The organism is Pseudomonas sp. 3JA, from assembly GCF_036961705.1.
GTDB lineage: Bacteria > Pseudomonadota > Gammaproteobacteria > Pseudomonadales > Pseudomonadaceae > Aquipseudomonas > Aquipseudomonas fluorescens_Q.
Genome location: NZ_JBAMDJ010000004.1, coordinates 1 through 56,938 on the forward strand (window position 1 = coordinate 1; position 56,938 = coordinate 56,938).

Below are 56,938 nucleotides of genomic sequence, written 5' to 3' on the forward strand. Positions count from 1 at the left end.
GCGATTGTGGAGTATCAGTCCACATCAATGCCAGCTGGCCCATAGCAATCGCGAGCAAGCTCGTTCCCACGGTTTCTCCAATTATTTGAGGCCGACTTTGTACAACGCCCCGTCTTCCTCATCCGTCAACACATAGAGATACCCATCCGGGCCCTGGCGAACATCCCGGACTCGCGCCTTGAGCTCGCCCAGCAAACGCTCTTCGTGGACGACCTTGTCGCCCTGCAACTGCAGGCGGATCAGTTCTCCGGGCACCAGCGCTCCGATGAACACGTTGCGCTGCCAGGCCTTGAAACGGTCATGGTCGTAGAACGCCATGCCGCTGAGCCCAGGCGACACCTGCCAGACGTGGTGAGGGTCAAGGCCACCCTCGGAGGTCTTGCCCTGGGCTTCGGGGATCGGAGCGCCGGAGTAGTTGATGCCATGGGTCGCCAATGGCCAGCCGTAGTTCTTGCCGCGCTCGATGATGTTCATCTCATCACCGCCCTTGGGCCCGTGTTCGTTCTCCCACAACGTGCCATTCCAAGGGTTCAGGGCCGCCCCCTGGGGGTTGCGCATGCCGTAGGACCATATCTCGGGACGGACGTTTTTCTGGCCGACGAAGGGGTTGTCGTCGGGCACCTTACCGTCGGGGTAGATGCGCACGATCTTGCCTTGCAGCTTGTCCAGATCCTGGGCGGTGGGCCGCTCGTTGTTTTCCCCCAAGGTAATGAACAGATAACCGTCGCGGTCGAAGACCAGGCGCGAGCCAAAGTGGTTGCCCGTGGACAACTTGGGCTGCTGACGGAAGATCACGTCGAAATTCTTCAGGCTCTTGAGATCTTCGGACAGTTGCCCGCGACCCACGGCGGTGCCGGCCTTGCCATCTGCGCCCGCCTCGGCATAAGACAGGTAGACGGTACGATCCTGCTTGAAATCGGGCGACAGCACCACGTCCAGCAGACCGCCCTGGCCCTTGGCCCACACTTCAGGCACGCCACTCAAGGGTGCGGACAATTGGCCATCGGCGCTGACCACGCGCAGGTTACCCGGTCGCTCCGTCACCAGCATGCCCTGCTGGCCAGGCAAGAATGCGACAGACCAAGGGTGCTCCAGCCCCTTGACCACGGTGGTCACTTCCAGCGTGCCCTCCTCGCTCTTGAATGACTGGGTTGGCGCGGCATTGGCCGGGGTGGCAAGGGCCAGGACAGCGCTGGCGCAGAATGCGGCCAGGAGTGTTTTACGCAACATGCACATTTCCTTCTGCGGTGTTGAAAGAGAACAACGGGCGCCAGCGCCTAGCGGTTGCCATTCTGGCTGTTGCGCGGTGGCGCAGGAGACTCGATGGTCGGTCGCGGCGAACCCGACGGCGGGCCGGAACGCGGGTAGCCATTGCCGATGCCGCCGTTTTCCAGGGTCGGTGGCCGTGGTACCGGCACTGTCGGGTTGTTATGTATCGTCGGCACGTTGGGCCGGGTGCCCTGCATGCTGTTGGGATTGGCCCGGCGCGTCGGGCTGTTATAGGGATTATTGTTGCCCGGCAGGTTTTGGGCCAGGACCGTTGCGCCTGCGCTGGGCGTGGCGGCCTGAGCAGCGGCAGTCAGTAATAGCGTCATGATGACGAGCATGAACCTGTTCATTGGGACACCTCTGGGGTTCAGGCATATCGAAAGCACGCTACGCCGCAGGTTCGCCCTTGTTAAGCGAAATATCCCGGTGAAGATGTAACGAAGCGTCTCCGAAGAGAGGTGGGAGCAAGCTTGCTCGCCCCCCAATGGAAACTTTTCCCAAGGCGCGAAGGTCACCAGAAAGACATCCACCGGCAAGGACAACACCACCATGGCACGGGCAATCTGGAAAGGCGCAATCAGCTTCGGACTGGTCCACATTCCGGTCGCGCTGGTGTCGGCCACCTCGTCCCAGGGGGTGGATTTTGACTGGTTGGACAAACGCAGCATGGATCCGGTGGGCTACAAGCGGGTCAACAAGACCACGGGCAAGGAAGTGACCAAGGATGACATCGTCAAAGGCGTCCAGTACCAGAAAGGCCAGTACGTGCTGCTCAGCGAGGAGGAAATCCGTTCCGCTCACCCCAAGTCCACCCAGACCATCGATATCTTTGCCTTTGTCGACAGCGAGAAGATCCCGTTGCAAAACATCGACACGCCCTACTTTCTCGCCCCCGACAAACGCGGTGGCAAAGTCTATGCCCTGCTGCGCGAAACCCTGGTCAAGACCCACAAGGTCGCCCTGGCCCATGTCGTGCTGCATACCCGCCAGCACCTGGCGGCGCTCATGCCCCTTGAATCGGCGCTGGTACTGGTGATGCTGCGCTGGCCTACGGAGGTACGCGACCTTGATGTCCTCGAGTTGGGCGACGAAGTGACGAACCCAACCCTGGCCAAGGGCGAGCTGGAAATGGCCAAACGTCTCGTGGAAGACATGAGCGCCGACTGGGAACCGCAAGAATACCGGGACAGTTTCGAAGACAAAATCATGGAACTGGTGGAGAAAAAGGCCAACGAAGGCCGCCTCGAAGCGGTGGAAACCGACCCGGGCGAAGAACAACGCAAGACCGCCGATGTCATCGACCTTACCGAGTTGCTCAAGCGCAGCCTGGGCAGCAAGGGCAAGGCCACCGAAAAATCCGCCGGGAAGGCCCCTGCAAAACCTGTGAAAGCCCGCAAATCCACTCCTGCCAAAAAAGCCACCAAGGCCTCCCGGGGGTAAACCCTGGCGTGCGCAATACAAGGGAATCTGTCATGGCCAACGCCGAGAGTGAATCCGCTCGTTTGTCCAACGCCAAGCCGGAGGTTACGACAGCCCGAAAGGCGCCTCAAAACCGCCTGCCCGAGCGCCTGTCGCCGCAATTGGCCACGCCCGTGGAAGAACCGCCCACCGGCGAATGGCGCTATGAGGTCCAATTCCACGGTTATCGACTGCTGGCCCGCATCGAACAGGGTGAAGTCCGCTTGTTCAATCGCAATCACCAGGACTGGACCGAGCGGCTGAAGCTGCATGCCGACGCCCTGGCCGGGTTGAACCTGGGGGACAGTTGGCTCGACGGCGAACTGGTTCTGCTCGATGAGACCGGCCGCTCCGATTTCGCGGCCCTGCGCCAGGCCTTCAACATCAGCCGCACCGTCGATATGCTGTATTTCCTGTTCGATGCGCCGTTCCTCAATGGCGTCGACCTGCGCCAGGCTCCGGTGGAGGAACGCCGTGCGGCCCTGAAAAAAGCCCTTGGCAACAACGCCAGCAAGCGCCTGCGCTTTTCCGAGTCGTTTTCGGCCAGCCCGCACGACATGTTCGAAAGCGCTATCGCGCTTTCATTGGACAGCGTGGTCGGCAAGCGCCTGGGCAGCCCATATAGGTCCCGGCGAAGCGCCGATTGGGTAAAACTCAAGTGCCGGTTGCGCCAAGCCTTCGTCATCGTCGGGTTCACCCGCCCCCAAGGCAGGCGCAGCGGTTTCGGCGCGCTGTTGCTGGCGGTCAACGGGCCGTCGGGGCTGGTGTACGCCGGTCGGGTCGGCACGGGATTCAGCCAGATGCAAATCCAACAATTACATGCGCAACTGTGCGCGCAGCAACGCGAGACTTCGCCACTGGCGTTGCCACTCAACGGTGTGCAGGGACGCGGCGTGCAATGGGTCGAGCCTGGCTTGACCTGCGAGGTAGAGTTCATTGAATGGACTGGCGACAACCAAGTGCGGCAGGCCATTTTCCTGGGTTTTTCGACCGAGACACCGGCCAACAAGGTTGTTCGTGAGCAGCCGCTGCCGATAAAATCCACGACAGCAAAAACCCAGCGTCGCAGCAACGCCCGCGCGGCCAAAGTCGACGGTGTGACGATCACCCACCCCGATCGGGTCATCGACAGTGTCAGCGGTGTGCAAAAGGCCGAGCTGGCGCAGTATTACCTGGACATCGCCCCGTGGATCCTGCCGCACCTCAAGCAGCGGCCGGTCGCGCTGCTGCGGGCACCGGACGGTATCGGCGAAGAGCAGTTCTTCCAAAAACACGCCGATCGCCTGGACATTCCCCATATCAAACAGCTGGATCCGCGACTGGACCCAGGCCATGCAGCGCTGATGGAAATCGATGACATCCACGCCCTGGTCAGCGCGGCGCAGATGGGCACGGTGGAACTGCACACCTGGACCGCGACCCACGATCGTATCGAGACACCCGACCTGTTTGTCCTGGACCTGGATCCAGACCCTTCGCTGCCCTGGAGCGCCATGATCGAGGCGACCCACATGACCTTGGCGGTGCTCGACGAGTTGGGTTTGCAAGCTTTTCTCAAGACCAGCGGTGGCAAAGGCATGCACGTGATCGTGCCCTTGGCGAGAAGTGAAGGCTGGGACACAACCAAGGCGTTCGCCAAGGCTATCTCGCAGTTCCTGACCCGGCAAATGCCAGAGCGCATCACGGCCACCATGGGACCGAAGAACCGCGTCGGAAAAATATTCGTCGACTACCTGCGCAACGCCCGCGGCGCCAGCACGGTGGCCGCCTACTCAGTGCGCGCCAGGCCAGGCCTGCCGGTCTCGGTGCCAATCGCCCGGGCCGAACTGCCGACCCTGCGCAACGCACAGCAATGGGACATCTATACCGCTCTGGAACGGGCCAAGGGCTTGGGCGCCGATCCTTGGGAAGGCTACCACCATCGTCAGCGGATCACCGCCAGGATGTGGGAACAGCTGGATGCGCAAAAACCCGAGGCATGAAGGTAAATCCAGCGTTCAAATCCAGATAAAGATCACCAGCAGGCCGCCAAAGAACGCCCACTTCTGCAGGTAATACAGCGTGCGGTTACGTTTTTTCAGAGCCTTGCCCTGTAACCGTATCTTGTAGAGCCTGGAAAACGCCCGGTTCAAGGCGCCCGTCCTGTCGCCCGCGTCGTTGGGCGCACCGGCCGCAGCCATCACGGTGCGGCTGAACCAGCGGTTGAATGCGCTAGCCCAGCGAAACTTCATGGGCCGCTCCACGTCGCAGAACAAGATGATGCGATTATGGTCGGTGGTGTTCTGGGCGTAATGAATGAACGTTTCGTCGAAGATCACCGCCTCGCCATCGCGCCAATGATAGGGCTCGCCATCGACATTGATGTAGCAGCCAGCATCGTTGGGCGTTTCCAGGCCCAGGTGATACCGATAGGAGCCGGCATAGGGGTCGCGGTGCCGGACCAGCTTCGAGCCCGGAGGCAACTCGGCGAACATTGCCGCCTTGATCGAACCGATGCTCTGTACCAGCTCGGTAGTACGGGGGCATAGCTTCATGGCCGAAGGATGGCTGTCGCCGTACCACTTCAGGTAGAAACGCTTCCAACCGGTCTTGAAGAACGAGTTGAAGCCCACATCGTCGTATTGATCGGAACGCTTGATCTCCCCCGCGTGCAGCAGGCCCAGGCCTTCGGCCCGGATCTCTTGCCAATGGGCCTGCAACGGGCTCAGGTCCGGGAACTGCGCCGGACTCAGGAACGGCCTGTTGGGCAGTTTCGAGCACAAGTAAAGCAGGCAATTGATCGGCGCGAGAAACGACGAATGATCGCTCAGTTGGCGTCCGAACTTATGCCGCACCCGACCGCGCAGATGAACGTAGCCAATGGAGAAGATGTAGAGTGCGACAATGATGAGCTTCACGAAAAACCGTCACAATGCTGGAGTGAACAGATCGTTTCCCCGGGGCCAGCCAAACGGCAAGGCAGTGGCACAGGGTGAAATGGCATTCTAGCCACAGTTTGTAAGCAAAAGTTATCCTTCAATTGTGAAAAACTGTCTTGCCCAGGCAATACCCTATCGTTTATGCGGCCAGACCAGTACAATCGCCGCCAACTATTACGCGCCCCCTTTGGTCGATACCGCAAACGCGGCTTCGACGCACGTCTACCGGGCCAGGCGCTCCGTATTGCTGCTGTCCTCTTATGCCGGATGGACCCTTGCGCTTGCGACCGCGACGCCTTTGCGCGGTCGGGACGTGCGCAAACAGGTACTGAACAGGTACTGCCGCACCCTTAGCTACTCTGAATGTTCCGCAGGATAAACCTTTGATCTCTACAGCTAACATCACGATGCAGTTCGGCGCCAAGCCACTGTTCGAAAACGTCTCTGTCAAATTCGGCGCGGGTAACCGCTACGGTCTGATTGGCGCCAACGGTTGCGGCAAGTCGACCTTCATGAAAATCCTCGGCGGCGACCTCGAGCCGTCCGGCGGCCAGGTCATGCTTGAGCCGAATGTGCGCCTGGGTAAACTGCGCCAGGACCAGTTCGCCTACGAAGAATTCACCGTGATCGACACCGTGATCATGGGTCACGAAGAGCTGTGGAAGGTCAAGGCCGAACGCGATCGCATTTATTCGCTGCCGGAAATGACCGAAGAAGACGGCATGGCCGTGGCCGAACTTGAAACCGAATTTGCCGAGATGGACGGCTATACCGCCGAATCCCGTGCCGGTGAACTGCTGTTGGGCCTGGGGATTGGCATCGAACAGCATTTCGGCCCGATGAGCGAAGTGTCGCCAGGCTGGAAGCTGCGTGTGTTGCTGGCCCAGGCGCTGTTCTCCGACCCGGAAGTGCTGCTGCTCGACGAACCGACCAACCACCTGGACATCAACACCATCCGCTGGCTGGAAAACGTGCTGACCCAGCGTTCGAGCCTGATGATCATCATTTCCCACGACCGTCACTTCCTGAACAGTGTCTGCACCCACATGGCGGACCTGGACTACGGCGAGCTGCGCCTGTTCCCGGGCAACTACGACGAGTACATGACCGTGGCGACCCAGTCCCGCGAGCAACTTTTGTCGGACAACGCCAAGAAGAAAGCCCAGATTTCCGAGCTGCAGTCGTTCGTCAGCCGTTTCTCGGCCAACGCCTCGAAAGCCAAGCAGGCCACCTCCCGCGCCAAGCAGATCGACAAGATCCAGTTGGCCGAGGTCAAGCCATCGAGCCGCGTCAGCCCGTTCATTCGCTTCGAACAGACCAAGAAACTGCACCGTCAGGCGGTCATTGTCGAGCGCATGGCCAAAGGGTTTGACGGCAAGCCGCTGTTCAAGGACTTCAGTTTCACCGTCGAAGCCGGTGAACGCGTGGCGATCATTGGCCCGAACGGTATCGGCAAGACCACCTTGCTGCGCACCCTGGTCAATGAACTGGAACCCGATGCCGGTACCGTGAAGTGGACCGACGCCGCGGAACTGGGCTACTACGCCCAGGACCACGCCCATGACTTCGAAGACGACGTCAACCTGTTCGACTGGATGGGCCAGTGGACCCAGGGCGGCGAACAACTGGTGCGTGGCACCTTGGGCCGCATGCTGTTTTCCAACGACGAGATCCTCAAGTCGGTCAAGGTCATTTCCGGTGGTGAGCAAGGCCGCATGCTGTTCGGCAAGCTGATCCTGCAAAAGCCCAACGTGCTGGTGATGGACGAACCGACCAACCACTTGGATATGGAATCCATCGAGGCACTGAACCTGGCGCTGGAAAACTACCCGGGCACGCTGATCTTCGTCAGCCATGACCGGGAGTTCGTATCGTCCCTGGCCACCCGCATCATCGAGCTGAGCGCCGATGGCGTGGTCGACTTCAGCGGCACCTATGACGACTACCTGCGTAGCCAGGGTGTGGTGTTTTAAGGACAGCCCTGAGCGGTAAGCTTCAAGCGGCAAGTGAAAAGCCCTGTCCATTGTGACGGGGCTTTTTTGTATTTCAGCGGGGTAAAAACCTGTGGGAGCGAGCTTGCTCGCGATGGCGGCATCACATACCCCATCAATCCAGCCCGAACACCCAGCCTCCCAAACACATTTAGTTAGCCTGCTTTCTTTTATCCCCTCCTCGCGCCATGATGAGGCTCTCTTACCGCTGCCCGCGAACGAGCACCATGCCTACGCCGTCACCTGCCTCCAGCTCCCTGTCGATCACTCTGCAGATCGTCTCCATCGTTTTCTACACCTTCATCGCCTTTCTCTGCATCGGCCTGCCGATTGCCGTGCTGCCCGGGTATGTGCACGAACAGCTGGGCTTCAGCGCGGTGGTGGCCGGGTTGACGATCGGTTCACAGTACCTGGCGACCCTGCTCAGCCGTCCCATGGCCGGGCGGTTGTCGGACAGCGTCGGCACCAAGCGGGCGATCGTCTACGGGCTGTCGGGGATTGTGCTCAGCGGCGTGCTGACGCTGCTCTCGACCTTGCTGCAAAGCTATCCCCTGCCCAGCCTGTTGATTCTGATTGTTGGGCGCCTGCTGCTTGGCGTGGCCCAAGGGCTGATTGGCGTGGGCACCATCAGTTGGTGCATGGGCCAGGTGGGGGTGGAACACACGGCCCGCTCGATTTCCTGGAACGGCATCGCCTCGTACGGGGCCATCGCTATTGGCGCGCCGTTGGGGGTGGTGATGGTCAGTGAATTGGGTTTTGCCAGCCTGGGTATTGCGTTGTCGTTGCTGGCCGGGGCGACGCTGTTGATCATTCGCAACAAGCCGTCGGTGCCGGTCATTCGTGGCGAGCGCTTGCCTTTCTGGGCGGTGTTTGGGCGCATTGCGCCGTTCGGGGCGGGCCTGAGCCTCGCGTCGATCGGCTACGGCACGCTCACCACGTTCATCACACTGTTCTATATCAGTCGCGGCTGGACCGGCGCGGCCTGGTGCCTGACGGTGTTCGGTATCTGCTTCATCCTCGCGCGGTTGCTGTTCATTTCCAGCATTGCCCGTTTCGGCGGCTTCAACTCGGCCATTGCCTGCATGAGCATCGAAACCCTCGGGCTGGTATTGCTATGGCTGGCGCCGTCCACCGCGTTCGCCCTGGTCGGTGCTGGGCTGGCCGGTTTCGGCCTATCGTTGGTATACCCGGCGCTGGGGGTGGAGGCCATCAAGCAAGTGCCGAATACCAGCCGGGGCGCCGGCTTGAGCGCCTATGCGGTGTTCTTTGACCTGGCGCTGGCGATTGCCGGTCCGCTGATGGGGGCGGTGGCGTTGAACCTGGGCTATTCGTCGATCTTCTTCTGCGCCGCCTTGTTGTCCGTCACTGGACTGGGCCTGACTCTGCTGCTGCGTCGCCGAGCTATAAACGCACCTTATTGATCGGCCGTCCTCATCCCCGCCCGGGTTGGCTTGCCCAAGGCCTCGCCGAAGAAGCGACTGGCCTCGGAAATCATGGTGCGGTGGATGTCCTTGCGGTCGACACCGTCGGCATCCGTGCAGAGCGCGGGCATCGCAGCGATCTGCTCATCGGTGCAAGGTGCGAGGAAGACAAAATGGCCTGCGCCGGCCAAGGTCTTGAAATCCGGTGCGGTGGGCAGCTTGCGGGCCAGAGCGGCAGCATTCTTGTCGAAAGCCACGAGCTTGTCGCCATCGCCGCTGTACAGCAACACCGGCACATGGACATCGGCCAGGGTATGACGGCCAAACTTCAGGCTCAACGGCGCCATCAACAACAAAGCCCGGACCCTGGGGTCGGCCACCGGTTGCAGGTCATCGCGATCAGCGATCAATTCGCCTTGGGTATTGCAGGCATCACGGTCGTCCGGCCGCTCCACACAGTAGCGGCGCAGACGATTGAGGTCCGGCGTCGCACCGGACAGGATCAGCGCGGTTTCGCCACCGGCCGAATAGCCGATCACCCCGACCTGCCCGGCGTTGACGAACGGCGACAGCATCGGATCATTGAGCGTTGCGGTGATGGCTTCGGAAATCTGGATCGGCCGCCCGTACAGGTTGCTCAGGGTACCAAGCCGGCTGTGATCCTGGGCATTGTCGCCGGGATGAATCACCGCCACCACGACAAACCCCTTGCGCGCCAGCGAGGTGGCCAGGTCATGCAGGGCCAGCGGCGTGCCGGTGTTGCCATGGGACAACATCAATAGCGGGAAGCGGCCGATGGCGATCTGGGCGTCCGGCGCGGCATCGATCTGGTAGCCACCCAGCAGGCTGGATTGTTCCCGGTCGGTGGACGGATAGAAGGCGATGGCGTGCATCGGTTGCTGATCCAGCGGATCGAGAAAACTCAGCTCATGGAAACCGGCGCTCCAATGCGGATGTGGGCCCGGTGCGGCCTGCACTGAACCGAGACTGGCAAACAAGCAAAGCAGCAGCGCCGCACCAAAACGTATCATCGAATCATCCACCTTCACCAGCGCACGGGAAGGCCCCGTCGCTCGCCGTCTTGGCCGTGCATAACCTGCGCCAGAAATCCAGGCGCCGAATGCAGTAAAACCCTGCATCCCGGCCATCCAATGACGACGAGAATACAGGGTTTTACGAAGGTTGCCCGAAGCGCTTGCTGCCTTTACGCAGGTTTTACGCAGCGGCGAACTGTTCGCCGATCTGCGCCTGGGCTTCGTTCATGCCCTTATTGCGCATGTCATCGCCCTTGGCCAGCCCTTCCGCACGGACGAATTCGATGTCGGTGATGCCCAGGAAACCGAACATCACCTTCAGGTATTCCTCGTGCCCCACGCTGCTTGGCTGGCCGGCATGCAAACCACCGGCGGTGGAAACGATCACCAGCTTCTTGCCACCGCACAGGCCTTCGAAGCCAGCTTCGGTGTAGCGGAACGTCTGGCCGGCCACGGCAATGCGGTCGATCCAAGCCTTGAGTTGGGTCGGAATGCTGAAGTTGTACATCGGCGCGGCGATGACCAGCGCATCCGCCGCCTGGAACTCTGCCATTGTCTCGGTGCTAAGGTCGGCTTCGTACTTGAGCGCAGCGTCACGCAATTCGGCGCTGGTACCGGCGGCAACCAGCGTCTGGGCGGAAAAATGGCTGATGGCGTCGGCGGCCAGGTCACGGTAAGTGACGGTGATGCCTGGCTCGGCAGCTTTCCAGGCCTCAACCACTTCACGACTCAATTGGCGGGAAGCGGAGTTGTCGCCGAGGATGCTCGAATCGATGTGCAGCAGTTTCATGTCAGTGCTCTCCAAGTGAGGACCGCAACCGGGGCGATCAATTGGCGACCATCCTATCGATGAAGCCAATGATCGATAAGCCAGCATAAATGCGATAGTTTGTCCCACTGACAGGACAATCGAGTTCAACATGCAAGACCTCAATGACTTGTACTACTTCGCCAAAGTCGTCGAAGCCGGCGGTTTCGCGGCGGCTGGGCGCGCGCTGGGCATTCCCAAGTCGCGGTTGTCGCGGCGTATCGCCGAGCTGGAAGAACGTCTCGGCGCCCGGTTGCTCCAGCGCACCACCCGCCAATTGAAATTGACTGCGGTTGGCGAACGTTATCTGCGCCATTGCCAGGCCATGTTGCTGGAAGCCGAGATGGCCGACGAGGCGGTGGCGAGCATGTCCAGCGAACCCCGCGGCCGATTGCGGGTGTCGAGTCCGGTGGGCTTGGCCCACCAGTTCCTGCCGGCGATAATCGAAACCTTCCTGGTGAAATACCCTTTGGTGCAACTGGATATGACCCTGCTCAACCGGCGGGTGGACTTGATCGGCGAAGGCATCGATGTGGCGTTGCGCGTGCGCGATCTGGGGGACGAGGATCCCTTGCTGATGACCCGGCGCCTGCGTCAGGCACGGCTGATGATGGTTGCCAGCCCGGCCTTTGTCGCAGGACGGCGGATCGAAACCCCGGACGATCTCAAGCAACTGCCGGTGCTGGGGGCATTGGAAGCCGATCGCCAGGTGCACCTGCGCCTGGTCAGCGCCGATGGACAGCGGGTGGAACTGAGCCTGGAAGCCCGCCTGGGCGTCGACGACTTCATTGTGCGCCGGGCCTGCACCCTCGCCGGCCTGGGCTTCACCTTATTGCCGAGCATGTATTGCGAGCAGGAATTGCAGGACGGCACACTGGTGGAACTCTTGCCTGGATGGTCATCGCCCGATGGCTGGCTCCAGGCGGTCTACCCGCATCGGCGTGGCGTGCTACCAGCGGTGCGTGCATGGATCGATCATTTGGTGGAAGCCTTCGAGGGCTGTGGAGATAGAACGATATGAGGTTGAGCGAAGAGGATGTCGCGCAGTTTTGCCTGGGCCTGCCCGGCGCCAGGGAGGACTACAAATGGGGCGGCGTGCGGGTGTTTTCCATTGCCGGGAACAAGATGTTCGCCCTGCAGGGCCTGCGAGGCGACTCGCTGGCGTTCAAGGTCGACAAGGATCTGTTCCTGGGCCATTGCGATCGGCCGGGCATTCACCCCGCGCCTTACCTGGCGCGGGCCCAGTGGGTCATCATGCAAGTGCCCTACCCGCTGGGGGCCGAAGAATTGCGTGGCCTGCTGCAACGCTCACACCAATTGGTGGTCAGCAAATTGCCCAAGCGCACCCAGGTGGGCTTGTTGCTCTAGTCATTCAGAACAGATAGCTGCCCAGGAACAACTGGTCGATCCAGAACACCTGGTGCAACAGCACGATGAACCAGAACACGACCTGAAACGACACTTTGCGAGTCTTGTGGCGAAACAGCTGCTGAGCCAGCAAGGCTCCGGGCCAACCGCCGGCCAGCTCCACCGCATGCAGCACGTTTTCCGGGGTGCGCCAGGTGTCGGCGCGCGCCTTGCGCTTGTCGCTCCAGTACAGCAGGAAGGCCACCACGCTGACGCCGCCATAAGCCACCATCGGCACCCACGACACCGCCCGCAGCCCCAACAGGAGCGAACCGAACAACGGCAAGGCACAGAGCAGCGCAAACACCATCAGTTTGAGCCGCAGATGCTGCACGGTGCCTTCAGCATTGCGCCCGGCGGGTTTGCGGTTGCCTGATTGGTTCATGGTTTGGCAGCGGTCCAGTCCACCCAGCCGAACTGCCAGGTTGCCAGGATCAACAGGCCGAAGGCAATTCGATACCAGGCGAACACGGCGTAGCTGTGGCTGGCGATGAATCGCAGCAGGCCCTTGACCGCAATCATGGCGAAAATGAACGCGGTGACGAAACCAATGGCGAACACCGGGAAATCCGCCGGGACGAACAGTTCACGGTATTTGTAGCCCGAGTAGACCGCCGCGCCAACCATGGTCGGCATCGCCAGGAAGAACGAAAACTCGGTAGCGGTTTTACGCGACAGCCCGAACAGCAGGCCACCAATGATGGTCGCGCCGGAACGGGAGGTGCCTGGGATCATCGCAATGCATTGGGCCAGGCCGACCTTCAGCGCATCTTTCCAGGAGATCTCGTCCACCGTTGCGGCGTGCACCTGGTGCTGGCGCTTCTCGGCCCAGAGCATCACCAGGCCGCCCACCACCAACGCGGTGGCCACCGTGACCGGGTTGAACAGGTAGTGGTGGATCCAGTCGGCGAACAGCACGCCCAAGACCACGGCAGGCAGGAAGGCGATCAGCAGGTTGGCGGTAAAGCGGCGGGCGCTGGGCTGCGTCGGCAGGCCCAGCACCACGTCAAAGATCTTGCGGCGGAACTCCCAGACCACCGCCAGGATCGCGCCGAGCTGGATGATAATGTTGAACGCCATCGCACGCTCACCGCCGAACTCGAGCAGGTCGGCGACAATGATCTGGTGTCCCGTGCTGGAAATCGGCAGAAACTCCGTCAAGCCTTCTACTACGCCAAGAATCAGTGCCGAAAAGGCGGTCCACAAATCCATTCATCCCCCAAAAAAGACGCTGTTCATGCAGGTCTTATCAATATTCAAGTGTCATGCAGGTCCCCCGCAGCGGGTGCACGATAACCGCGACCTTTCAAAAAAAACCAATGAAAAATGAGAACCGGCTCAGGTTTTGCGCTGCGGGGCCGAAATCCTATCAGACCAGCCCTGATAACGCTGCCGCGTTGTGACTCAGGTCAATGACCGATAGCGGCCGGGCGCTACAGTGCCGGCCGTCGATATGACAAGAATAAAAAAACCGGAGTGACAGCGTATGAATAGCTTGCGCAGTGTGTCGATCAGCCGACGCTTGTGGCTCATCCTGGTCGTGGCCATCGTGATGTTGTTCACGCTCGGCGCCTTGATGCTTAAACAGATCCACAGCGACCTCTACCAAGCCAAGGTGCAGAAAACCCAGCATGTGGTACAGACCGCCAGCGGCGTGCTGACTTACTACCAAGGCCTGGAAGCTGCCGGTACCCTGACCCGTGACGCCGCGCAAAAGCAGGCCCTCAGCGCCGTACGTGGCCTGCGCTATAACCAGGCTGACTATTTCTGGATCAACGACCTGACGCCGGTCATGATCATGCACCCGACCAACCCGAAGCTGGAAGGCCAGAATCTCTCGGCCATCCGTGACCCGAACGGCTATGCGCTGTTCAACGAGATGGTTGCCATCGCCAAGTCCAAGGGCGCCGGCATGATCAATTACCTCTGGCCGAAACCAGGCGCCGAGGCCCCGGTGGGCAAGACCTCCTACGTCCAACTGTTCGAGCCCTGGGGCTGGATCATCGGCTCAGGCGTGTACGTGGATGACGTCCAGGCCGAGTTCCAATCCCAGGTGATCAAGGCCTCGGTGGTTGGACTGGTCATCACCCTGCTCATGGGCCTGCTGTTGACCCTGATCGTGCGCAGCATCGTCGGCCCGTTGCAGGAAACGGTCAACGCCATGGCCAACATCGCCAGCGGCGAGAGTGACCTGACCCGCACCCTCGACACCCACGGCCAGGACGAAGTCACTCAACTGGCGCGGCATTTCAACGCCTTTACCGCCAAGTTGCGGCAAGTGGTGACCCAACTGCAAGCTTCGGCCAGTGCGCTGGGGCAATCCTCCAGTGAATTGGGCAACGACGCGGCGCAGGCTCAGGAACGAAGCCAGCAGCAGTCGCAACAAATGGAGCTGGTGGCGACCGCGATCAATGAAGTGACCTATGGCGTGCAGGACGTGGCCAAGAACGCCGAGCACGCGGCCAATGAGATGCGCGACGCCGAATCACAGGCCCAGCAAGGCCAGGTCAACATCGATGGCAGCTTGCAGCAGATCGACCGCCTGTCCCAGACCATCGACCAGGCGGTGGAAGTGATCCGCACCCTGGCGAGTGAAAGCACCCAGATTGGCAGTGTGCTGGAGGTGATTCGCTCCATTGCCGAGCAGACCAACCTGCTGGCCCTCAACGCCGCGATCGAAGCCGCCCGCGCCGGCGAACAGGGCCGGGGCTTCGCGGTGGTCGCCGATGAAGTGCGGTTGCTGGCCCAGCGTACTCAGAAGTCCACTGCAGAGATCCAGGCGATGATCGAGCGCCTGCAAACCCATTCCGAAGCCGCCGTGAAAGTCATCGGCGATAGCAGTCGTGCTTCGCAGCTGACCATCGAACAAGCCGGCCTGGCCGGTGCCAGCCTCAACGCCATCGGCCAGGCCCTGCGCAATCTCAACAGCCTGAACGCCTCCATTGCCAGCGCCACGTTGCAACAGGCCCATGTGGTGGAGGACATCAACCAGAACGTCACCCAGGCCGCCGGCCTGTCCCACAGCACGGCCATGGCCGCCGAACAATCCAGCCAGGCAAGCACCCGCCTCAAGGCATTGAGTGAACAGTTGAACGGGTTGCTCACGCAGTTCCGAGTCTAAAGATCGGTAGCCCCCCTGTGAGAGCGGGCTTTTGATTTGAAGCGGAACGCAGAGCGTCCCTGGCGGCGTTCCCACGTGGAGCGTGAGGAACGATCTGCCACCGCCGCCGCGACCCGATCGTTCCCACGCTCTGCGTGGTAATGCATCCCGTGACGCTCTGCGTCACCCTCCAGAAGCGGAACGCAGAGCGTCCCTGGCGGCGTTCCCACGCAGGAGCGTGGGAACGCTCGTAATCCCTTGCTCGCGATAGCGACGGCACATTCAACATTGGTATTGGAGCTGCCCACGCCATAGCGTTTACAATCGCCGCCCTCTTCTATTCCCCAAGGAACCGCCATGTCCGGGCTTGAACTGTTTGCCGCAGCCCTCGGCGTGATCGCTGTCTGGTTGACCGTCAAGCAGAACCCCTGGTGCTGGCCGATCGGCCTGGTCATGGTGTTGCTGTACAGCTGGATTTTTTTCGAGGTGAAGTTGTACTCGGACATGCTGCTGCAGGTTGTCTACGCAGTGCTGCAACTCTACGGTTGGTGGCAATGGACCCGTGCCGGGCACAATCATGATGGACGCCAGGTCAGCAGTCTCGGTGGGGCGTCAGTGCTGTCCGGCCTGGCTATCGGTGCGGCAGGCAGCCTGCTTTTGGGCGCCGCCATGGCCCACTGGACCGATGCCGCCCAGCCCTGGCTCGATGCCGCGCTCACCGGTTTCAGCCTCGTGGCCCAGTGGTGGATGGCGCAGAAACGCGTGCAATGCTGGCCGCTGTGGATTGCCCTGGACGTGATCTTCGTCGGCCTGTTCATCTACAAAGGCTTGCACCTGACTGCCGCGCTCTATGCCCTGTTCACCCTGTTGGCCGTGCAAGGCTGGCGGGAATGGCGCGCCGACCCGGCCCTGCGCGCATGAAGGTGGTGGTGCTGACCGGCCCGGAATCCAGCGGCAAGAGTTGGCTGGCGGCGCAATTGCAGGAACATTTTGGTGGCGTGCGGGTGGATGAGTACGTACGCCATTTCATGGAGCAGACCCAACGCGACACCTGCCTGGCGGACATCACCGACATCGCCTCCGGCCAATTGGCCTGGGAAGATGAGGCGCGTGCCCGCCGGCCGGCCCTGTTGATCCTCGACACGCACCTGCTGAGCAACATCCTCTGGAGCCAGACCCTGTTCGGCGACTGCCCGGACTGGCTCGAGCCGGCCCTGCTGGCCCGCCATTATGACCTGCACTTGTTGCTGAGCCCCGAGCAGGTCGAATGGACCGGGGACGGCTTGCGTTGCCAACCCGAGCTGGTAGAACGGCAGGCGTTTTTTGAGGCGATCGAGGCTTGGCTGAGGGGACATCAGCGACCGTTCCAGGTCATTGAGGGCAATTGGGTCCAGCGCCAACAGCAAGTGTTCGCCGCCGTTACCCAGCTGCTTCAAGCCTGATCGCAGGATGATCTGTTCCATTCTTGAAACAACGCAGTCGCTCCAAACCCGGATCCAACGCCGCTTCACCAAATTGCCATCAAGACTGTCAAGCTTCTGAAACACCCGCCCAAAAGCCCGGATCCAGAGCCCTGGGACAGTAGGTGACCGATTGGTCACCATGCCCCCTGTCTCAGCGCTGAAACAACCCCTCTACCCGGCAGCTCATCAAAAAACACAACTCATTGAATTAAAAGGCATTTAAAAACTCGGCACGACACCTGCTCTGCCCCACTTCGCAACGCTGGACCAAGGCCAGCCCACCGAAGAAGGAATCGATGCCGTGGGGACTTTCGAGAGAAGTTTGACCTGTCTGCTGTTGATCGGATGCGCCGCCAGCGCAACGCTCAGTCTGCCAGTGCAGGCCGAGGGCAACGGCGTCATTGTGCTCAACCGTGACGTGCAACCCATCGCAATTGGTCGCAACGGTGGCAAAGACCCCTACCCGACTACCGTCAATGCCAACCCCTCCGAACGAATCAACCAGGCGACCGCCAGCACCGAACTGAGCGATGGCGAATTTGCCAGCGTGGCCAGCGGCTCGTCGATCCGCAACACCGTCAACCCGAATACCGGCGTGCAAGGTCTGAACGTCGTGACCAATCCCAACGGCATGCCGGGCATGAATGCCGGTCACGGTGGCGGTAGCGGCGGCGCGATCTCCGGCACCATCAACCGCTCGCTGAGTTCCGGCCTGGCCCCGCTGGGTCGGCTGGCGGGAGGTCAGTGATATGAAGCCCGTGCTGTTTCTGCTCGCCCTGTTCATGCTTTCCCTGCTCAGTTCTTTCACCGTATTTGCCGATCCAGGTGTTGCGGTGGTCAGTAACGCCAACCTGCAGGATTCCGGCAGCCATTACACCGGCAACTTCAACGTCAACCAAGCCGCCGGCGACCAGATCCAGCAAACCAACACCCGGGCCATCGCCATTGGCAGCCACGCCCAGGCCAGCACCCGCGTGCAGCAACGCGTCGACACGCCGGCCGCCCCTTCCATGACCGCCACCGCCCGTATCGGCGGCAGCTCCTTCACCAACGGCAACGGTGTGCTGGGCGTCAACCAGTCCGCCGGGGCCAACAACCAGATGGCCAATGTCATGCGGGTGGGCATCAGTGCCCATCCGCAGAGCATTGACGACAGCGCCCTGTCTCAACAGAACGTGGCGTTGCTACCGAACTCAGGAGCAACTGGCGCCCCAACCGGCAGTCGCCAGGTCGTTACCAGCGACCAGGCCTTCACCGGCAGCCGAGGGGTAATCCAGGTGAACCAGAGCGCAGGGGTGGGAAACCGCATGGCTAACACCCTGAGCATCCGAGTCGCGGATTGACCCGGAAGCTACATAAGAAAGTACTGACACTTAACCAACGACACGCAAGGAGAAACACCATGAAACCTACAATGGCACTCAAACCATTGGTTTTCGCTCTCGCCGCGGTCATGACAATGGCGGCACAGGCTGGAGGAAACGACAACAATAATGGCCATGGCAATGGTCACGGTCACGGCAATGGCCATCAGCAAGGGCCGACGCTGGATCAATTGCTCTCCATCAATGCCGGCGCTGGGGCTACGGTGCTGGATGAGCAGAACAGCGACGGTAACGTGGTGACCAACCAGGCCACCAGAAACACCGCTGAAGCCACTGACTCGCTCAATGGCAGCAACGGCAATATGGGCGCCAACATTGCCGGCGGCGACGGCAACCAACAGGACAACGCCGCCGCCCTGGCCACCGCCGACGAAAGCTTTATCTTCGGCTCGGCTGTCGCCGCCTCCAGCGCCACGCAGGTCAATAACAACAACTACGTCAAGAACAACTCGACGCAAAACAACGCCTCGCTCACCAATGCAGGCAACAGTGGCTCCGGCAACATCGGTATCAACGTGACCGCCGGGAACTTCAACCAACAGAAAAACAACCTGGCCATCGCTGTATCCGGGGGCCGTGTCGCACAGGCCTCTGCCGCGGCTGACCAGTCCTCCACCGGCCTTGTGGTCGACAACAAAGGCGTGCGGACCTACAAGACCGACACCCTCACCAGCACCTACAGCGCCTCCGGCACGTTCAAGGCCAAAGGTACCGGTACCGCCGAAGACAACGATCACGGCGGCTGGGACAACAAAGGCGGCGGCTATGGCGGCGGTCACGATGACGACAAATTCAAGTTCTCCGCCGTGGGGACCTTCGAGCTGGCCGGCAGCAACACCCAGCAGGTGCTGACCCGTGACGGTTGGAAAAACCCTGTGATCAACAACGCCACCATGACCAACTCCATGAACGGCTTCTCCGGTAACGGCGGCGCCAACGTGTCGGCAGGCGTGGGCAACCAGCAGAGCAACTCGCTGTCCATCGCTGCCGGCTGCAAAGCCTGCATGTAAGCGCGCATGAAACGAAGCCCCGGCAACGGTAATGCTGTCCACTCAGGACGTGAGTGAATCTTGTGGCGAGGGAGCTTGCTCCCGCTGGGCTGCGAAGCAGACCCACTGGTTATGAGTGCTTCGCACTCCAAGCGGGAGCAAGCTCCCTCGCCACGGACTCAGTTCAACGCTTTGAAATGAACGACATGACACGCAAAGGGGCTTTTTTTCCCTGGATGTTCATTAGGCGTATTGATCATGCGTGTCACTGCCGTTTCCCTGCTGCTCTGCCTGGCCTGCGTGGCCGAAGCAGCGCAGATGCCGGTCGCCGCCCTGCCTGGCGGCATGCTGGTCTACAAACCGGTGCAAAGCGTACGCGAACGCAAATTCAGCGACATCGTCGAGCAGAAAACCGATTTCAGTTGCGGCGCCGCCGCGCTGGCCACGGTGCTGCGCCAGGCCTACTGGCTTGACGTCGATGAAGAGCACGTCATCAAAGGCATGCTGGTCAATGCCGACCAGAATCTGGTTCGCACCCAAGGGTTTTCCATGCTGGACATGAAGCGCTACGTGGAAACCATCGGCATGCGCGCCCGAGGCTACCGGATACCGCCTGAGAAACTCGAAGCGGTGACGATCCCGGTGGTGGTCCTGATGGAGATACGCGGCTACAAGCACTTCGTGGTGTTGCAGCGGGCCGACAAGCAATGGGTCTACATCGGCGACCCGGTGCTGGGGCACAAGCGCTACGCCCACGATGAGTTCGTCAAAGGCTGGAACGGCATCGTCTTTGCGATCGTTGGCCCAGGCTATGACAAGACCAATGCGCTACGCAGCCCTCCGCAACCCCTGACAGCCCGTAACAAGCTGGATGGTTTCAACCCGGTCAGGGATGCGGAACTGATGGATTTCGGTTTCATACAGAGCGACTTTTTTTAATCGCCGACCCACTGCCAACATAAGTACAAAAAGGAGCAGGACGCTCCGGGAGCAGCACATGAAAACCTCACACTGGCTGTCGCTGGCCTGCCTGCTCGCGACTGCCTCGGGCTTTGCCCATGCCGGCTTCAAACCCATCGAAGTCAAGGACCAGGAGCTTGCCGAGCTGCGCGGTCGTTATGTCATGCCCGGCCGAGTCATCAGCTTCGGCATCGTCATGAGCAGTACCTGGCGCAACGCCAGCGGCGACTTGATCGGCGCCACCAGCACCATGCAGATCCAGGCCGCCACCGTCAAACCCGAATTCTACGTCTCGACCATCAAGCAGACCGGTAACGGCAGCGCTCCGGAACAGGGCAGCGGCAATATTACCGGTGGCGCCGGCCTTGGCACGAGCCAGGGCGTGACCCAGAGCGTACGCGCCGCCGGCGACGGCAACACGGCCTACAACAACGTCAACATCAACGTAAAAGAGAGCAACCAGGCGCCGGCGCTCGTGCCTTCCCAAGGCCAGTTGCTGACCAAGGGCCAGACCATCAGCGGCAGCAACGCCGCCGGCAGCGTCGCGGTCACCGCCACCGGCAATGGCGTGCAAATGGCGATCCAGGCCAGCCACAACCAGGGCGGCACCCTGCAGCAAGTGGCCCAGGGCGGCTTGTTGCAAAACACTCGCCTGCTGGGCAATAGCAACCTGGTCAACAACATGACGCAGCTCAACGTGGTGCTGAACAACAACGGCCCCAGTGCCGGGGCATTGGACTGCAATCTGACCCAACTGCGCGGCCTCCGTAACCTCGGTTATTGAACTGCGATGGTTTCCGATCATTGGGCAAATAGGGACGGCATATTTCATGTATCGATCCGTATCGTTGCGCGCTGTGATGTGTTTAAGCACGTTATTCCCGGCGGCCGTGTTGCACGCGGCCCCGGATGCAGACATCGAGGCGCTGAAACAGGAACTTCTTGAGCTCAAGCAACGATACGAGGTCCAGCAGAAAGCCCTGGCGGTGCTCGAACAGCGGGTTCGCCAGGTGGAGGATCAACCCGCCACGCCACAGCCCAAGCGCCTGGCCAAATCCCCGGCCGACATGAAAGGCAACCAGACCGTGGCCGGCGGCGCGACAACGGCCGGCGGCAGCGGCTATGGGCAATCCCTGGCCGATGATTCCCAACCGGCCCAGAGTGTCTCCAATCTCTATGACGAGGCCAGCGGCTTCTTCGGCGGCGGCAAGTTCAGTTTCGAGACCGGCGTGACCTATTCGCGCTACGACACGCGGCAACTGATCCTCAATGGTTTCCTGGCCCTGGATTCGATTTTCCTGGGCAACATCAACCTCGACCGGATCAAGGCCGACACCTGGACGCTCGACTTAACCGGCCGCTATAACTTCGATAATCGCTGGCAGTTCGACCTCAACGTGCCGGTGGTCTATCGCGAATCCACGTATCAGTCAGGCGGCGCGAACAACGGCGCGGCGGGGGTCACCAGCGAAGAAACCGTGACCCGCGACCCGACCATCGGCGACGTCAACTTCGGCATCGCCTACAAGTTCATGGATGAGTCGATCAACGCTCCAGACGCGGTGGTCACCCTGCGGGTCAAGGCCCCCACCGGCAAGGACCCGTTTGGCATCAAGCTGCGTCAATCCCAGGCCAACACCAACCTGTTCGTGCCTGACGACCTGCCCACCGGCAACGGCGTGTGGTCGATCACGCCCGGGCTTTCGCTGGTCAAGACCTTCGATCCGGCGGTGCTGTTCGGCACCCTCTCCTACACCCATAACTTCGAAGAATCGTTCGACGACATCAGCTCCACAGTCAACCAGAAGGTCCCAGGCAAGGTGCGGATCGGCGACAGCTTCCAGCTCGGCGCGGGCATCGCCTTTGCCTTGAACGAGAAGATGAGCATGTCGTTCTCGGTCTCTGACCTGATCCAAAAGAAAAGCAAGCTCAAACAGGACGGTGGCGACTGGGAGTCGGTGACCTCCAGCGACGCCAACGCCGGCTACTTCAACATCGGCATGACCGTCGCCGCGTCCGACAACCTGACCATCGTACCCAACCTGTCCATCGGGCTGACCGACGACGCACCAGATTTCACCTTTAGCCTGAAATTCCCGTACTACTTCTAATGCCCTCAGGGATATGTGACGGGCACATATCCCAAGGGCAATGCACACCCCCTGTGGGAGCGGGCTTGAGTCAGCGGATCTGATGCTTGTGCAGCAGGCGATAGAATGTCGGCCGGGACACGCCCAGCACCCTGGCGGCCACGCTCAGGTTGTCGCTGTGACGGTTGAGCACATCGCTCAAGGCCTGGCGCTCGGCGCGGGTCTTGTAGTCCTCCAGCGTACCCATCGGCGCCGCGACGCCCTGGTGGCTGGCCAGGCCGAGGTCCCGGGCTTCGATTTGACGCCCTTCGGCCAACACCAGACCGCGACGGACGCGGTTGGCCAGCTCGCGCACATTGCCGGGCCAGTCATGCATGCCCATCGCCACCAGCGCGTCGTCGCTGAAACTGCGAGGACGGCGACCGGTTTCCTGGCTGTAGAAATGGGAAAAGTGGCTGGCCAGCATCGCCAGGTCACCATGACGCTCGCGCAGCGGCGCCATCACCACTTGCAACACGTTCAAGCGGTAATACAGGTCCTCGCGAAACCGCTTGTGCTCGATGGCCGCCTCAAGGTCCACATGGGTGGCCGCCAAGACCCGCACATCGACCGCGATCGGCTGGCTGCCACCGACCCGCTCAATGTGTTTTTCCTGCAGGAAACGCAGCAGATTGGCCTGTAGCTCCAACGGCAGGTCGCCGATTTCATCGAGAAACAACGTCCCGCCGTGGGCCGCCTCGATCCGCCCGATCTTGCGTTGGTGAGCCCCGGTGAACGCGCCCTTCTCATGCCCGAACAACTCGGACTGGATCAGGTGCTCGGGGATGGCACCGCAGTTGATGGCGATGAACGGCTTGTTGCGCCGGTGAGACTGACAATGCAGGGTACGCGCCACCAGTTCCTTGCCGGTACCGCTCTCCCCCCGAATCAAGACCGGCGACTCGGCGGGCGCCAGCTTGCTCAACAATTTGCGCAGCTCGCGAATCGGCTTGCTGTCGCCCAGCAGTTGATGTTCGGGTTGATCAATGTGGATCGAGCCCTGCCCCCGCAGGCGCGCCATGCCAAACGCCCGGCCCAGTGTCACCTGGACCCTGGACACGTCGAAGGGCAAGGTATGGAAGTCGAAAAACCATTCGCAGACGAAATCACCGACGTTTTTCAGGCGCAACACTTCCTGATTGAGCACGGCGATCCATTCGGTGCCGCTACGGCTGATCAACTCCTTGACCGCTTCCGGGCGCTCCAGATGAAAAGGCTGCAACCGCAAAAGGCCGACGTCGCACGTCCGATCGCTGGCGTGTTCGAGGGAGCAACTGTCCACATCCCAGCCAATGGTGCGCAGACCTGGCAACAGGCGATGACAATCATCGCAGGGATCAACCACGAGCAGACGACGTGACGTACTGGCTTCGATCATGACTGATCCTTGGCGTCAAAATAAGGAAATATGATTAGAAACAGTAGTTTGGCAAACCTGCATGTAACAGTAGCAAGAAGTTGACGCCCCCTTGTATCAATTGATTATCGAGGTCGCTTCAAACTGGTTATAAGCAGGCGGTTGGTTAGTTATCTCAAGTCTGTTTGTTTCAGGGTGCTTTCAAACAAAAGCCCAAAAGCCTGGTCTGAAAGAAAATCGAAATTTATTTAAATAATGTGTGACCCGCCTGCGGGTTCGGGACATCAGTACAAGTAACCAGCCGCACGGTACGCCCAACCGACGGCACATCATTTGTTTGGGCACACTTAAGAGAAAACGCCATGAACGCCCCGCTCCGTATCAACGAAGCTCTTTTGATTGCCGACCGCGCATTCCGTCCTTTCCAATGCGTGGCCTGGGCTCCACAAGACGGTAACGGTGAACTTAGCCTGACCGTCATCGACCGCACCAATACCCATATTGGCCGCACCCAAATTCCAAGCAGCGCCTATACCGACCCGGTCCAACTGGCCGATCTGTTGAAACAGGCCCGTGCCGAACTGAGCCAGGAAGGCTATACATTGCAATCCTGGTCGATGCCTGAATAACCACCGGTAAAGCCTGTTATCCATTGCAGGCTTGGCTCTGGGTTGTAAAGCCATCGTTATGGCACGAATTGCCGCTGTATCCGTAGAACATGACAGTTGTGCATTGTCACATTCAGGGATTGAATGTTGCCCTCATGCAGTCGTCGCCCTTTCGGGCTGCTCGACACGCAAGGAGAGGCAGGCATGCTCGATCAGTTCGCGTTTGTGTCCCCCAGGGCCATGGCCCACGCCGGACAACTCGACTCAGGCTTTGCCACCAACGGCAAAGCCTGGGTTCATTTCGACGACAGTATCTCTAGCCTGACCACCGGATTGACGCTCGATCATGCCGGACAAATCCTGGTGGCAGCCAGGATCGAGACAGCCCACGGCAGTCGGTTCGGGCTGGCGCGACTCAACCACGACGGTGAAATTGACCCGGACTTCGGCACCCGCGGCTACGTGATCGGCGCGTTTGAACACGGTTTCGAAGCGACAGCGGGCAAGGTGATCGTGTTGCCCAATGGGCATATCCTGCTGTCCGGCCTGCACTATGAAAGCAACGACCACACCCTTCCCGCCCTGGCGCTGTTCGACCAGCAAGGTTGCGCCGTTCAAAGCTTCGGCAATGCCGGCCGGCACATCATCAGGCTTTGCGGCAATCTCTCCCAAGGGCTGCGCGACCCCTGGCTACCGCCCGGCGTGCCGGGACTTGAGGCTTGCGACATGCAAGTGCAGGCCGATGGCCGGATCCTTGTGCTCGCCAATCACCACTATCAATTTTCCGACCATGTCGGCGTACTGATTCGGCTCTTGCCCGACGGGGCATTGGACTCCTCATTCAACGGTCGCGGTTTCGTGATGGTCCGACGCTTGTTGAAAAATACCTGGCTCGGCTGCCTGGTGCTCCAGGCTGACGGTCATATTGTCGTCGGCGGCGCCATCGACTTGCCCCAGCATGGCCTGATTGCCCGTTATGACAGCAGCGGCCAACTCGATGACAGCTTTGGCGAAAACGGCTTCCTGTCCATCCTGGCCCAGGGGCACAGCGTGATGGTCAGCCAAATCGTTCAGGATGCGGCCGGTGATCTGCAGGTGTTCGGCAGCAGCCGTGATCCGATGCATAGCCTGTCCCTGAAAGTGCGCCCCGACGGCAAGCCGGACCGTCATTGCAACCAGGGTCAGTGCCAACTCATGGCGATCGGGCGCACTGCCAGTCAGTGGACCGCCGCCCAGCTTCAAGCGGACGGAAAACTGGTGACCGCCGGCGCCACGATCGGCGGTATCGAGGCCGATTTCGTACTTGCCCGACATCTACCGGACGCCAGCCTCGACCCGGATTTCGGCCAGGGCAAGGGCTGGGTTCGCACTCGGCTCGGCTATAGCCTGGACACCGCCACTTCCCTGGCTATGCAGGCTGATGGAAGAATTCTGGTAGGCGGCTATTCGCTCCAGGGCCATTATCGAGCGGTGGTTGCGCGGTATTGGGCCTGAGCAGGATTGTCGCGAGTGAACGGTATTTATTCTTACTCTTGATATTCCTTATTTCTTACGGCAAGTTGCGCGCTTCTAAATAAAAGGAGCAGCCAATGTCCGGTTCGATGGCTCAAGCTTTCGCGCATAACTTTCTGGGGCATTCCCCACGCTGGTACAAGGCGTGCGTCATCACGTTCCTGATCCTCAATGCCGTGGTGCTGTGGACCCTGGGCCCGGTCGTTGCCGGTTGGATGCTGGTGGTGGAATTCATCTTCACCCTCGCCATGGCCCTTAAATGCTATCCGCTGATGCCTGGCGGGCTTTTGCTGGTCGAAGCGCTGGTGATGGGCATGACCACGCCCAAGGCGCTATACGATGAGCTGCTGCACAACTTCCCGGTCATCCTGCTGCTGATGTTCATGGTGGCAGGGATCTACTTCATGAAGGATCTGCTGCTGTTCCTGTTCTCGCGCCTGCTTTTGGGTGTGCGCTCCAAGGCGTTGCTGTCCTTGATGTTCTGTTTTCTCTCGGCGTTCCTGTCTGCGTTCCTTGACGCATTGACCGTCACCGCGGTGATCATCAGCGCTGCCGTGGGCTTCTATGCGGTGTATCACCGTGTGGCGTCGGGCAACGATCCGCGCCAGGACAGCAATGTCGATGAAGACCATGATCTGCCGTCGAGCCATCATGAAGATCTCAATCAGTTTCGGGCGTTTCTACGCAGCCTGCTCATGCATGGTGCCGTCGGCACGGCGCTGGGCGGCGTCTGCACCCTGGTAGGCGAACCGCAGAACCTGCTGATCGGCCATGAGATGGGCTGGCATTTCGCTGATTTCTTCGTGAAAGTCGCTCCTGTGTCGCTGCCAGTGCTGGTTGCCGGGCTGCTGACCTGCGTAGCCCTGGAAAAACTGCGCTGGTTCGGTTACGGCACGCTGCTACCGGACAACGTACGTACCGTGCTGGCCGATTATGCCGAGCAGGACAATCGTGAACGCACCGCACGGCAACGCGCCGCCCTGATCGTCCAGGGTATTGCCGCGCTAATCCTGATCGTGGGCCTGGCCCTGCACATTGCCGAAGTCGGCCTGATCGGCCTGATGGTCATCGTGTTGATTACCGCCTTCACCGGCATCACCGACGAGCACAGGCTTGGCAATGCGTTCAAGGACGCCATGCCGTTCACCGCGCTGCTGGTGGTGTTCTTTGCAGTGGTGGCGGTCATTCATGACCAGCAGTTGTTCAAGCCGCTGATCCAGTGGGTCCTGGCCCTGCCCGCCGACCAGCAGCCCGGCATGCTGTTCATTGCCAATGGCCTGCTGTCGGCGATCAGCGACAACGTGTTCGTGGCAACCATCTACATTACTGAAGTCAAACAGGCCTTCGTATCCGGCCACATGAGCCGCGAACAGTTCGAGACCCTGGCGGTGGCCATCAACACCGGCACCAACCTGCCGAGCGTCGCCACACCCAACGGCCAGGCGGCATTCCTGTTCCTGCTGACCTCGGCGATCGCCCCACTGATTCGCCTGTCCTATGGCCGGATGGTGTGGATGGCACTGCCCTACACCGTGGTGATGGGTGGCTTGGGCTGGTATGCGGTGACTTACTGGCTGTAGAAGTATTGCTGAGCAGAAGGAAAACCTGTGGCGAGGGAGCTTGCTCCCGCTGGGCTGCGCAGCAGCCCCAAGAAAGCATTGACACTGCGGTGTGTCAGGCAAGTACAGGGGGGCGCTTCGCGCCCCAGCGGGAGCAAGCTCCCTCGCCACAAAGGGCCAAAGCTTATCGCGGCAAGATGTAGCGTTCGATCGCCAGCGCCGCGCCGTCTTCGGTAACGGCTGCAGTGATGACATCGGCCTGGCGCCTGATCGCCTCCTCCGCCTGTCCCATGGCAATCGACAATCCCGCGCGGTGGAACATTGCCGGGTCGTTGCCACCGTCCCCCATGGCCGCTGTCTGCTCCAGCGGCACATCGAGAAACGCCGCCAGGGTCGACAGCGCTTCTCCTTTGTTCGCTTTCATGGCTGTCACATCCAGGTAGATCGGTTGCGAGCGCGACACCTGGGCCTGGCCCTTGAGTAGCGGATGCAACCGCGCCTCCAGCTCCACCAGCAGGTTCGTGTTGGCGCTGGTGGCGACGATCTTGTCGATCCGCTCAAGGTAAGGCTCGAAACTCTCGACTTCTACCGGTGGGTAGCCCAGGCCACGTGTCTCCACCGGCACCATCGGACCGTTGGTGTCGCGCACCAGCCAGTCGCCATCGGCAAATACCCAGACTTCGATGCCGGGCTGATCGGCGTACAGGGCCAGTGTGGCCAGCGCTGCCTCGGCTGGCAGGTAGTGGACGGCAAGAAAGCTGCCATCGGGATGGACCAGCGTGCCGCCATTGAACGCCGCCGTGGGCAGGTCGACGCCGAACGCCTCGATGAACTGCAACATCGCCCGCGGCGGCCGCCCGGTGGCGAGGCTGAACAACACTCCGGCCTCACGCAATGAGCGAACCGCCTCGACGGTGCGCTGGTTCAGGCTGTGGTCGGGCAACAGCAAGGTACCGTCCATGTCGCTGAGCAGGAAACGGATGGGATGCTTCATCAGATCACTCATCCGAGGTCGTGCCAGACGCGACTGTCGCGGGCAAGCAAATCATCGGCGGCGGCCGGGCCATCTTCGCCAGCCTTGTAGGGCTGGACCGCTGTGTCCTGCTGCCAGGCATCGAGGAACGGCTGCACGGCGCGCCAGCCGTTTTCGATATTGTCGGCACGCTGAAACAGCGTCTGGTCGCCGGTCAGGCAATCGTAGATCAGGGTTTCATAACCTGTGGACGGCTGCATTACGAAGAAATCCTTATAGGCGAAGCCCAACTCGATATTGGCCATGTCGAGTGCCGGCCCCGGCCGCTTGGCCAGCAGGTCGAACCACATGCCTTCATTGGGCTGAATCTGGATTCTCAAGTGCGTAGGTTGCAATTCGTCGACGTCGGTGTCGCGAAATTGCGCGTAAGGTGCTGGCTTGAAGCAGATGACGATCTCCGTGTCCCGCACGCTCATGCGCTTGCCGGTGCGCAGGTAAAACGGCACGCCGACCCAGCGCCAGTTATCGATCATGACCTTGAGGGCGACGTAGGTCTCGGTGCTGCTGTCAGGCGCCACGTTGGCCTCCTGGCGATAACCGTTGACCGCCTTGCCGCCGACTTCACCGGCTGTGTACTGGCCGCGGACCGAGTTGGCCCGGGCCTGCTCCACCGACCAGGGCCGGATCGCGCCGACGACCTTGGCCTTTTCGCCACGCACGGCGTCGGCACCAAACGCCGCTGGCGGCTCCATGGCCACCATCGCCAGCAGTTGGAAAAGATGATTGGGCACCATGTCCCGCAGGGCGCCGGTGTGTTCATAAAAACTGCCACGGGTTTCCACGCCGACCGTTTCGGCGGCGGTGATTTGTACGTGGTCGATGTAGTGGTTGTTCCAGAACGCCTCGAACAGGCTGTTGGAGAAACGGCTGACCAGAATGTTCTGCACCGTTTCCTTGCCCAGGTAATGGTCGATGCGATAGATCTGCTTCTCGCTCATGACCTTGAGCAGGCAAGCGTTCAGCGCTTCGGCGGTGTGCAGGTCGGAGCCGAACGGCTTTTCGATCACCACGCGACGGAAGGCCCCTTCCTGCTCCTGAAGCAGCCCTGCCGCACCGAGGCGGCTGACCACTTCACTGAAAAAACGTGGCGCGGTCGCCAGATAGAAAACCGCGTTGCCGGTGCCGCTGGCGGCGATTTTCGCCGCCAGCGCCTGGTAGGTGCTCTCATCGAGGAAATCACCCTGGACGTAGCTGATGCCCTTGGCCAGCTTGGCCCACAGCACCGGATCGAGCGCCCGGTCGGCATCGCCGCCCTTGCTCGCCGCTTCGTTACGGATGAAGTCCTCGAGTTTCTTGGCAAAATCCACATCGCTGATGGCGTTGTGGTCAACCCCGATGATGCGCAGCCCATCGCCCAGCAGACCGTCGCGACTGAGGTGGTAAAGCGCCGGCATCAGCAGACGCTTGACCAGATCGCCATGGGCGCCGAACAGAAACAACGTGGTCGGCGGCGCGGGTTCTGCCTTGGATTTGCTGCCGATCGAGGTCATTTTTTCGGCGTCTCCACGTGGCCGCCAAAGCCGAAGCGCATGGCCGAGAGCATTTTGTCACCGTACGTACTTTGCTGGCGCGAGCGGAAACGGGCAAACAACGAACTGGACAGGACCGGAACCGGCACCGCTTGCTCGATGGCTGCCTCGATGGTCCAGCGCCCTTCACCGCTGTCGGCGACTTCGCCGGAAAAGCCGTCCAGTTTCGGATCGCTGGCCAGCGCATCGGCGGTCAAGTCCAGCAACCAGGACGACACCACGCTGCCGCGACGCCAGACTTCGGCGATATCGGCCAGGTTCAGGTCGAAGCGCTGCTCCGCTGGCAGGCTTTCGCTGGATTTGGTCTTGAGGATGTCAAAGCCCTCGGCAAAGGCCTGCATCATGCCGTATTCGATGCCGTTGTGGATCATCTTCACGAAATGCCCCGAACCGGCCGGGCCCGCGTGGATGTAGCCACGTTCGGCGCGGTCATCGTCGGATTTGCGGTCACGGGTGCGCGGGATGTCGCCCATGCCTGGGGCCAGGCTGTCGAACAATGGGTCCAGGCGCTTCACCACTTCGGCATCGCCGCCAATCATCATGCAGTAACCGCGCTCCAGGCCCCAAACGCCGCCGGAGGTGCCAACATCGATGTAGCTCAGGCCTTTTTCCGACAGGGCCTGGGCGCGACGGATGTCGTCTTTGTAATACGTGTTACCGCCGTCAATGATCACATCGCCCGGCTCCAACAGCTCGCTGAGGACGTTGATGGTGTCTTCGGTGGGCGCGCCGGCCGGCAGCATGACCCAAACCGCCCGTGGTTTCTCCAGCCCGGCGACCAGTGCCGGCAGGTCCGCGACGCCCGTGGCGCCATCCTGGCGCAGGTTTTCGACAAAAGCGGCATTGCGGTCATAGACAACGGTGGTGTGCCCATTGAGCATCAGGCGCCGCGCAATATTGCCGCCCATGCGGCCCAGTCCAATGATCCCGAGTTGCATGTGCTGATGCTCCCTACTACAAATAAAGGTAAGTCAAAGGTTTAGCTCGTACGACACGTGGAGGTTAGTCCAGAGCATTGCTGCATAGTTTCCGGGTAATTCGAGCGATCACAAGGGATAACGCTCAAGATCCGGCCGAAGACACAGCGACCATGAAAAATAAAAAAGTTCCAATCACAAGCAAAAGAAATCAGAATCGGCGCCGATAGTAGAGGTGTCGACCAAATACTGGCGACATCTCTATAGTTGATGTACGCCATTTGCGAGGTGAGCAATGGGCCCTGTCGTTACCGCACGTCCTCCCCAAACCCTTTATGTGACCATTCGTCGCGATGAATTGCGCCTACTCAAGGAAGAACGCGATCTACTGCTTGATGAAGTGACGCAGTTGCGCATGCAGTTGCAATACGCACAGCTGCCCCACCAGAGCCAGTCCCTGGCTCGGTAACCGCCCCCGGAGGCACGGTTGAAGAAGTGACGCTGGTCAAACAGTGTCACTTTCATGTAGTCCTGCCGTGCCCACTTGCGGCGAGAATTCTATCTGTGGGAGCAAGGCTTGCCCACGATGAACGATAACGCGGTTCAGCGGTACGACCGCGGCGCGGCTATCGCGGGCAAGCCTTGCTCCCACAGGTCCCGCCCCTAGAGACAAATCCCCTTGCCACAGGTGCATTCGCACCTCACGTGCGTTTTGTATCCGAAAAACTCACAAAGTTTTCACAACCGACTCGTAATACTCTCTGCCTTTAAGGTTGCTCGGCGTATGCCTGCGGTCACCAATTCGGTGCCGACAGCTTCGTCGACAAAGGCTGGAGCGCTTGATGAGTTTGTTCAAACGCAGCAAAACGACTGCGAAAGGTTTCGACTGGGCCGGGCTTGGCTGGCTGTTTCTGTTCTTCTGGTACTTCTCTGGCATCACCCAACTGCTCATTCTGTTGAGCGACACCTCCGGCTTCACCGGCTTTCGCCAAGCGTTCGTGATGAGCGCGGTGTGGTTGGCGCCCCTGCTGCTCTTCCCCGCCCGCACGCGCGTGCTCGCCGCCTTGATCGGCGTGGTGCTGTGGGCCTGCTCCATAGCCAGCCTGGGCTACTTCTTCATTTACCAGCAAGAGTTTTCCCAGAGCGTCATCTTCATCATGTTCGAATCGAACGTGTCTGAAGCCGGCGAATACCTGACACAGTATTTTGCCTGGTGGATGGTGGCGGCGTTCCTGGCCCACACCGCCGTCGGCTATTGGCTCTGGACTCGCCTGCGCCCGGTGTACCTGCCCCGGGGCCAGGCCATGGTCGCCGCAGCCGTCATCGTGCTCGCCGTGGCCGGTTATCCGCTGGTCAAGCAAACCCTGCGCACCGGCAGTTTCGCCGGTGGCTTGGAGAAATTCGAGAATCGCATCGAGCCGGCCGTCCCGTGGCAGATGCTGGTGGCCTATCGTCGCTACGGTGAACAGTTGGAGAACATGCAAGGCATGCTCCACAGCGCCAGCAAGATCGCGCCACTGCGCAACCTCAAGGACGCCATGGCCGACCAACCGGCCACTCTGGTGCTGGTGATCGGTGAATCCACCAACCGCCAGCGCATGAGCCTCTACGGTTACCCGCGCGAAACCACGCCTGAGCTGGACAAGCTCAAGGACCAGCTGTCGGTGTTCGATAACGTCATCACCCCACGCCCCTACACCATCGAAGCGCTGCAGCAGGTGCTGACGTTCGCCGACGAACAGAACCCGGACCTGTACCTGAGCACCCCGTCGCTGGTGAGCATGATGAAACAGGCCGGCTACAAGACCTTCTGGATCACCAACCAGCAGACCATGACCAAGCGCAACACCATGCTCACGACGTTTTCCCAGCAGGCCGACGAGCAGGTGTACCTGAACAACAACCGCAATCAGAATGCCGCGCAGTACGATGGCGATGTGATCGAGCCGTTCAACAAAGCCCTGGCCGACAGCGCCCCGCGCAAGCTGATCGTGGTGCATCTGCTCGGCACCCATATGAGCTACCAGTACCGGTATCCGCCGACCTTCAACAAGTTCACCGACCGCCAAGGCGTACCGGCGGGCGTGCGTGATGATCAGGTCCCGACCTACAACAGCTACGATAACGCGGTGCTGTACAACGACTTCGTCGTGTCCAGCCTGATCAAGGACTACGCCAAGACCGACCCCAACGGCTTCCTGCTGTACCTGTCCGACCATGGTGAAGACGTGTTCGACTCCGCCGGCCACGACACACTGGGCCGTAACGAAGGCAAGCCGACCGCGCCGATGTACACCATCCCCTTCATGGCCTGGGCCTCGCCCAAGTGGCGCGAAAGCCATGACTGGAACTTTGCCGGCGACCTGTCGCGTCCCTACAGCAGCTCGCACCTGATTCACACCTGGGCAGACCTGGCAGGCTTGAGTTTTGACGAGCTGGACCGCAGCAAGAGCCTGGTCAGCGATGACTTCAAGGCCCGGCCGCTGCTGATCGGCGACCCCTATCAAACCCCACGCAAGGCCCTGATCGACTTCAGCCTGATGCAGCCCAAGGCACCGACGACCGCAGTCGTGCAGAAATAACCGAAACCCATCAGAAGCCCGCTTTTACAGGGGCTTGATCCAGAACTCCATAGGCCCGTGGGCCGGGTCGAACATGCCGGCGGCAAAGCCGAACTTGGCATAGCTGGCCTGGGCCACGGCATTGCCCTCCAGCACTTCCAGGGTAATCTTGCAGCAACCACGCTGGCGGGCGATGCCCTCAACCTTCTGCAACATCTTCTGGCTCAACCCGAGGCCGCGAAACTCCGGCATCACCGCCATGTCGTGGATGTTCACCAGTGGCCGGCAGGCAAAGGTTGAAAAACCCTCGAAACAATTGACCAGCCCCGCCGGTTCGCCGTTGACGAAAGCCAACACGCTGAAGGCATGAGGGCGCTTAGCCAGTTCCTCGGGCAGGTGCAGCAGCACCTCGGCCGGCAAGGGATGCCCCCCGCCCATCGGGTCCTGCGCATAGCCATTGAGCACATGACAGATCGCTTCTGCGTGGACCGGGTTGGTGTAGCTGGCTTGCAGTACAAGGATGTCCTTGGCTTCTTCCATGATCTTCCATCTCACTTCGTTAGTGCCGCTGGCTCGAAGCCGTCGCCGGGATACAGGTCAGGCTTGCTGACCAAAACGTTGCATTTGCATTTCCTGGAGGCGGCTGAGGGTACGGCGAAACGGGAATTGCAGATAGCCCTCGGTATACAACTCATCCATCGGCACCTGGGCCGAAAGGCACAACGGCACCTTGCGGTCATAACATTCGTCGACCAGGGCGATGAAGCGCCGTACGCCATCGTCATGGATCGACAACTGCGGCAATTCGCGATCACCGGCCTCGACCCTTTCGACGCCGTCTTCGGTGCCACGGGCAATGCGCCCTTCGCGCTGCTCGGCGCTCAGGCACGGCACGTCACTGAGCAGGATGACGCTGAAGCGGTCGCACAGCGCCATGAAATCCAGCGCCGAGAACGGTTGCTCGCACAGGTCGGAGTAACGGCTCCAGAGCACGCTGTCGCTGGCCTGGACCGGTTCAAGCAGGCGATGACCGACCTCGATCGGCGCACCGCTCGACGCTTGCCCGCTGGTCAACTGGTTGAAGACGTCACCCAGCGGATCAGGTTGCCCGGGATCGCGCAGCCAATAACGCTGCTGTAATTGGCCTGGGTGCTGGCGATGGTCTTGCCAGCCGTTCACCGGCACGACCTGCATATATCGATTGATCGCGGTGATGGTCGGCAGGAAACGCTCACGGTTGTGGCCGTTGGCATAGAGCTCCTCCGGCGGCAGGTTGGAGGTACTGACCATGACCATCCCCAACTCGAACATCACCTGGAACAGGCGCCCGAGGATGATCGCATCGCCAATGTCGTTGACGAACAGTTCGTCGAAACACAGCACCCGTACTTCAGCGCTCAATTCCCGAGCCAGGGCCTGCAAAGGATCCGGCGTGCCTGTGAGCTGGAACGAACGCTGATGCACCCACGCCATGAAATGGTGGAAGTGTTGTCGACGGGCCGGCACCTTGAGGCTTTCATAAAAGCGGTCCATCAGCCAGGTCTTGCCACGTCCCACCGGGCCCCAGAGATAAACGCCCTTGATCGCCTTGCGACCTTCGTGCAACGCCTTGTGGCATTGCTCCAGTGTCATGATGGCCAGTTCCTGGGCCTCGTCCTGGACGAAGCCGTGGTGTTCGATGGCATGCTGCCAGGCACTCAAGGGGGAGTCGAAAGTCATACGGCCCGGGTCCGGAATACGAAGGTGGGGAGTATGCCATGACAGCGGGGGCGGATGAGTCATTCACCTGCCTGTGACTCAATGCCAAACCCTCTGACTCAACGCCAAGCCTGTGTGTGGCGAGGGAGCTTGCTCCCGCTCGGTTGCGCAGCAACCGCAAAAGCTTGGGGCCGCTACGCAGCCCAGCGGGAGCAAGCTCCCTCGCCACAACTGCGTTCATTTCCTATACAACAGCGCTCGCCTTCTTAAGTTGAAACAACTTAAATCGAGATATCCAACCGGCTGATCTTGCCCTGCTCATCGAGCCGGAAGGTGTAGCGCAACTCCAGCGGGCTGCCGGGGAATGTCCCGGAGATCAGGTTCTGCACCAACACCTTGCCAGTGCGTTGCTGCACATTGAGGACTTCCACACGCGGCTGGAAGCGCCGGGCAGTGTCTTCCATCCATTGGGCGATGGCCTGGGTGCCGACACGGTGCTGGCCTTCATCGAATACGTTGGCATCCTCGGCGAAGAAACGCGTCACCGCCGAACTGTCACGGGCATTGGCAGCCGCAATGTAGCCGGCGATGGCCGGGGCCAGGGAAGAGACGGGATTGGACATGGTACGGCTCCTTGTTTTATCGATCTGGCACCATGCTAGAACAGCGTTGTGTCAGTTTTTGTCAGGAGTGAACCGTCCGCTTTCGTCCAGCTTCATCAGCGCGAACCAGTCGCGCAGCAAGTCGCTGCGGCGGCCCGGATAGCGCTCGCCCTGCTCGGTGGCAGAGGCAATCCGATCAGTGCGAAAAGTCCGATAGGCGCCGCGCAATTCGCACCAGGCCACCACCACCCGCGCCTCATTGAAAAAGCCCAGGGCCAGCGGCCAGATCAAGCGTTGACTCGGGGTCTTGTTCACGTCGGCGTAATCGATGTGCAGCTTGGCCTGGGCGCGAATGGCCTGGCGGTACACATTCAGTTCCACCGTGTTCTGCGGATAGCCATAACCCGGTGGGCCGGGCAGCACCGTGGGGTTGCGCAAAGCGTCTCGCACATCGGGGGCCAGCACTGCAGCGACCTTCGCCAGGGCGTCGGCGGCTGCCTTGCCCAACACCTCGTCGGCGCGCTGATCGACGTAGCGCAAGCCCAGCACAATGGCCTCGATCTCATCGGCGGTGAACATCAGTGGCGGCAGGAACAGGCCGCTGCGCAAGACATAACCGATGCCCGCCTCGCCCTGGATCGGCGCACCAAGGGCGGTGAGTTCGGCGATGTCGCGGTACAAGGTGCGCTCGGAAACGTTCAGTTCTCCCGCCAATGTCGCAGCGGTGACCGGGCAACGCTTGCCCCGCAAGACTTGCAGCAAAGTGAGCAACCGAGAGGTACGCGACACGATGGACTATCCGGAAGAAAAAAGTTGACGCAGATTAGCAGAGGCTGGTGTCAGAAACTGTCAGGAGCCCTCTTGCCATGTCTCGCATACATCGCTGTGGCATGGGGTTTTGTGGGTTTTGTGGGTTTTGTGGGTTTTGTGGGTTTTGTGGCTTTTGTGGCTTTTGTGGCTTTTGTGGCTTTTGTGGCTTTTGTGGCGAGGGAGCTTGCTCCCGCTCGGTTGCGCAGCAACCGCAAAAACTTGGGGCCGCTACGCAGCCCAGCGGGAGCAAGCTCCCTCGCCACCAAAAGCGCCCTATCCAAGGGTTCGTGGGTTGCCATGGGGCACCTGTGGGGTATCGTGCTCAATCGCTTCCGGTTTTTTCATTCGTTGAGAGTCAAGCCATGCGCAGAATCCTCGGCCTTTCCGTTTTCCTGATACTGCTCAGCCTGAGTGCCTGCGCCCTCTTCCCGCACCGTGACCCGCTGAACATCAACGTGGTCGGCATCGAACCCTTGCCCAACCAGGGCCTGGAGGTGCGTTTCGCCGTGAAACTGCGCGTGCAGAACCCCAACGAAACCGCGATCGACTACAACGGCGTGGCGCTGGACCTGGAGGTCAACGACCGTACGCTGGCAACGGGGGTCAGTGACCAGAGCGGTTCGATCCCGCGCTTTTCCGAGGCGATCCTCAGTGTCCCGGTGAGCATTTCGGCGTTTTCGGTGTTGCGCCAGACCTTGGGCCTGAGCCAGACCCAAAGCCTGGACAACCTGCCCTATGTGCTCAAGGGCAAGCTCGCCGGCGGCGTATTCGGCACCCTGCGCTTCGTTGACCGCGGAACCCTCGACCTGCCGGGCTCCGCCGCCAACTGGTGAATCACGCCGTGAAACGCACGCCGGGCTTGGCGCGCTCGTCCACCACCAACTCGAACACATCTGGCCTGGCGTAATGCCCCACCACGTCATAGTCGTAACGCGCCCGCACCAGCTCATCGGTGTCGATTTCGGCAATCAGTAGCCCAGCCGTGTCCTTCAGCGGCCCCGCGAGTACATCGCCCATGGGGCCGACAATCACGCTGCCTCCAGCAATCAGCGGCCGCTCGGCCGGCCAGTGCGCGACCTCGATACCCAGGGCCTGCGGCGAGGCCTGGACCTGACAGGCACTGACCACAAAACAGCGACCTTCGTGGGCGATATGGCGCATGGTCACCTGCCACATCTCCCGCTCATCCACCGTTGGCGCACACCAGACTTCCACCCCTTTGGCGTACATCGCGGTGCGCAGCAGCGGCATCATGTTTTCCCAGCACACCGCCGCGCCGACCCGACCGACCTGGCTGTCGATCACCGGCAAGGTCGAGCCGTCGCCCTTGCCCCAGATCAGCCGCTCGGTGCCGGTGGGCATCAACTTGCGGTGCCGGGCCACCAGGCCCGCATCGGGTTCGAAATACAGCGCGGTGCAGTACAAGGTGCTGCCGACACGCTCGATGACGCCCAGCACCAGGCTCGCCCCCGTACGCGCCGATAGCCCGGCCAGCGCTTCGGTTTCAACGCCAGGCACGTCAATGGCATTGGCAAAATAGCGGGCAAACGCCTCGCGTCCCTCCGGCAACCGGTAACCCAGTTGAGTCCCGAACGCTTCGCCCTTGGGATAGCCACCCAGCAGCGCTTCAGGCATCACCACCAGGCGCGCGCCAGCCTCGCGAATGGCTTCTTCGTAGGAAAGGATCTGTGCCAGGGTCTCGCCCTTGCCGCCAGGCAACGAGCCGATCTGCAGGGCAGCCACAATGGATTTGGGCATGGTTTTTCAACTCCTCGATCATCAGGTGTTGCCGATTCTCAGGCAGCGGCCGATCATGAATAAAGCCCCGAATACTGCTAAATGATATGAGCCTTATGAATATCGCCGACATCGACCTCAATCTGCTGAAGACCTTCGAAGCCCTGCATGACGAATCCAGCGCCAGCCGCGCCGCCGTACGCCTGGGCGTGACCCAGTCGGCCATCAGCGCAGCGCTGCGCAGGCTTCGCGGTTTGTATGACGATCAATTATTCGTGCGCACCGGCCGGGGCCTGGCGCCGACGCTGCGGGCCAACCAGCTCAAGCCGGTGATCAGCGAAGCACTGGATAAATGCCGCCAGAGCCTGGCGATGGTCGACCCGGATGCCAGCCATTACGAAGGCCGCTCGGTCATCGTCGGCCTGTCGGACGATTTCGAGATTGCCCATGGGCGACGCTTGATCGAAGAAGTGGCCGACCGAGCGCCGGGCCTGCGCTTGATTTTCCGCCAGACCCACAGCCAGATCGTCGGCCGGGCCCTGATGGAGCGCGACCTTGACCTGGCGATCACGGCGGGCGGTTTCGCCCAGCGGTTGCTCAGCCGCCAGGTGTTGGGGGAAGGCGATTACGCCTGCCTCTTGGACCCGGCGAGCCTGGCGCAGGGCCAACAATCCCTCAGCCTGGAGGCGTTCGTGGCCCGTGAACATCTGCTGGTGTCTTCAGGTGGTTTCATCGGTATCACCGACGAAGGGCTGGCCGGGCTTGGCCTGAGCCGGCGAGTCTGTGCCTCGACCACCCACTTTGCCGCGTTGCCGTTCCTGCTCAAGGGCAGCCAGGCCGTGGCGACGATTCCGGCCCATGCCGCCCGGGCCATCGCCGACCTCAGCGGCCTGGCCTTGCTGCCCTGCCCCCTGGCCTTGCCCCGCTACCCCATCGAACTGGGATGGCGAACCCACACGCAAATGGAGCCGACAATGCTCAAGGTTCGCGAGGCCATTACGGCAACATTCACCTAAGGCTTACTTGTTGGCAGCCATCAGTCGATTGACTTCACTGCGTACCATGTTGGCGTACTCCGGCGGCGACATGCCGTCCAGTTCGGCACGCACCCACTCGGCCCACTTGCCCTTGCGTTTGGAGCGCTCGCCGAACAAGCGGGCAGCATCGCCCTTGGCTTTGCCCAGGTTGTTTTGCCACAGTTCAAAAAGTCGGGATTTTTCGTCTTCCAGCGCGGCGCGCTCGGCCAGGGGCTTGTCAGCCAGATTGAAGCTCATGGGAATTACCTGTTGCGTAAATAGGCGCCATCTTACACCTTGCAGGGAAACGTCTTAACCACGATTTGTGATGGGCTGCGCCGACAAGGCCAAACGTTGCAACTTTTGCACAAGCGCAGCACTCCATTGATCAATGCCATCATCAGCAAGGAGTACTTCAATGGCCCGTAAAAGCACCGTGCAAGCGAATGGAGAGCAAATCAAGGATCAAGCCTTCAGCGAACTGAAGGCGTTGATCGAAGAATCGGAGAAGCTGCTCAAAAGCAGTGCCTCGCTGGTGGGCGAAGATGCTGAAAACCTGCGCGACCAGATCTCCCAGAAACTGCAACAAGCGCTTGATTCGGTTGCCAGCGCACGGGAGCGCACCCGCCCCATGGTCGACGCCACTGAAGTCTATATTGGCGGCCACCCCTGGCAGACCGTGGCGATTTCCGCCGGTTTCGGGCTGGTGGTGGGTTTGTTGCTAGGACGGCGGTAAGCATCACAAACCAGCCCCCGAACCTCATGGGGGAGCGAGCTCGCTCGCGATGACGGTGTGTCAGAGAACCTCTCTGCTACTAAGCCACCGCTATCGCGAGCAAGCTCGCTCCCACAGGAGTTTGTGGATGAGTCCGCCATTTATGCACATCCACAAGGTCTCGCTTTAAGCCACAGGTCCCGCCCGCAAAATCGACGCATCCTCCCCGCGATACAACGCCTCCACCTTCCCCGCCCGCCACTGCAACACCGCCCGTTGATTGATCGAGCCCTTGTCAGTGATTTCACCGCGGTCGATGGACGCCGGTTCATCGAGCAAGGCGATCCATTCCACGCGACTGGCGTTGCCGCTGGCTTCACGGTTCAGGCGTCGCAGCCAGTCGGCGAACCATTGGCGCACCGTCGGGCTGGCAAGAACCTGGGCGTCACTGGCATCCCCGCCCAGGCCTGACAAGCGCCGGCATTCAGCAAGCCGTGGGAACACCAGCGCCCCCAGGCACTCGCGATCCGGTGCGGTAATCACCAGGTCCTGGACATAGGGTGTGCCTTCCAGCACCGCCCGGTTACGCAACGGCCCGACACTGACGAAGACACCGGAAGACAATTTGAAATCCTCGGCGATCCGCCCATCGAACATCAGCCCCAGTTGCGGATTGCTGGCGTCGGCCAGCTTGATCGCATCCCCCGAACAGTAGAAACCATCCTCGTCGAATACCTCGGCAGTTTGCTGCGGCGAGCGCCAGTAGCCGGGCATGATGTGCGGCCCGCGAAAACGCCCTTCGAACTTGCCGTCCACCGGCACCAGGCGCACCTCGCAGCCAGGCGCTGGAAGGCCGATGTAGCCAGCCATGGACAACGGCCCGGTGGTGAAGGTGCAGGACGGCGCCGCCTCGGTCATGCCCAGGCCCGCCATCATGCGGATACGTTCGCCGCAATGCTGTTCGGCGACCTTGTCGAGCCGGTCCCAGGTGCTTTGGGACAAGCCCGCCGCCGCAAAGAAGAACAGGCTGATGCGTTTGAAGAATCGCTCGCGCAATTCATCGTCCTGCTCCAGGGCGTTGACCAGTTCCTCCCAGCCCTTGGGCACGGTCAGGTAGGCGGTAGGCGAGATTTCCTTGAGGTTGCGCAGGGTTTCGGCGAAGCCCTGGGCGGTGGGTTTGCCGTCGTCCAGGTAGAACGTGCCGCCGTTGTACAACACGATGCCAACGTTGTGGCTGCCACCGAACGTATGATTCCACGGCAACCAGTCCACCAGCACCGGCGGCGCCTCGCCGAACACCGGAAAAGTCTGCAGCAGCATCTGCTGATTGGCGCAAAGCATACGCTGGGTGGTGATCACCGCCTTGGGCAGCTTGGTGGAGCCTGAGGTAAACAGGAACTTGGCGATGCTGTCCGGGCCGGTGGCAGCGAACGCCTGCTCGGCCTCGGCGCCGCCGGGTTGGACCAGCAGGCTGGCGAAGCTTGTCCTCGACCGGCCGGCTATCTCGCCACGCACGGTGATCAAGGGCACGTCCGCCGGCAATACGGCAGTGATCGCGCGCTCGAACGGTGCGGCTTCACTGACGAACACCAGCCCTGGCTGCAACAGATCGCAGACGTGACGCAGCTTGGCGAAATCCTGGGACAACAATGAATAGGCCGGCGAAACCGGGCAATAGGGAATACCGGCGTACATCGCGCCGAGGGCCATTTGCAGGTGCTCGATGTCATTGCCGGAGAGCAGCGCCAAGGGTTTTTCCGCCGATAAACCGTAACCGAGCAGGCTTTGGGCGATGGCTCGGACACTGTCGAGCATTTGGGCATAACTGACTCGACGCCAGTCACCGCCGGCTTCACGGGCGGCGATAAACGTCTGCTCCGGGCGCACCTTGGCCCAGTGCACCAGGCGCTCGAGCAACCGCGCTGGCAGCGGGGCCAAGGGCTCCAGGGAGCGCATGTGCAAGATGCCACGCTCTTCCCGGACTTCCACGGCAGGATGACCAATCGATACCTGGCGATACCGCCCGGCCTCGGGTCGGGAGGACGATCTGGACTCGGAACTCACGTACATTTCCTCCACCAAGGCACACTCGGGTCGCGATGCGAGCGGAGCGTGGCAGCACCAGGCTGCGGCCTTGTCATTATTATTCTGGCCTGCATCGGGGCGACGGCGTTCAAGGCTCGACCGCCCGCGATGCGACGGGTTTCAGATCGGGTAATGCCGGGGACCGTTCTGCAAAGTCACCCAACGCAACTGGGTGAAATGCTCGATGGACGCCTTGCCGCCAAAGCTGCCGTAACCGCTGGACTTGACCCCACCGAAAGGCATCTGCGCCTCGTCGTGCACGGTCGGCCCGTTGATGTGGCAAATGCCCGACTCGACCCGCAGGGCCAAGGCCAGCGCACGGGTGGTATCGCGGCTGAAAATGGCGGCCGACAGACCGAACTCGGAATCGTTGGCCAGGCGCAGCAGCTCTTCATCGCTGTCACCGCGCAGCAACACGGCCACCGGCCCGAAGGACTCTTCGCGGTACAGGCGCATCTGAGGGGTGATGCCATCGAGCAACGTCGGCTGCAGGATGCTGCCTTCCAACTGCCCTCCCGTGACCAGCGTTGCGCCTTTGGCCAGGGCATCGTCGATCAGCCCCTTGATGCGTTGGCCGGCACTGACGTCGACCAACGAGCCCAGTACCGAATCGCCGGCCGCCGGATCACCAGCGCGCAGGGTGGCGATCTTGGCGGCCAAGCGGGCGATGAACTCATCCGCCACACGGGCATCGACGATCAGTCGCTCGGTGGACATGCAGATCTGGCCCTGGTTGAAGTAAGCGCCAAAGGCCGCCGCTTGCACCGCGGCGTCCAGGTCGGCGTCGTCCAGCACCAGCAGCGGCGCCTTGCCACCCAGTTCCAGCAAGGCCGGCTTGAGGTGGCGCGCCGACAGTTCGCCGACGATGCGTCCGACATGGGTCGAACCGGTGAAATTGACCCGACGCACCGCCGGGTTGGCAATCAATCGCTCGACAATGGCCGGCGCATCCGCAGGTGCGTTACAGATCACGTTGACCACGCCGTCACCCAGCCCTGCGTCCTGCAACACCTGGCCGATCAGCCGGTGCACTGCCGGGCTTATTTCAGAAGCCTTGAGCACCACGGTGTTACCGCAAGCCAGGGGCATGGCGATGGCGCGGGTGGCGAGAATCACCGGAGCGTTCCAAGGGGCGATGCCCAGCACCACGCCGCAAGGCTGACGCAGGGCCATGGCGAAACTGCCAGGCACGTCCGAAGGAATGATTTCGCCATTGATCTGGGTGGTCATGGAAGCGGCTTCGCGCAGCATGTTCGCCGCCAGGTGCACGTTGAAACCGTACCAATTGGCCATGGCACCGGTCTCGCCGGCAGCAGCGACGAATTCACTGCTGCGGGCCTGCAACTGCTCGGCCGCACGCAACAGCCGCGTCCGGCGTTCGTTAGGCGCCAATGCGGCCCAGGCGGGAAACGCCGCTTGGGCCGCAGCTACCGCGGCGTCGGCATCTTCCAGAGTGGCGGCGGCCACGCGAGACACCACCTCACCCGTCACCGGGTTGCAGCGTTCGAAGGTCCGGCCGTCACGGGCCGGGCACGACTGGCCGCCAATCAACAGGGGCACGTCCAGCATGGTGATTCCTCTTTATTGTCTTTATCGGGAATACATCGCAGCGGTGTAACAGTAGCGCCAAGGCGGCGCAGCGAACAGCGGGATGCGGCCCGCCATTCGCCGGTCGATTCAGCGCTTATAGGTTTGCAAGCCAGGCTTGATGCTCTTGTCGTCCAGAAACTGCTTCATGCCCTGCTCGCGGCCACCTTCGGTATCGAGCAGGCGCGACTGATCGAGCTTGGCGTACAGGTAATCCTCGTTCTGCTCCCAGGTCAGCTCGCGGCAGCGCTTGAAACCATGCTTGGCGGCCCGCAGCACCACCGGGTTCTTCTCCAGCAGGTTGCGCGCCAGCGCCACGGTGACTTCACGCAGCTGCGCCAGGGGCACGCTTTCGTTGACCAGGCCCATTTCGGCGGCTTTTTGCCCGCCGAATGTCTTGCCGGTCATGATGTAGTACAGCGACTGGCGATGGCCCACGGTATCGGCCATGGCCTTGCTGACGAGGTTGCCCGGCGGGATGCCCCAGTTGATTTCCGAGAGACCGAAGGTCGCTTCGTCGGCGCAGATCGCCAGGTCGCACGCCACCAGCGGACTGAAACCGCCACCAAAGCACCAACCGTTGACCATGGCGATGGTTGGCTTGGCGTACATGCGCAGCAGCTTCCATTGCCATTGCGACGCTTCGCGACGGATTTTTTCCTGGAGGATTTCCGGCCCCGCATCCACTTCGCGGAAATATTCCTTGAGGTCCATGCCAGCGGTCCAGGCGTCACCGGCCCCGGTCAGCACCAATACGCCAGCGGCCGGATCCTGCTCCAAGGTCTCGAGCACGTCGATCATCTCGCGGTTGAGGGTCGGGCTCATGGCGTTGCGCTTTTCCGGGCGATTGAGGGTTACCCAGGCGATGCCCTCCTCGATATCGACCTTGACTGTTTTCCAGCGACCTTCGTAATTACTCATGATGCGTGCTCTCTTGTTCTTGGCTGAAGATGATCAAAAACTAAACCGGAAAAATAGTTATGTCAATTAACTATTAATCGATTTACCTGTCTTTTCCCGGGTCTGGATCGAAGGTTCCAAATCTCGAATCTGCGCGAGCCCATAGCCAGGGCGTCGCAACCCCGGCAAACTGGATAGCCTTGTTAACCACTTACCTTGAGGAAGTTCACTTCGATGGCCAAGTCTTCCAAGCTTGCCGAACCCGCCGAGCCCCTGGCCGCAGGTACCGACGCGCAAGCGCCGCTGGACTCCGCGCTGGACGACCTGATCGGTTACGCCCTGCGCCGCGCCCAATTGAAACTATTCCAGAACCTGATTGGCCGACTCGCCGTCCACGATCTGCGCCCTGCCCAGTTCTCGGCCCTTGCAATCATCGACCAGAATCCCGGCCTGATGCAGGCTGACCTGGCCAAGGCCCTGACGATCGAGCCGCCGCAAGTGGTCCCGCTGCTGAACAAGTTGGAAAGCCGGGCCCTGGCCGTGCGCGTGCGGTGCAAGCCGGATAAACGCTCCTACGGGATCTTCCTGAGCAAGACTGGCGAAACCTTGCTCAAGGAACTCAAGCAAATCGCCGCGCAGAGTGACCTGGATTCCACGGCAACCCTTTCAGGGACTGAGCGTGAGGAGTTGCTGCGGTTGTTGAAGAAGGTTTACCAATAAAGGACACCGCTCCCCTGTGGCGAGGGAGCTTGCTCCCGCTGGGGTGCGCAGCGGCCCTGAAAAGTCTGCAACAACACCGACAATCAGGGTGGCGCGCGAAGGGGGCTGCTTCGCAGCCCAGCGGGAGCAAGCTCCCTCGCCACAAAAGCACTGCATGGCTCGTCAAGGCATCACCAGATCGGCACGCTGTACGTCACCAGGAACCGGGTCTGGTTCTCGTCGCGAAACGCCGCCGTACCCGGGAAGTTGTTGCGATAGATCGATTTGCGTGCCAGCAGCCCGACGTTTTTCAGCGGGCCGCCCTGGATCACGTATCCCAGCTCCATCTGGAACTCACGCTCCTTGCGATCCTCGGCATTGAGGGCCGCCAGTTCGATGTGATCACCACGCACATAACGCAGTCGACTGCGCAGGCCCGGCACGCCCACGGCGGCAAAGTCGTAGTCATGGATCGCCTGCCAGGTGCGTTCCTTGGCATTGAGGAAGTCCGAGCTCATGGTCATTTCGCTCAAGCCCATCAACTCGGTGCCGGACACATAAGGCGTGGCCGTATCACCACTGGAATGCATGTAGCCCAGGCTCACGCGATGGCCGCCCAGGCGATAGCCGACCAGCGCCGAAACGTTGCGGTTATCCACCTTGCCAGCCTTGGCCGCGCCGTCTTCGTCGCTGAAAAAACTGCGCAGGTCAGTGGTCAGGACGCCATCGCCCAAGGGCAGGTTATGCAATAACGCCAAGGTGTTCTGTTGATACAAATCCGCCACTTCGGCGTGGTAAGCCCGCAGGCTGAGGTCTTTGTTGACCTGGTAGTCGCCGCCCCCATAAGCCATATGGGAAGAAGTCGCCGCCCCGTTGAAACGACGGTTGGGCGAGGCGATGCTCATCGGTTGGTAGTCGGTAGAATCGCGCCGGGCGATGCGATCGATATAACCGGCGTTCAACGTCAAGCCGTCGATGTCCTTGGAACTGAGGGTCGTCCCGCGAAAAGTCTGCGGCAGCAGCCGCGATGGGCTGGCAAAGGCAAACGGCAGGAAGATCGACACATCGCCGGTCTTCACCGTGGTTTGCGCGAAACGCAGCTTACCGGTCACACCCAGGCGCGAATACTCATCCGCCGCGCGCTTGTCGCTGCTCGACACCGGTAACAGTTCGGTGCCGCTTCGGTCAGGCGATGAGTCGAGCTTGATGCCCAGCAATCCCCTCACATCGAGGCCGAACCCAACCGTCCCTGGGGTAAACCCCGACTCGACGTTCATGAACACACCTTGAGCCCACTCCCTGGCCGCGGTCTTGGCGCCGCCGTCCTTGTAGTCGCGGTCCATGTAGTAATTGCGCAGGGTCAGGGTGCCGTGGCTGTCGTCAATGAAACCCTCCGCCCGCAAGGCAGGAGAACCCAGGCTCAGCCCGAGGCAGGCCAGCAGACTGGCGAACGAGAAAACAGGGCGCGCCATCGAGGCGTCCCGGGCAAGGTTTGGCATGTTCGATATCCACTTATTGTTGTTGTTTTGATCGGCCCAGCCTTGGTGATAGGGGCCGTGGGAACCAAGAATGGAAACCGCGAGGGCCCTTCGTCAATCAATACTGACCGATAATCGAACATTAATATCATTAACTAATTTACCAACTGACTTGAATATTCGTACCAAGCCCATGATTTTCATAGTGATCTGGCCCGTTTATGGCTCGCCCTTGGCATCCTTCATTTTTTAGTTAGCTTTGTTAATCTTAAATACGCCTGCCGGTTATCCTCCGAGCCGGTGTCCCTCACAAAAACAATAAGAGGATTTGCCATGAACCGTCCGGCGCATCGTGCGACGCTGACTATCGCTTTGTGTTTCATCGTCGCGTTGATCGAGGGTTTCGACCTTCAGTCAGCCGGTACCGCAGCCGCAGGGCTGCGACAGACGTTTGCCCTCGACCCGAAAATGATGGGTTGGGTATTCAGCGCCGGGATCATCGGACTGTTGCCAGGTGCGTTCTTTGGCGGCTGGATCGCTGATCGCATCGGTCGCAAGAAAATCCTCGTCGCCGCTGTCTTGCTGTTCGGCGTGTTTTCCCTCAGCACCGCTTATGTCGAACACTTCTCCAGCCTCTTGCTGGTGCGTTTCATGACCGGCCTGGGCTTGGGCGCCGCCCTGCCCAACCTCATTGCCCTGTGCGCCGAAGCCGTGGGCGAGCAGCGCCGCGGCACGGCCATCAGCGTGATGTATGCCGGCGTTCCGTTGGGTGGTGCGTTGGCGGCAGTGGTCGCCATGTTGTTTGGCGAACACTGGCAGATGACGTTTTTCATCGGCGGGTTGGCGCCCCTGCTGGTGGTCCCGCTGATGCTCTTGTGGCTCCCCGAATCCAGCGCCTTTCGCCAGGCGCAGGATGGCGGCACAGCGCGCGGCTCCACCACCCAGGCGCTGTTTGGTGAAGGTCGCGGCCGTACCACCCTGGCGCTGTGGCTGAGTTATTTCTTCACCCTGACGGTGATGTACATGTTGCTCAACTGGCTGCCGTCGTTGCTGCTGGAACAGGGCTTCAGCAAACCCCAGGCCGGCCTGGTGCAAATGCTGTTCAACATCGGCGGAGCGCTGGGCTCGTTGCTCGGTGGCCTGTTGCTGGACCGTTGCAATGGCATCAAGGTGGTGCTGTTCGTCTATGCCGGACTGCTGAGCGCCCTGGCCGGGGTCGGGTTTTCGGTCGGCATCGTGCCGATGGCCATTGCCGGGTTCGCCGCTGGGTTGTTTGTCATGGCGGCGCAATTGGTCCTCTATGCCTTGGCGCCGCCCTCCTACCCTACCTCCGTACGTGCGACGGGAGTTGGTGCAGCGGTGGCCATCGGACGCCTGGGGTCGGTGGCCGGGCCGCTGGCTGCCGGACAGATCCTGGCGGCTGGGGGTGGGACCACGGCCGTATTGCTGGCGACGTCTCCTGGGTTGGTGGTTGCGACGCTGGCGGTTCTTAGTGTGATTCGTTATTCGACCGGGCCGCGATTGGGTGCTTCTGAGCCGGTCGCTGGGAACTCCTGACTTGGTGTGTATATCCGTTATTTAGGTAACGGCGGCTTAGGGTTCCGCCCTTTGCACAGCCAACATTACCACCAGCTGACCCTCCGCTTTCGCGAGCAAGCTCACTCCCACAAGGGATTGTGGGGCCGAGGCCCTGACATTGATCGGCCTAGACCTTGAACCGCGCCACCGTCTCATGCAGTGACCCGGCCATCTGCGCCAGGTCCTGGCCCGCCGTATCGGTATGCCGCGCGCCCAGCATGACCTGTTCGGACAGGTTGCGAATGTCCACCAGGTTACGATCCACCTCTCGCGCCACCAGCGCCTGCTGTTCCGTGGCGCTGGCGATCATCAGGTTGCGCTCGTTGATCTGCGAGATCGAATGGGCGATTTCATCCAGGGCCTCGCCGGAGCGCTGGGCCACCAGCAGCGTGGCTTGCACCAGTTCGCTGTTGTTCTGCATGGAGCTCACCGCATGCCCGCTGTCCAGGCGGATATTACCGATCATGCCCTCGATTTCCCGAGTCGAATCCTGGGTCCGATGAGCCAGCGCCCGGACTTCATCGGCCACCACTGCAAAACCACGCCCGGCATCACCGGCGCGGGCGGCTTCGATGGCGGCGTTCAGTGCCAGGAGATTGGTCTGCTCGGCAATGCTGCGGATCACATCCAGCACCGAGCTGATGTCCTGTACCCGCCCGGCCAATTGCTGGATTCGGCCGGAACTGTCCGTCACACCTTCGGCCAGCGCGGTAATGGAAGCCACCGTTTCCTGGACCTGTTCACGACCACGCTGGGCCGTTTGCTCGGACACCCGCGAGGCTTCGCTGGTGCTCACCGCATTGCGCGCCACTTCGTCCACCGCGGCGGTCATCTGGTTCACGGCCGCGGCAGCCTGTTCGATTTCATGCCCCTGCAACTGCAAGGTGCTGCTGGTCTGGCTGCTCACCGCGCTCAGTTCTTCGGAGGAACTGGCCACTCGATCCACCGAGGCCGCAATGTGCCGGACCATGCTGTTGAGACTCTGCTGCATGTCGTGCATGTTGCTCATCACGCTGTCGTTGGCACCGACACCCACGGGGACGCGGATCGTCAGGTCGCCCTGGGCGATGAGGTTAAGCACCCGCGCCGCGTCATTGGGTTCACCACCCAGGGGACGGGTCACACTGCGGGTCACCAGGATCGCCACGGTCGTCACCAGGGCCAGGCAAGCCAGCACCAACGCCAGCATGTTGCGCCGCGCATCGTTGTAACGTGCCTGGGCCAAGTGCTCACGTTCGACAAAGACCTTGCCCTGCATCGCCATCATCCCTTCGAGGCTTTTGTACACCTCAAGCTCCGCCGGAATCACGCCCTGCTTGAGCTGCGTCATTGCCTCGTCCGTCGCGCCCTGGCGGATCAACGCCTGCACCTGGACGAACGCCGCCACGTAGGCCTCGCGACGTTTCTTCAACTCGGCATACGCGGCCTTGCCTTCAGGCTGATCGAACAGCGGCTCCAGCGTGGCGAAGGCCTGGGTAATCCGTTGTCGGGTGGCGTCGATGGATTGCTGGACTTGCGCATTGTTCTTGTCGATCAACAGATCCCGGGTATTCCTGGCGTTATCGCGCACGCCCGTGGCGATCACCATGATCGGGTCAATCTTCGGCCAATCCTGCCTGACGATCTGCTCGGCCTGGTCGCGCAGCATCGCCAGGTCGCTCAAGGCGTAAAGCGCCAGGGCAATCAAGGCCAGTGGCGCGATGGCAAAGCCGATCACGATGCGTTGGGCGGTGGTGAGTCTGGTCATATCAAATGCTCCCTGTTCAACTACCTGCCGGTTGGCAGCGCATTTGAAAACCTAAAAAAGTGTGGCCCGGTCATCCCGGGCCGCTGTCGGTCGTTCATCCCGGCGCTCGCTCAACTGCGTAAGACGAACGAGGGGAACAACTCGCGCATGGCGGCCCACAGCTCAGGTTGCAAGGCTTGTGCCGAAACGCTGGAAAGGTGGGGATCGAGCATCCGCGCAGTGCGCACCAGTTGCACCGCGAACCGCGTGACGCCGCGTTCGCTCAAGCGTCGGGCCAGGTTCAGCAACCGTTCGGGGTCGAACAGATGCCAGTGCACCGTTGTGCGACATTCATAGTCCACGCCACTGGCCAGCAGGTGGTCGAGGCTGCGCCAGTTGGCAGCGCCGCTGCCTTCGACACGGGTCACGTCCAGGGCATCTTCGGGCAAGGCCTTGACGTCGAAACCGACCCAGTCGGCAAGACCGACCACTTTGGCGAAGGCCGCCGGTTTGATGCCGGCGCTGTGCAGGCCGATGCGAAAGCCCATCTGCCGCACTTCCTCCATGGCCGGCGCCAGGCCGTCCTGCAAGGTTGGCTCACCGCCACTGAACACCACGGCGTCGAGCAGATCCTGACGGCGCTGCAGGAACGCCAACACCCGGCACCAATCCACCTCCTCGCTACCGCGCGGCGGGATCAGTTGCGGGTTATGGCAATAACGACAACGCCAGGCACAGCCTTGGCAAAACAGTACGCACGCCAGTTGGCCCGGATAATCGAGGGTGGTCAGGGGCACCATGCCCCCGACCCGTAGCACTCGACTCATGGACGCCCGGCCGCGCGTTCGGTGAAGTGCACCCGCTCGCGATGCTCGGACTGCTTACCTGGGTTGAAGGCCGCCACCGGGCGGTGATAACCCATCACTCGGGTCCAGACTTCGCAGCGTTGACGCTGTGCTTGTGGAAGGCTTTGCGATGCATTCATGGGTGAAGCTCCTTGCGGTCGATGGATCGGATCAGTGAACGCTGCCCTGGCGCTGTTGTTGCAGCAGCAAGGCCTCGTCGCATTTCGGGCAAAACTCATGTTCGCCGGCCAGGTAACCGTGCACCGGACAGATGGAAAAGGTCGGCGTGATGGTCAGGTACGGCAGGCGGAAACGTCCCAGTGCCTTGCGCACCAGTTGCTTGCAGGCCTGTGTGGAGGAAATCTGTTCTGCCATATACAGGTGCAACACGGTGCCGCCGGTGTATTTGCACTGCAGTTCGTCTTGTAGCTCCAGGGCTTCGAACGGATCCTCGGTGAAGCCCACCGGCAGTTGCGACGAGTTGGTGTAGTACGGTGCGACCGGGCTGCCGGCCTGCAAGATATCCGGATAGCGCTTGAGGTCTTCCTTGGCGAAGCGGTAGGTGGTGCCCTCGGCGGGCGTGGCTTCGAGGTTGTAGAGGTGGCCGGTTTCTTCCTGGAATCGCAGCAGCGTGGCCCGCACGTGATCCAACAGTTTCAGGGCGAATGCCCGGCCTTGCTCGGTGTGCAGGCCTTGTTGGTCATCGGTGAAATTGCGCAGCATTTCGTGCAGGCCATTCACGCCGATGGTGGAGAAGTGATTGCGCAAGGTGCCCAGGTAGCGCTTGGTGTAAGGATACAAACCGGCATCCATGTGATGCTGGATGACCTTGCGCTTGACCTCCAGGCTCTCTTTCGCCAGTTCCATCAGAGTATCGATGCGTTGCAGTAACCCGCTGGTGTCGCCTTTGTACAGATAACCCAGGCGCGCGCAGTTGATCGTCACCACGCCCAGGGAGCCGGTCTGCTCCGCCGAGCCGAACAAGCCACCGCCACGCTTGAGCAACTCGCGCACGTCCAGCTGCAAGCGGCAGCACATCGACCGCACCTGGTTGGGTTGCATGTCCGAGTTGAGGAAGTTCTGGAAATACGGCAAACCGTAACGGGCGGTCATTTCGAACAGCCGGTCGGCGTTCTCGCTGTCCCACGGGAAGTCGTGGGTAATGTTGTAGGTCGGGATCGGAAAGGTGAACACCCGCCCTTTCGCATCGCCGGCCTGCATCACCTCGATGTAGGCGCGGTTGATCAGTTCCATTTCCGCTTGCAGGTCACCGTAGGCGAACGGCATCTCTTCGCCACCGATGATCGGGATCTGTTCACGCAAGTCCTGTGGGCAGACCCAGTCGAACGTCAGGTTGGTGAACGGAGTTTGCGTGCCCCAGCGCGACGGTACGTTGAGGTTGTAGATGAACTCCTGCAACGACTGCCGGACCTCGTCGTAGCTGAGCTGGTCCTTGCGCACATAGGGTGCCAGGTACGTGTCGAACGAGCTGAACGCCTGGGCGCCGGCCCATTCGTTCTGCAGGGTGCCGAGGAAATTCACCATCTGTCCCAGGGCACTGCTCAGATGCTTGGGCGGCCCGGCCTCGACCCGCCCTGGCACGCCATTGAGACCTTCGTGCAACAGGGTACGCAACGACCAGCCGGCACAATAGCCGGCGAGCATGTCCAGGTCGTGGATATGCAGGTCCGCCTCGCGATGCGCCTCGCCGATGGCCTGGCTGTAGACCTCGTCGAGCCAATAGTTGGCGGTGACCTTGCCCGATACGTTGAGGATCAGCCCGCCGAGGGAATAGCCCTGGTTGGCGTTGGCCTGCACGCGCCAGTCTTCGCGGTCCAGGTATTCGTTCATCGACGTGGCGACTTCCACCAGCGTACGGCGATCCCGACGCAGGCGTCCGTGTTGCTCGCGATAGACGATGTAGGCACGCATGGAGAGAAAGAAACCGGCATCCATCAACACCCGCTCGACACGGTCCTGGATCTGCTCGACGTTCAACCGCGTCTGCCCTTCCAACCGCGCCAACACCGCCTCCAGCAACGCCTCGGCCTCGGCTTCGGCGTATTCGCCAGTGGCCTTGCCAGCGGCGATCAGCGCCTGGCGAATCTTGTCCGCATCAAAGGCGACCACACTGCCATCGCGCTTGTGCAAGCGGTTACACCCTACTGAGATCAACGTGCTCTGCATTTTGGCTCCAGACACTACATATAGGCTTTTTGATTCGTACAAACACAATATGCAGTGGAGAGTACGGCCAAACGATCGAGTTGCAATTGATCGATATCAAGATTCGGGAGCGACGGCCAACCCGCTTGGAAGGGGGGGGCAATGCGCCTCGTACAATGGGATCGGGGTGCGACCGGAAGAAATAGACCGGCTGGCAGGCCGCCTTCGCGAGCAAGCCCGCTCCCACAGTTGGATCGGGGTATGGCCGCAGAGCCAGGCCGGCTATAAGGCCGCCTCGCGGTGGACGTTGATTTCGGCGCCCCGTTAACCACGCTGGCCGAACGCAGGCATTGCGCAGTGGGCATCCCGGCATGGATGCCGGGATAGCCGCGCTGGGCCATGGATGGCCCTTCGCGGCGGCCCACGGAGCAATGCCTGCGTTCGGGCATGCCGAGCCTAGGCGAGGCACCGAGTGGTGGGGCAAAAGCGTTTTGCTTACTTTTGCGCTTCTCAAAAGTGAGCCGCCGTCAGGGCGGAACCCTAAGTGGCCGTTACCGCAGCAACGGATATGCCCCCAATCAACAAATCCCAGCGCTCAGAACAGTACGGGGCTGCTGCGCACCCCAGCGGGAGCAAGCTCCCTCGCCACGGGGTCCGTGTAAGTCCTTAACCCCCACTCATATTCATGAACCGCACAATCTGCACCTCCCCACCAGGATTGAAGTCATGGCGCAAAGGCTTCCCACGCAACGCCTTCTGCACCGCCTGAATAACCGGCTGGTCATCCAACGGATAACGCCGCAACAAGCCACGCAGATCGAGAGAATCCTCCTGCCCCAGGCACAACAGCAAGCGCCCTTCAACGGTCATGCGCACGCGATTGCAACTGGCGCAGAAGTTGTGAGTGTTGGGGGAAATGAAACCGATCCGGGTATCCGGATGCTGTTCCAAACGTACATAACGCGCCGGGCCACCACTGTTCTCCGTACTGTCGAGCAACCGGTGATGAGCGGCGATCACAGCCCGGACCTCATCGCTGGAACAGAACGACTCGCCCCGGGAACGCCCCACCTCCCCCAACGGCATCTCCTCGATAAAACTGATGTCGATGCGTTGATCGATGGCGTACTGCACCAGCGCCGGGACCTCATCGAAGTTGCGTCCTTTCATCACCACGCAGTTCAACTTGACCCGCTCGAACCCGGCGACCTTCGCCGCTTCAATCCCGGCCAGCACCTGGTCCAGGTTGCCGTTGCGGGTAATCGCCCGAAAACGTTCACCGTCCAGGCTGTCGAGGCTGATGTTCATGCGCTTGACGCCAGCCTCGACCAGCGGCTGGGCCAATCGCCCCAACTGCGAGCCGTTGCTGGTCATCACCAGTTCCCGCAGGCCGGGCAACGCCGCGATCTCGCGACACAACCCGACGATGCCCGGACGGATCAGCGGCTCTCCACCGGTCAGGCGGATTTTCTTCACCCCCAGGCCGACGAACAGCCGCGCCAGGCGCTGCAACTCCTCCAAGGTCAACACTTGCTGACGCGGCAGGAACGTCATGTTTTTCGCCATGCAATACACACAACGAAAATCACAACGATCGGTCACCGACATCCGCAAATAATCGATCTGGCGCCCAAATCCGTCCTGCAACACCGCATTCATGAAGATCTCCTGATTGAGCCCGTGCTCACTGCACCAGCGGCGAGTCGGCGCCCTGAAGGTGAATGCCGCGAATGTCCGCCGCACCGATCAGGGTTTGCAGGTACTGCACCAGCGCTTTTTGCCACACGCCCTGCTGCAACTGGGTACGAATCGCCGTCGCCACCGCCTCGTACGGCAATGGCTGGCCATCGATGCGCTGGTCGATGCTGATCACGTGCCAGCCATAGCGACTTTCCAGCGGTTTACCGGCCAGGCCCGCCGGCAGGGTGAATAACTGGCGCTCCAGCTCAGGCACAGTCTGGCCCTTGCTGATCTGCCCCAGCGAGCCGCCCTGCTCCTTGGATGGACACGCCGAATGCTTGATCGCCAACTCGGCAAAACTGCCCGGGAACTGATCCAGCCGCTCCAGCAGCAGCTCGGCCTGGACATGGGCCAGGCTGCGCGCCTCGGCATCGTCCGGCGCGCATTCGAGCAGGATGTGCCGCACCGCCAGCAACGGTGCGCTGTGAAACCGCGCTCGGTTGCTTTCGTAATAACGCAGGCAGGTGGCCTCGTCGCACTGCGGCACCTGCACCTCACGTTCGAGCAATAGCCGCGTGGCCGCTTCCTCTTCGTTTTCGCCGGCGCCGACCTGTAACGCCAGGCCCAGTTCGGCGATGCGTTGCTGGAGCAATTCGCGAATCACCAAGGCCCGTGCCGCCTGATAAACCGCCTCCTCGCGGCTTTCCGCCGGGTGGTATTGCAGCTCCTGGGCCATCGCCTGCGGGGTGATCGACACCCCGTTGACGCTGATGATCGGCCACTCCTGTTCACTGCTGGCAATCAACTGTGGCGCTTCATCCTCCGCCACCGGCCCGGCCTGGGCCGGCTCGAACTGCACCGCCCCCGCCGGTTCGGCTTCGGCCACCGGCGCGATCACCGGTGCCGCTTTTGCCGAAGAACCGCAGCCGCCGCTGCCGCCACCACCACCGCCACATCCGCATCCACTCGCCATGATCTTCTCCTCAAAACTTCTGCCGAACGATTTGATAACGACGTCCCAGGTACCAGACCGGCGCACTGACGATATGGACCAGACGAGTGAACGGGAACAACACGAACAAGGTCAGGCCCAGCACCACGTGGAGCTTGTAGACCAGGCCTACCGGCGCTATCGAGGTAGCGGCTTCAACCGGACGCAACAGCACGGTGTTCTGGGCCCAGTCGGCCAGCATCACCATTACCGAGCCGTCCATATGGGCGGTAGAGGCCACGATGGTCATCAGCCCCAGCACCAGTTGCACCAGCAGCACCACCAGCACGAGGATGTCCGACGCATTGGAGGTGGCGCGAACCCGTGGGTCGGTCAGGCGACGGTTGAGCAGCATCACCAGGCCGATCAGGCCCAGTACGCCGAAGAAACCGCCGGAGACCATCGCCAGCAATTGCTTGTTTTCGGTGCTCAACACATGGTGATAGATCGCCGAGGGTGTCAGCAGGCCGACGAAGTGGCCGGCCAGCACGAACAGCACGCCGATGTGAAACAGGTTGCTGGCCACCCGCATGCCGCGCTTGTTCAGCATCTGGCTGGAACCGGCCTTCCAGGTGTACTGGGACAGATCAAAGCGTGCCCAACTGCCAAGCAGGCAAATCGCCAAGGCGACGTAGGGGTAGACCCCGAACAACAACAGATCCCATTTAGACATTACCCACCTCCCCGGCTGGCGCTGCGGCCAGCCCTTCATGCTGAAAATCCACCCAGTGCAGCGGCACCGCACTTTCGTCTCGCGCCTTGCCCGGCGCGCTGGGCATCGAGCTGCAACGGTCCTGCTGTTCGGCCTTCATGAAATCCACCGCCTCTTCTTCCCAGACCTTGTCCAGGGCTTCGAGGGAGTCATCCCGTGGCTCGGCCTTCACTTGCTCGCGAAACTCGGCCACCGCCACCTGAGGCTCGGCCCCGGCGATTTGTAGCAAGGCGCGGAAGCAACTGGCGTAGGCGCTTTCACGTTCGTCCAGGCGCGCCGCGAGCAAGGCCAGCAGGTGCGCCACATCGGCCAGGCCCTCGCGGGCCTCGAGGTCTTCGCGGGTGGAAAGAAACTCCAGGTACAGCGGGATGTAGTCAGGTAGTTCCTTGACGCCGATGGCAAAACCGGCCTCTTCGTACTGGGCCATCATGTCGACCATGGCCTGGCCACGGTCGCGGGATTCGCCATGGACATGTTCGAACAGCAGCAGCGACAGCGAACGACC

At 61.2% G+C, this 56,938-nt stretch carries 54 protein-coding genes (1 of these 54 cut by a window edge); 25 read left to right on the top strand and 29 right to left on the bottom strand.

Features of this window, described 5'->3' with window-relative positions:
- Positions 1–81: 81 nt before the first annotated feature.
- Positions 82–1,230 carry a PQQ-dependent sugar dehydrogenase gene (locus V7773_RS04085; RefSeq protein WP_336072417.1) on the bottom strand — a complete coding sequence of 383 codons (1,149 nt, stop codon included), beginning with the start codon at positions 1,228–1,230 and terminating at the stop codon, positions 82–84.
- A gap of 47 nt (positions 1,231–1,277) precedes the next feature.
- The gene (locus V7773_RS04090; RefSeq protein ID WP_092142886.1) at positions 1,278–1,619 is read right to left on the bottom strand and encodes a hypothetical protein; all 342 of its coding nucleotides are present in this window, start codon (positions 1,617–1,619) and stop codon (positions 1,278–1,280) included.
- A 199-nt stretch (positions 1,620–1,818) separates the two neighbouring features.
- Between V7773_RS04090 and ku the strand changes: the two genes are divergently transcribed.
- Both ku and ligD read left to right on the top strand, forming a co-directional pair.
- A complete protein-coding gene (gene ku / locus V7773_RS04095) occupies positions 1,819–2,709 on the top strand; it encodes a non-homologous end joining protein Ku (protein WP_336072418.1) in 891 nt (296 codons plus the stop codon).
- Positions 2,710–2,741: 32 nt separating this feature from the next.
- The gene (gene ligD / locus V7773_RS04100) at positions 2,742–4,709 is read left to right on the top strand and encodes a DNA ligase D (RefSeq protein ID WP_336072419.1); all 1,968 of its coding nucleotides are present in this window, start codon (positions 2,742–2,744) and stop codon (positions 4,707–4,709) included.
- Between the two features lie 15 nt (positions 4,710–4,724).
- Here ligD and lpxO read toward each other — a convergent pair whose 3' ends face one another.
- On the bottom strand, positions 4,725–5,624 hold the full coding sequence (gene lpxO / locus V7773_RS04105; RefSeq protein WP_092142877.1) for a lipid A hydroxylase LpxO: 900 nt from the start codon (positions 5,622–5,624) through the stop codon (positions 4,725–4,727).
- A 404-nt stretch (positions 5,625–6,028) separates the two neighbouring features.
- Here lpxO and V7773_RS04110 point away from each other — a divergent pair, with 404 nt between their 5' ends.
- Together V7773_RS04110 and V7773_RS04115 are read left to right on the top strand one after the other, a co-directional pair.
- Complete coding sequence (locus V7773_RS04110; RefSeq protein ID WP_003181279.1) at positions 6,029–7,618, top strand: ABC-F family ATPase; 1,590 nt, start codon at positions 6,029–6,031, stop codon at positions 7,616–7,618.
- Between the two features lie 245 nt (positions 7,619–7,863).
- A complete protein-coding gene (locus V7773_RS04115) occupies positions 7,864–9,057 on the top strand; it encodes an MFS transporter (RefSeq protein ID WP_336072420.1) in 1,194 nt (397 codons plus the stop codon).
- Here V7773_RS04115 and V7773_RS04120 read toward each other — a convergent pair.
- Both V7773_RS04120 and V7773_RS04125 read right to left on the bottom strand, forming a co-directional pair.
- Positions 9,051–10,088 carry an alpha/beta hydrolase family protein gene (locus V7773_RS04120; protein ID WP_063320899.1) on the bottom strand — a complete coding sequence of 346 codons (1,038 nt, stop codon included), beginning with the start codon at positions 10,086–10,088 and terminating at the stop codon, positions 9,051–9,053. The two genes, V7773_RS04115 and V7773_RS04120, sit on opposite strands and share 7 nt — an antisense overlap.
- A gap of 184 nt (positions 10,089–10,272) precedes the next feature.
- Positions 10,273–10,881, bottom strand: a complete 609-nt coding sequence (locus tag V7773_RS04125) for an FMN-dependent NADH-azoreductase (protein ID WP_336072423.1) — start codon at positions 10,879–10,881, stop codon at positions 10,273–10,275.
- Positions 10,882–11,011: 130 nt separating this feature from the next.
- Between V7773_RS04125 and V7773_RS04130 the strand changes: the two genes are divergently transcribed.
- Together V7773_RS04130 and V7773_RS04135 are read left to right on the top strand one after the other, a co-directional pair.
- Positions 11,012–11,920, top strand: a complete 909-nt coding sequence (locus V7773_RS04130) for a LysR substrate-binding domain-containing protein (RefSeq protein ID WP_336072424.1) — start codon at positions 11,012–11,014, stop codon at positions 11,918–11,920.
- Positions 11,917–12,267 (top strand): MmcQ/YjbR family DNA-binding protein, encoded by a 351-nt coding sequence (locus tag V7773_RS04135; protein WP_013693486.1) that lies wholly within the window; start codon positions 11,917–11,919, stop codon positions 12,265–12,267. Before V7773_RS04130 ends, V7773_RS04135 begins: the two co-directional genes overlap by 4 nt.
- A 4-nt stretch (positions 12,268–12,271) precedes the next feature.
- On the opposite strand, the gene V7773_RS04140 is transcribed toward V7773_RS04135, so the two are convergent.
- Both V7773_RS04140 and V7773_RS04145 read right to left on the bottom strand, forming a co-directional pair.
- Entirely contained in the window at positions 12,272–12,691 is a 420-nt protein-coding gene (locus tag V7773_RS04140; RefSeq protein WP_336072425.1) for a DUF1294 domain-containing protein, read from the bottom strand.
- The gene (locus V7773_RS04145) at positions 12,688–13,518 is read right to left on the bottom strand and encodes an undecaprenyl-diphosphate phosphatase (RefSeq protein WP_063320894.1); all 831 of its coding nucleotides are present in this window, start codon (positions 13,516–13,518) and stop codon (positions 12,688–12,690) included. The genes V7773_RS04140 and V7773_RS04145 overlap by 4 nt, the downstream gene beginning before the upstream one ends.
- 274 nt (positions 13,519–13,792) lie before the next feature.
- On the opposite strand from V7773_RS04145, the gene V7773_RS04150 reads away from it, so the two are divergent.
- The 9 genes from V7773_RS04150 (at position 13,793) to V7773_RS04190 (ending at position 22,314) form a co-directional block, all read left to right on the top strand.
- Positions 13,793–15,427, top strand: a complete 1,635-nt coding sequence (locus tag V7773_RS04150; RefSeq protein WP_336072426.1) for a methyl-accepting chemotaxis protein — start codon at positions 13,793–13,795, stop codon at positions 15,425–15,427.
- Between the two features lie 336 nt (positions 15,428–15,763).
- Positions 15,764–16,327, top strand: a complete 564-nt coding sequence (gene pnuC / locus V7773_RS04155) for a nicotinamide riboside transporter PnuC (RefSeq protein WP_092142826.1) — start codon at positions 15,764–15,766, stop codon at positions 16,325–16,327.
- Complete coding sequence (locus V7773_RS04160) at positions 16,324–16,848, top strand: AAA family ATPase (protein ID WP_336072532.1); 525 nt, start codon at positions 16,324–16,326, stop codon at positions 16,846–16,848. The genes pnuC and V7773_RS04160 overlap by 4 nt, the downstream gene beginning before the upstream one ends.
- Positions 16,849–17,170: 322 nt before the next feature.
- Positions 17,171–17,617 (top strand): hypothetical protein, encoded by a 447-nt coding sequence (locus V7773_RS04165; protein WP_063320891.1) that lies wholly within the window; start codon positions 17,171–17,173, stop codon positions 17,615–17,617.
- A gap of 1 nt (position 17,618) precedes the next feature.
- Positions 17,619–18,212, top strand: coding sequence for a hypothetical protein (locus tag V7773_RS04170; RefSeq protein ID WP_063320890.1), 594 nt, complete (start codon positions 17,619–17,621; stop codon positions 18,210–18,212).
- Between the two features lie 59 nt (positions 18,213–18,271).
- On the top strand, positions 18,272–19,264 hold the full coding sequence (locus V7773_RS04175) for a heme utilization protein (protein ID WP_072348537.1): 993 nt from the start codon (positions 18,272–18,274) through the stop codon (positions 19,262–19,264).
- Between the two features lie 237 nt (positions 19,265–19,501).
- Complete coding sequence (locus V7773_RS04180; RefSeq protein ID WP_063320888.1) at positions 19,502–20,182, top strand: C39 family peptidase; 681 nt, start codon at positions 19,502–19,504, stop codon at positions 20,180–20,182.
- Between the two features lie 58 nt (positions 20,183–20,240).
- A complete protein-coding gene (locus V7773_RS04185) occupies positions 20,241–20,987 on the top strand; it encodes a hypothetical protein (RefSeq protein ID WP_063320887.1) in 747 nt (248 codons plus the stop codon).
- Between the two features lie 46 nt (positions 20,988–21,033).
- Positions 21,034–22,314, top strand: a complete 1,281-nt coding sequence (locus V7773_RS04190) for a transporter (RefSeq protein WP_063320886.1) — start codon at positions 21,034–21,036, stop codon at positions 22,312–22,314.
- Positions 22,315–22,384: 70 nt separating this feature from the next.
- On the opposite strand, the gene V7773_RS04195 is transcribed toward V7773_RS04190, so the two are convergent.
- Positions 22,385–23,710 (bottom strand): sigma-54 dependent transcriptional regulator, encoded by a 1,326-nt coding sequence (locus V7773_RS04195; protein WP_063320885.1) that lies wholly within the window; start codon positions 23,708–23,710, stop codon positions 22,385–22,387.
- A gap of 341 nt (positions 23,711–24,051) precedes the next feature.
- On the opposite strand from V7773_RS04195, the gene V7773_RS04200 reads away from it, so the two are divergent.
- The 3 genes from V7773_RS04200 to nhaB all read left to right on the top strand — a co-directional run bounded on the left by V7773_RS04200 (position 24,052) and on the right by nhaB (position 27,389).
- Positions 24,052–24,318: a hypothetical protein gene (locus V7773_RS04200; protein ID WP_013693488.1), complete on the top strand. Its 267-nt coding sequence runs from the start codon at positions 24,052–24,054 to the stop codon at positions 24,316–24,318.
- A 183-nt stretch (positions 24,319–24,501) separates the two neighbouring features.
- Positions 24,502–25,791, top strand: a complete 1,290-nt coding sequence (locus tag V7773_RS04205; RefSeq protein WP_336072427.1) for a hypothetical protein — start codon at positions 24,502–24,504, stop codon at positions 25,789–25,791.
- Between the two features lie 95 nt (positions 25,792–25,886).
- Entirely contained in the window at positions 25,887–27,389 is a 1,503-nt protein-coding gene (gene nhaB / locus V7773_RS04210; protein ID WP_336072428.1) for a sodium/proton antiporter NhaB, read from the top strand.
- A gap of 163 nt (positions 27,390–27,552) precedes the next feature.
- Here nhaB and V7773_RS04215 read toward each other — a convergent pair whose 3' ends face one another.
- Genes V7773_RS04215 through gnd form a run of 3 tightly spaced genes read right to left on the bottom strand, consistent with a single transcriptional unit; the run spans position 27,553 to position 30,892 of the window.
- The gene (locus V7773_RS04215; protein ID WP_336072429.1) at positions 27,553–28,374 is read right to left on the bottom strand and encodes an HAD family hydrolase; all 822 of its coding nucleotides are present in this window, start codon (positions 28,372–28,374) and stop codon (positions 27,553–27,555) included.
- Complete coding sequence (zwf, locus tag V7773_RS04220) at positions 28,371–29,891, bottom strand: glucose-6-phosphate dehydrogenase (RefSeq protein WP_063320881.1); 1,521 nt, start codon at positions 29,889–29,891, stop codon at positions 28,371–28,373. Before zwf ends, V7773_RS04215 begins: the two co-directional genes overlap by 4 nt.
- Positions 29,888–30,892 carry a phosphogluconate dehydrogenase (NAD(+)-dependent, decarboxylating) gene (gene gnd / locus V7773_RS04225; RefSeq protein ID WP_256572296.1) on the bottom strand — a complete coding sequence of 335 codons (1,005 nt, stop codon included), beginning with the start codon at positions 30,890–30,892 and terminating at the stop codon, positions 29,888–29,890. The genes zwf and gnd overlap by 4 nt, the downstream gene beginning before the upstream one ends.
- Before the next feature lie 250 nt (positions 30,893–31,142).
- Between gnd and V7773_RS04230 the strand changes: the two genes are divergently transcribed.
- Both V7773_RS04230 and V7773_RS04235 read left to right on the top strand, forming a co-directional pair.
- On the top strand, positions 31,143–31,316 hold the full coding sequence (locus V7773_RS04230; RefSeq protein WP_170845969.1) for a DUF6026 family protein: 174 nt from the start codon (positions 31,143–31,145) through the stop codon (positions 31,314–31,316).
- Between the two features lie 373 nt (positions 31,317–31,689).
- Positions 31,690–33,429 (top strand): phosphoethanolamine transferase CptA, encoded by a 1,740-nt coding sequence (locus V7773_RS04235; protein WP_336072430.1) that lies wholly within the window; start codon positions 31,690–31,692, stop codon positions 33,427–33,429.
- A 24-nt stretch (positions 33,430–33,453) separates the two neighbouring features.
- On the opposite strand, the gene V7773_RS04240 is transcribed toward V7773_RS04235, so the two are convergent.
- From V7773_RS04240 to V7773_RS04255, 4 genes are all read right to left on the bottom strand, one after another.
- Positions 33,454–33,948: a GNAT family N-acetyltransferase gene (locus V7773_RS04240; RefSeq protein WP_063320878.1), complete on the bottom strand. Its 495-nt coding sequence runs from the start codon at positions 33,946–33,948 to the stop codon at positions 33,454–33,456.
- 57 nt (positions 33,949–34,005) lie between these two features.
- The gene (gene zapE / locus V7773_RS04245; protein WP_336072431.1) at positions 34,006–35,127 is read right to left on the bottom strand and encodes a cell division protein ZapE; all 1,122 of its coding nucleotides are present in this window, start codon (positions 35,125–35,127) and stop codon (positions 34,006–34,008) included.
- A 260-nt stretch (positions 35,128–35,387) separates the two neighbouring features.
- Positions 35,388–35,729, bottom strand: a complete 342-nt coding sequence (locus V7773_RS04250; RefSeq protein ID WP_072348557.1) for a nuclear transport factor 2 family protein — start codon at positions 35,727–35,729, stop codon at positions 35,388–35,390.
- 51 nt (positions 35,730–35,780) lie between these two features.
- Positions 35,781–36,497, bottom strand: coding sequence for a helix-turn-helix transcriptional regulator (locus V7773_RS04255; protein WP_072348558.1), 717 nt, complete (start codon positions 36,495–36,497; stop codon positions 35,781–35,783).
- A 383-nt stretch (positions 36,498–36,880) separates the two neighbouring features.
- Here V7773_RS04255 and V7773_RS04260 point away from each other — a divergent pair, with 383 nt between their 5' ends.
- The gene (locus tag V7773_RS04260; RefSeq protein ID WP_063320874.1) at positions 36,881–37,351 is read left to right on the top strand and encodes an LEA type 2 family protein; all 471 of its coding nucleotides are present in this window, start codon (positions 36,881–36,883) and stop codon (positions 37,349–37,351) included.
- Between the two features lies 1 nt (position 37,352).
- Here the strand turns inward: V7773_RS04260 and V7773_RS04265 are convergent, their stop codons facing one another.
- Positions 37,353–38,276, bottom strand: a complete 924-nt coding sequence (locus V7773_RS04265; RefSeq protein WP_063320873.1) for a carbon-nitrogen hydrolase family protein — start codon at positions 38,274–38,276, stop codon at positions 37,353–37,355.
- An 86-nt stretch (positions 38,277–38,362) separates the two neighbouring features.
- Here V7773_RS04265 and V7773_RS04270 point away from each other — a divergent pair, with 86 nt between their 5' ends.
- Complete coding sequence (locus tag V7773_RS04270; protein ID WP_336072432.1) at positions 38,363–39,271, top strand: LysR substrate-binding domain-containing protein; 909 nt, start codon at positions 38,363–38,365, stop codon at positions 39,269–39,271.
- Between the two features lie 3 nt (positions 39,272–39,274).
- Here V7773_RS04270 and V7773_RS04275 read toward each other — a convergent pair whose 3' ends face one another.
- A complete protein-coding gene (locus V7773_RS04275) occupies positions 39,275–39,529 on the bottom strand; it encodes a hypothetical protein (RefSeq protein ID WP_003181187.1) in 255 nt (84 codons plus the stop codon).
- A 160-nt stretch (positions 39,530–39,689) separates the two neighbouring features.
- Between V7773_RS04275 and V7773_RS04280 the strand changes: the two genes are divergently transcribed.
- Entirely contained in the window at positions 39,690–40,007 is a 318-nt protein-coding gene (locus V7773_RS04280) for a DUF883 family protein (protein WP_092142788.1), read from the top strand.
- 165 nt (positions 40,008–40,172) lie between these two features.
- Here V7773_RS04280 and V7773_RS04285 read toward each other — a convergent pair whose 3' ends face one another.
- The 3 genes from V7773_RS04285 to V7773_RS04295 all read right to left on the bottom strand — a co-directional run bounded on the left by V7773_RS04285 (position 40,173) and on the right by V7773_RS04295 (position 44,579).
- Positions 40,173–42,050 carry a feruloyl-CoA synthase gene (locus tag V7773_RS04285; protein WP_063325054.1) on the bottom strand — a complete coding sequence of 626 codons (1,878 nt, stop codon included), beginning with the start codon at positions 42,048–42,050 and terminating at the stop codon, positions 40,173–40,175.
- A 141-nt stretch (positions 42,051–42,191) separates the two neighbouring features.
- A complete protein-coding gene (locus tag V7773_RS04290; protein ID WP_336072433.1) occupies positions 42,192–43,640 on the bottom strand; it encodes an aldehyde dehydrogenase in 1,449 nt (482 codons plus the stop codon).
- 108 nt (positions 43,641–43,748) lie between these two features.
- Positions 43,749–44,579: a p-hydroxycinnamoyl CoA hydratase/lyase gene (locus tag V7773_RS04295; RefSeq protein ID WP_063320869.1), complete on the bottom strand. Its 831-nt coding sequence runs from the start codon at positions 44,577–44,579 to the stop codon at positions 43,749–43,751.
- 213 nt (positions 44,580–44,792) lie between these two features.
- Between V7773_RS04295 and V7773_RS04300 the strand changes: the two genes are divergently transcribed.
- Positions 44,793–45,278 (top strand): MarR family winged helix-turn-helix transcriptional regulator, encoded by a 486-nt coding sequence (locus V7773_RS04300; RefSeq protein ID WP_046065392.1) that lies wholly within the window; start codon positions 44,793–44,795, stop codon positions 45,276–45,278.
- Between the two features lie 170 nt (positions 45,279–45,448).
- On the opposite strand, the gene V7773_RS04305 is transcribed toward V7773_RS04300, so the two are convergent.
- Positions 45,449–46,756, bottom strand: coding sequence for an OprD family porin (locus tag V7773_RS04305; protein WP_336072434.1), 1,308 nt, complete (start codon positions 46,754–46,756; stop codon positions 45,449–45,451).
- Between the two features lie 312 nt (positions 46,757–47,068).
- Here V7773_RS04305 and mhpT point away from each other — a divergent pair, with 312 nt between their 5' ends.
- Positions 47,069–48,292: a 3-(3-hydroxy-phenyl)propionate transporter MhpT gene (gene mhpT, locus V7773_RS04310; RefSeq protein WP_336072436.1), complete on the top strand. Its 1,224-nt coding sequence runs from the start codon at positions 47,069–47,071 to the stop codon at positions 48,290–48,292.
- 148 nt (positions 48,293–48,440) lie between these two features.
- On the opposite strand, the gene V7773_RS04315 is transcribed toward mhpT, so the two are convergent.
- The 8 genes from V7773_RS04315 to narJ form a co-directional block, all read right to left on the bottom strand.
- Positions 48,441–50,060 (bottom strand): methyl-accepting chemotaxis protein, encoded by a 1,620-nt coding sequence (locus tag V7773_RS04315; protein ID WP_092145737.1) that lies wholly within the window; start codon positions 50,058–50,060, stop codon positions 48,441–48,443.
- 110 nt (positions 50,061–50,170) lie between these two features.
- Positions 50,171–50,866 (bottom strand): anaerobic ribonucleoside-triphosphate reductase activating protein, encoded by a 696-nt coding sequence (locus V7773_RS04320; RefSeq protein WP_063320864.1) that lies wholly within the window; start codon positions 50,864–50,866, stop codon positions 50,171–50,173.
- On the bottom strand, positions 50,863–51,024 hold the full coding sequence (gene nrdD / locus V7773_RS04325) for an anaerobic ribonucleoside-triphosphate reductase (RefSeq protein WP_003202433.1): 162 nt from the start codon (positions 51,022–51,024) through the stop codon (positions 50,863–50,865). Before nrdD ends, V7773_RS04320 begins: the two co-directional genes overlap by 4 nt.
- 31 nt (positions 51,025–51,055) lie before the next feature.
- A complete protein-coding gene (locus tag V7773_RS04330; protein WP_336072437.1) occupies positions 51,056–53,071 on the bottom strand; it encodes a ribonucleoside triphosphate reductase in 2,016 nt (671 codons plus the stop codon).
- Between the two features lie 645 nt (positions 53,072–53,716).
- Positions 53,717–54,709 carry a GTP 3',8-cyclase MoaA gene (moaA, locus tag V7773_RS04335; protein ID WP_092225261.1) on the bottom strand — a complete coding sequence of 331 codons (993 nt, stop codon included), beginning with the start codon at positions 54,707–54,709 and terminating at the stop codon, positions 53,717–53,719.
- 25 nt (positions 54,710–54,734) lie between these two features.
- On the bottom strand, positions 54,735–55,703 hold the full coding sequence (locus V7773_RS04340) for a peptidylprolyl isomerase (RefSeq protein WP_336072438.1): 969 nt from the start codon (positions 55,701–55,703) through the stop codon (positions 54,735–54,737).
- Positions 55,704–55,713: 10 nt separating this feature from the next.
- Positions 55,714–56,394: a respiratory nitrate reductase subunit gamma gene (narI, locus tag V7773_RS04345; RefSeq protein ID WP_063320860.1), complete on the bottom strand. Its 681-nt coding sequence runs from the start codon at positions 56,392–56,394 to the stop codon at positions 55,714–55,716.
- Positions 56,387–56,938: the 3' portion of a nitrate reductase molybdenum cofactor assembly chaperone gene (gene narJ / locus V7773_RS04350; RefSeq protein ID WP_336072439.1), read on the bottom strand. It continues 204 nt past the right edge of the window; 552 of the gene's 756 nt are visible here — the last part of the coding sequence; its start codon lies off the right edge, out of view; the stop codon is at positions 56,387–56,389. The genes narI and narJ overlap by 8 nt, the downstream gene beginning before the upstream one ends.

Coding starts and splice junctions, on each gene's coding strand:
- V7773_RS04085 (WP_336072417.1), bottom strand. CDS start 1,230: ATGTTGCGTAAAACACTCCTGGCCGCATTCTGCGCCAGCGCTGTCCTG.
- V7773_RS04090 (WP_092142886.1), bottom strand. CDS start 1,619: ATGAACAGGTTCATGCTCGTCATCATGACGCTATTACTGACTGCCGCT.
- ku (WP_336072418.1), top strand. CDS start 1,819: ATGGCACGGGCAATCTGGAAAGGCGCAATCAGCTTCGGACTGGTCCAC.
- ligD (WP_336072419.1), top strand. CDS start 2,742: ATGGCCAACGCCGAGAGTGAATCCGCTCGTTTGTCCAACGCCAAGCCG.
- V7773_RS04115 (WP_336072420.1), top strand. CDS start 7,864: ATGCCTACGCCGTCACCTGCCTCCAGCTCCCTGTCGATCACTCTGCAG.
- V7773_RS04120 (WP_063320899.1), bottom strand. CDS start 10,088: ATGATACGTTTTGGTGCGGCGCTGCTGCTTTGCTTGTTTGCCAGTCTC.
- V7773_RS04125 (WP_336072423.1), bottom strand. CDS start 10,881: ATGAAACTGCTGCACATCGATTCGAGCATCCTCGGCGACAACTCCGCT.
- V7773_RS04130 (WP_336072424.1), top strand. CDS start 11,012: ATGCAAGACCTCAATGACTTGTACTACTTCGCCAAAGTCGTCGAAGCC.
- V7773_RS04135 (WP_013693486.1), top strand. CDS start 11,917: ATGAGGTTGAGCGAAGAGGATGTCGCGCAGTTTTGCCTGGGCCTGCCC.
- V7773_RS04140 (WP_336072425.1), bottom strand. CDS start 12,691: ATGAACCAATCAGGCAACCGCAAACCCGCCGGGCGCAATGCTGAAGGC.
- V7773_RS04145 (WP_063320894.1), bottom strand. CDS start 13,518: ATGGATTTGTGGACCGCCTTTTCGGCACTGATTCTTGGCGTAGTAGAA.
- V7773_RS04150 (WP_336072426.1), top strand. CDS start 13,793: ATGAATAGCTTGCGCAGTGTGTCGATCAGCCGACGCTTGTGGCTCATC.
- pnuC (WP_092142826.1), top strand. CDS start 15,764: ATGTCCGGGCTTGAACTGTTTGCCGCAGCCCTCGGCGTGATCGCTGTC.
- V7773_RS04160 (WP_336072532.1), top strand. CDS start 16,324: ATGAAGGTGGTGGTGCTGACCGGCCCGGAATCCAGCGGCAAGAGTTGG.
- V7773_RS04170 (WP_063320890.1), top strand. CDS start 17,619: ATGAAGCCCGTGCTGTTTCTGCTCGCCCTGTTCATGCTTTCCCTGCTC.
- V7773_RS04175 (WP_072348537.1), top strand. CDS start 18,272: ATGAAACCTACAATGGCACTCAAACCATTGGTTTTCGCTCTCGCCGCG.
- V7773_RS04180 (WP_063320888.1), top strand. CDS start 19,502: ATGCGTGTCACTGCCGTTTCCCTGCTGCTCTGCCTGGCCTGCGTGGCC.
- V7773_RS04185 (WP_063320887.1), top strand. CDS start 20,241: ATGAAAACCTCACACTGGCTGTCGCTGGCCTGCCTGCTCGCGACTGCC.
- V7773_RS04190 (WP_063320886.1), top strand. CDS start 21,034: ATGTATCGATCCGTATCGTTGCGCGCTGTGATGTGTTTAAGCACGTTA.
- V7773_RS04195 (WP_063320885.1), bottom strand. CDS start 23,710: ATGATCGAAGCCAGTACGTCACGTCGTCTGCTCGTGGTTGATCCCTGC.
- V7773_RS04200 (WP_013693488.1), top strand. CDS start 24,052: ATGAACGCCCCGCTCCGTATCAACGAAGCTCTTTTGATTGCCGACCGC.
- V7773_RS04205 (WP_336072427.1), top strand. CDS start 24,502: ATGCTCGATCAGTTCGCGTTTGTGTCCCCCAGGGCCATGGCCCACGCC.
- nhaB (WP_336072428.1), top strand. CDS start 25,887: ATGTCCGGTTCGATGGCTCAAGCTTTCGCGCATAACTTTCTGGGGCAT.
- V7773_RS04215 (WP_336072429.1), bottom strand. CDS start 28,374: ATGAGTGATCTGATGAAGCATCCCATCCGTTTCCTGCTCAGCGACATG.
- zwf (WP_063320881.1), bottom strand. CDS start 29,891: ATGACCTCGATCGGCAGCAAATCCAAGGCAGAACCCGCGCCGCCGACC.
- V7773_RS04230 (WP_170845969.1), top strand. CDS start 31,143: ATGGGCCCTGTCGTTACCGCACGTCCTCCCCAAACCCTTTATGTGACC.
- V7773_RS04235 (WP_336072430.1), top strand. CDS start 31,690: ATGAGTTTGTTCAAACGCAGCAAAACGACTGCGAAAGGTTTCGACTGG.
- V7773_RS04240 (WP_063320878.1), bottom strand. CDS start 33,948: ATGGAAGAAGCCAAGGACATCCTTGTACTGCAAGCCAGCTACACCAAC.
- zapE (WP_336072431.1), bottom strand. CDS start 35,127: ATGACTTTCGACTCCCCCTTGAGTGCCTGGCAGCATGCCATCGAACAC.
- V7773_RS04250 (WP_072348557.1), bottom strand. CDS start 35,729: ATGTCCAATCCCGTCTCTTCCCTGGCCCCGGCCATCGCCGGCTACATT.
- V7773_RS04260 (WP_063320874.1), top strand. CDS start 36,881: ATGCGCAGAATCCTCGGCCTTTCCGTTTTCCTGATACTGCTCAGCCTG.
- V7773_RS04265 (WP_063320873.1), bottom strand. CDS start 38,276: ATGCCCAAATCCATTGTGGCTGCCCTGCAGATCGGCTCGTTGCCTGGC.
- V7773_RS04270 (WP_336072432.1), top strand. CDS start 38,363: ATGAGCCTTATGAATATCGCCGACATCGACCTCAATCTGCTGAAGACC.
- V7773_RS04275 (WP_003181187.1), bottom strand. CDS start 39,529: ATGAGCTTCAATCTGGCTGACAAGCCCCTGGCCGAGCGCGCCGCGCTG.
- V7773_RS04280 (WP_092142788.1), top strand. CDS start 39,690: ATGGCCCGTAAAAGCACCGTGCAAGCGAATGGAGAGCAAATCAAGGAT.
- V7773_RS04290 (WP_336072433.1), bottom strand. CDS start 43,640: ATGCTGGACGTGCCCCTGTTGATTGGCGGCCAGTCGTGCCCGGCCCGT.
- V7773_RS04295 (WP_063320869.1), bottom strand. CDS start 44,579: ATGAGTAATTACGAAGGTCGCTGGAAAACAGTCAAGGTCGATATCGAG.
- V7773_RS04300 (WP_046065392.1), top strand. CDS start 44,793: ATGGCCAAGTCTTCCAAGCTTGCCGAACCCGCCGAGCCCCTGGCCGCA.
- V7773_RS04305 (WP_336072434.1), bottom strand. CDS start 46,756: ATGCCAAACCTTGCCCGGGACGCCTCGATGGCGCGCCCTGTTTTCTCG.
- mhpT (WP_336072436.1), top strand. CDS start 47,069: ATGAACCGTCCGGCGCATCGTGCGACGCTGACTATCGCTTTGTGTTTC.
- V7773_RS04315 (WP_092145737.1), bottom strand. CDS start 50,060: ATGACCAGACTCACCACCGCCCAACGCATCGTGATCGGCTTTGCCATC.
- V7773_RS04320 (WP_063320864.1), bottom strand. CDS start 50,866: ATGAGTCGAGTGCTACGGGTCGGGGGCATGGTGCCCCTGACCACCCTC.
- nrdD (WP_003202433.1), bottom strand. CDS start 51,024: ATGAATGCATCGCAAAGCCTTCCACAAGCACAGCGTCAACGCTGCGAA.
- V7773_RS04330 (WP_336072437.1), bottom strand. CDS start 53,071: ATGCAGAGCACGTTGATCTCAGTAGGGTGTAACCGCTTGCACAAGCGC.
- moaA (WP_092225261.1), bottom strand. CDS start 54,709: ATGAATGCGGTGTTGCAGGACGGATTTGGGCGCCAGATCGATTATTTG.
- V7773_RS04340 (WP_336072438.1), bottom strand. CDS start 55,703: ATGGCGAGTGGATGCGGATGTGGCGGTGGTGGTGGCGGCAGCGGCGGC.
- narI (WP_063320860.1), bottom strand. CDS start 56,394: ATGTCTAAATGGGATCTGTTGTTGTTCGGGGTCTACCCCTACGTCGCC.